The organism is Streptomyces sp. NPDC056486, assembly GCF_042795295.1.
In the GTDB taxonomy this organism is placed as follows: Bacteria; Actinomycetota; Actinomycetes; order Streptomycetales; family Streptomycetaceae; genus Streptomyces.
On record NZ_JBHTSF010000065.1, the window covers coordinates 1 to 49,795 of the forward strand.

40 protein-coding genes are annotated in these 49,795 nt (G+C 70.5%); 24 read left to right on the top strand and 16 right to left on the bottom strand.

Going from position 1 to position 49,795, the window contains the following annotated elements; genetic code table 11:
• Positions 1-35: 35 nt before the first annotated feature.
• The gene (locus ACFQ7F_RS24360) at positions 36-2,306 is read right to left on the bottom strand and encodes an MMPL family transporter (protein WP_383273800.1); all 2,271 of its coding nucleotides are present in this window, start codon (positions 2,304-2,306) and stop codon (positions 36-38) included.
• Positions 2,307-2,517: 211 nt separating this feature from the next.
• On the opposite strand from ACFQ7F_RS24360, the gene ACFQ7F_RS24365 reads away from it, so the two are divergent.
• Positions 2,518-3,771, top strand: a complete 1,254-nt coding sequence (locus ACFQ7F_RS24365; protein ID WP_383273802.1) for a sensor histidine kinase — start codon at positions 2,518-2,520, stop codon at positions 3,769-3,771.
• Positions 3,768-4,511 carry a response regulator gene (locus tag ACFQ7F_RS24370; RefSeq protein WP_383273804.1) on the top strand — a complete coding sequence of 248 codons (744 nt, stop codon included), beginning with the start codon at positions 3,768-3,770 and terminating at the stop codon, positions 4,509-4,511. The genes ACFQ7F_RS24365 and ACFQ7F_RS24370 overlap by 4 nt, the downstream gene beginning before the upstream one ends.
• A 121-nt stretch (positions 4,512-4,632) precedes the next feature.
• Here ACFQ7F_RS24370 and ACFQ7F_RS24375 read toward each other — a convergent pair whose 3' ends face one another.
• Genes ACFQ7F_RS24375 through ACFQ7F_RS24385 form a run of 3 tightly spaced genes read right to left on the bottom strand, consistent with a single transcriptional unit; the run spans position 4,633 to position 7,696 of the window.
• Positions 4,633-5,940 (bottom strand): ABC transporter substrate-binding protein, encoded by a 1,308-nt coding sequence (locus tag ACFQ7F_RS24375; RefSeq protein WP_383273806.1) that lies wholly within the window; start codon positions 5,938-5,940, stop codon positions 4,633-4,635.
• Positions 5,940-6,776 (bottom strand): carbohydrate ABC transporter permease, encoded by an 837-nt coding sequence (locus ACFQ7F_RS24380; protein WP_383273808.1) that lies wholly within the window; start codon positions 6,774-6,776, stop codon positions 5,940-5,942. Before ACFQ7F_RS24380 ends, ACFQ7F_RS24375 begins: the two co-directional genes overlap by 1 nt.
• Complete coding sequence (locus tag ACFQ7F_RS24385) at positions 6,773-7,696, bottom strand: carbohydrate ABC transporter permease (RefSeq protein WP_383273810.1); 924 nt, start codon at positions 7,694-7,696, stop codon at positions 6,773-6,775. The genes ACFQ7F_RS24380 and ACFQ7F_RS24385 overlap by 4 nt, the downstream gene beginning before the upstream one ends.
• A 180-nt stretch (positions 7,697-7,876) precedes the next feature.
• On the opposite strand from ACFQ7F_RS24385, the gene ACFQ7F_RS24390 reads away from it, so the two are divergent.
• Positions 7,877-8,731: a phosphotransferase enzyme family protein gene (locus tag ACFQ7F_RS24390; RefSeq protein ID WP_383273812.1), complete on the top strand. Its 855-nt coding sequence runs from the start codon at positions 7,877-7,879 to the stop codon at positions 8,729-8,731.
• A gap of 14 nt (positions 8,732-8,745) precedes the next feature.
• Here the strand turns inward: ACFQ7F_RS24390 and ACFQ7F_RS24395 are convergent, their stop codons facing one another.
• From ACFQ7F_RS24395 to ACFQ7F_RS24410, 4 genes are all read right to left on the bottom strand, one after another.
• Positions 8,746-9,480, bottom strand: coding sequence for a 3'-5' exonuclease (locus tag ACFQ7F_RS24395; protein ID WP_383273814.1), 735 nt, complete (start codon positions 9,478-9,480; stop codon positions 8,746-8,748).
• A 112-nt stretch (positions 9,481-9,592) separates the two neighbouring features.
• Positions 9,593-10,834 carry an SAV2148 family HEPN domain-containing protein gene (locus tag ACFQ7F_RS24400; protein WP_383273816.1) on the bottom strand — a complete coding sequence of 414 codons (1,242 nt, stop codon included), beginning with the start codon at positions 10,832-10,834 and terminating at the stop codon, positions 9,593-9,595.
• 103 nt (positions 10,835-10,937) lie between these two features.
• Complete coding sequence (locus ACFQ7F_RS24405) at positions 10,938-12,254, bottom strand: copper amine oxidase (protein ID WP_383273818.1); 1,317 nt, start codon at positions 12,252-12,254, stop codon at positions 10,938-10,940.
• Between the two features lie 64 nt (positions 12,255-12,318).
• Positions 12,319-13,113, bottom strand: coding sequence for a Tat pathway signal sequence domain protein (locus tag ACFQ7F_RS24410; protein WP_383273820.1), 795 nt, complete (start codon positions 13,111-13,113; stop codon positions 12,319-12,321).
• 159 nt (positions 13,114-13,272) lie between these two features.
• On the opposite strand from ACFQ7F_RS24410, the gene glgX reads away from it, so the two are divergent.
• On the top strand, positions 13,273-15,381 hold the full coding sequence (gene glgX, locus ACFQ7F_RS24415; protein ID WP_383273822.1) for a glycogen debranching protein GlgX: 2,109 nt from the start codon (positions 13,273-13,275) through the stop codon (positions 15,379-15,381).
• Here the strand turns inward: glgX and ACFQ7F_RS24420 are convergent.
• Positions 15,356-16,693 (bottom strand): MFS transporter, encoded by a 1,338-nt coding sequence (locus tag ACFQ7F_RS24420; protein WP_383273824.1) that lies wholly within the window; start codon positions 16,691-16,693, stop codon positions 15,356-15,358. The two genes, glgX and ACFQ7F_RS24420, sit on opposite strands and share 26 nt — an antisense overlap.
• An 81-nt stretch (positions 16,694-16,774) precedes the next feature.
• Here ACFQ7F_RS24420 and treY point away from each other — a divergent pair, with 81 nt between their 5' ends.
• Complete coding sequence (treY, locus tag ACFQ7F_RS24425; RefSeq protein WP_383273826.1) at positions 16,775-19,216, top strand: malto-oligosyltrehalose synthase; 2,442 nt, start codon at positions 16,775-16,777, stop codon at positions 19,214-19,216.
• On the opposite strand, the gene ACFQ7F_RS24430 is transcribed toward treY, so the two are convergent.
• Positions 19,196-20,287: a cytochrome P450 gene (locus tag ACFQ7F_RS24430; protein ID WP_383273828.1), complete on the bottom strand. Its 1,092-nt coding sequence runs from the start codon at positions 20,285-20,287 to the stop codon at positions 19,196-19,198. The genes treY and ACFQ7F_RS24430 overlap by 21 nt on opposite strands.
• Positions 20,288-20,555: 268 nt before the next feature.
• Here ACFQ7F_RS24430 and ACFQ7F_RS24435 point away from each other — a divergent pair, with 268 nt between their 5' ends.
• On the top strand, positions 20,556-21,806 hold the full coding sequence (locus ACFQ7F_RS24435) for a M14 family zinc carboxypeptidase (RefSeq protein ID WP_383273830.1): 1,251 nt from the start codon (positions 20,556-20,558) through the stop codon (positions 21,804-21,806).
• Positions 21,807-21,822: 16 nt separating this feature from the next.
• On the opposite strand, the gene ACFQ7F_RS24440 is transcribed toward ACFQ7F_RS24435, so the two are convergent.
• Complete coding sequence (locus ACFQ7F_RS24440; RefSeq protein ID WP_383273832.1) at positions 21,823-22,374, bottom strand: FHA domain-containing protein; 552 nt, start codon at positions 22,372-22,374, stop codon at positions 21,823-21,825.
• Between the two features lie 176 nt (positions 22,375-22,550).
• On the opposite strand from ACFQ7F_RS24440, the gene treZ reads away from it, so the two are divergent.
• The gene (gene treZ, locus ACFQ7F_RS24445) at positions 22,551-24,296 is read left to right on the top strand and encodes a malto-oligosyltrehalose trehalohydrolase (protein ID WP_383273874.1); all 1,746 of its coding nucleotides are present in this window, start codon (positions 22,551-22,553) and stop codon (positions 24,294-24,296) included.
• A 34-nt stretch (positions 24,297-24,330) separates the two neighbouring features.
• Here treZ and ACFQ7F_RS24450 read toward each other — a convergent pair whose 3' ends face one another.
• The 3 genes from ACFQ7F_RS24450 to phsA all read right to left on the bottom strand — a co-directional run bounded on the left by ACFQ7F_RS24450 (position 24,331) and on the right by phsA (position 28,473).
• Entirely contained in the window at positions 24,331-25,461 is a 1,131-nt protein-coding gene (locus tag ACFQ7F_RS24450) for a M24 family metallopeptidase (RefSeq protein WP_383273834.1), read from the bottom strand.
• 170 nt (positions 25,462-25,631) lie between these two features.
• Entirely contained in the window at positions 25,632-26,372 is a 741-nt protein-coding gene (locus ACFQ7F_RS24455) for a PDZ domain-containing protein (protein WP_383273836.1), read from the bottom strand.
• A gap of 151 nt (positions 26,373-26,523) precedes the next feature.
• Positions 26,524-28,473, bottom strand: coding sequence for an O-aminophenol oxidase PhsA (phsA, locus tag ACFQ7F_RS24460; protein WP_383273838.1), 1,950 nt, complete (start codon positions 28,471-28,473; stop codon positions 26,524-26,526).
• Positions 28,474-28,721: 248 nt separating this feature from the next.
• On the opposite strand from phsA, the gene ACFQ7F_RS24465 reads away from it, so the two are divergent.
• From ACFQ7F_RS24465 to rbsD, 7 genes are all read left to right on the top strand, one after another.
• On the top strand, positions 28,722-29,939 hold the full coding sequence (locus ACFQ7F_RS24465; RefSeq protein ID WP_383273840.1) for a hypothetical protein: 1,218 nt from the start codon (positions 28,722-28,724) through the stop codon (positions 29,937-29,939).
• 122 nt (positions 29,940-30,061) lie between these two features.
• Entirely contained in the window at positions 30,062-31,327 is a 1,266-nt protein-coding gene (locus tag ACFQ7F_RS24470; RefSeq protein ID WP_383273842.1) for a DUF1266 domain-containing protein, read from the top strand.
• 155 nt (positions 31,328-31,482) lie between these two features.
• Positions 31,483-32,499: a LacI family DNA-binding transcriptional regulator gene (locus ACFQ7F_RS24475; RefSeq protein WP_383273844.1), complete on the top strand. Its 1,017-nt coding sequence runs from the start codon at positions 31,483-31,485 to the stop codon at positions 32,497-32,499.
• Between the two features lie 47 nt (positions 32,500-32,546).
• A complete protein-coding gene (locus ACFQ7F_RS24480; RefSeq protein ID WP_383273876.1) occupies positions 32,547-34,121 on the top strand; it encodes a sugar ABC transporter ATP-binding protein in 1,575 nt (524 codons plus the stop codon).
• Positions 34,111-36,060: a substrate-binding domain-containing protein gene (locus tag ACFQ7F_RS24485; protein ID WP_383273846.1), complete on the top strand. Its 1,950-nt coding sequence runs from the start codon at positions 34,111-34,113 to the stop codon at positions 36,058-36,060. The genes ACFQ7F_RS24480 and ACFQ7F_RS24485 overlap by 11 nt, the downstream gene beginning before the upstream one ends.
• Positions 36,061-36,133: 73 nt before the next feature.
• Complete coding sequence (locus tag ACFQ7F_RS24490; protein WP_383273848.1) at positions 36,134-37,093, top strand: ribokinase; 960 nt, start codon at positions 36,134-36,136, stop codon at positions 37,091-37,093.
• Positions 37,090-37,479 carry a D-ribose pyranase gene (gene rbsD, locus ACFQ7F_RS24495; protein ID WP_383273850.1) on the top strand — a complete coding sequence of 130 codons (390 nt, stop codon included), beginning with the start codon at positions 37,090-37,092 and terminating at the stop codon, positions 37,477-37,479. Before ACFQ7F_RS24490 ends, rbsD begins: the two co-directional genes overlap by 4 nt.
• Here the strand turns inward: rbsD and ACFQ7F_RS24500 are convergent.
• On the bottom strand, positions 37,476-38,432 hold the full coding sequence (locus tag ACFQ7F_RS24500) for a kinase (protein ID WP_383273878.1): 957 nt from the start codon (positions 38,430-38,432) through the stop codon (positions 37,476-37,478). The two genes, rbsD and ACFQ7F_RS24500, sit on opposite strands and share 4 nt — an antisense overlap.
• A gap of 238 nt (positions 38,433-38,670) precedes the next feature.
• On the opposite strand from ACFQ7F_RS24500, the gene ACFQ7F_RS24505 reads away from it, so the two are divergent.
• From ACFQ7F_RS24505 to ACFQ7F_RS24530, 6 genes are all read left to right on the top strand, one after another.
• On the top strand, positions 38,671-39,660 hold the full coding sequence (locus tag ACFQ7F_RS24505) for a pyridoxal-phosphate dependent enzyme (protein WP_383273852.1): 990 nt from the start codon (positions 38,671-38,673) through the stop codon (positions 39,658-39,660).
• 64 nt (positions 39,661-39,724) lie between these two features.
• Positions 39,725-40,552, top strand: a complete 828-nt coding sequence (locus tag ACFQ7F_RS24510; protein WP_383273854.1) for a Rossmann-like domain-containing protein — start codon at positions 39,725-39,727, stop codon at positions 40,550-40,552.
• A complete protein-coding gene (locus tag ACFQ7F_RS24515; RefSeq protein WP_383273856.1) occupies positions 40,549-41,841 on the top strand; it encodes an MFS transporter in 1,293 nt (430 codons plus the stop codon). The genes ACFQ7F_RS24510 and ACFQ7F_RS24515 overlap by 4 nt, the downstream gene beginning before the upstream one ends.
• A gap of 154 nt (positions 41,842-41,995) precedes the next feature.
• On the top strand, positions 41,996-43,132 hold the full coding sequence (locus tag ACFQ7F_RS24520) for a FecCD family ABC transporter permease (RefSeq protein ID WP_383273858.1): 1,137 nt from the start codon (positions 41,996-41,998) through the stop codon (positions 43,130-43,132).
• A gap of 1 nt (position 43,133) precedes the next feature.
• The gene (locus ACFQ7F_RS24525) at positions 43,134-43,913 is read left to right on the top strand and encodes an ABC transporter ATP-binding protein (protein ID WP_383273860.1); all 780 of its coding nucleotides are present in this window, start codon (positions 43,134-43,136) and stop codon (positions 43,911-43,913) included.
• A 28-nt stretch (positions 43,914-43,941) separates the two neighbouring features.
• Entirely contained in the window at positions 43,942-44,937 is a 996-nt protein-coding gene (locus tag ACFQ7F_RS24530) for an ABC transporter substrate-binding protein (RefSeq protein ID WP_383273862.1), read from the top strand.
• A gap of 27 nt (positions 44,938-44,964) precedes the next feature.
• Here the strand turns inward: ACFQ7F_RS24530 and ACFQ7F_RS24535 are convergent, their stop codons facing one another.
• Positions 44,965-45,462 (bottom strand): MarR family winged helix-turn-helix transcriptional regulator, encoded by a 498-nt coding sequence (locus tag ACFQ7F_RS24535; protein WP_383273864.1) that lies wholly within the window; start codon positions 45,460-45,462, stop codon positions 44,965-44,967.
• Between the two features lie 120 nt (positions 45,463-45,582).
• Here ACFQ7F_RS24535 and ACFQ7F_RS24540 point away from each other — a divergent pair, with 120 nt between their 5' ends.
• From ACFQ7F_RS24540 to ACFQ7F_RS24555, 4 genes are all read left to right on the top strand, one after another.
• The gene (locus ACFQ7F_RS24540) at positions 45,583-45,993 is read left to right on the top strand and encodes an organic hydroperoxide resistance protein (protein WP_383273866.1); all 411 of its coding nucleotides are present in this window, start codon (positions 45,583-45,585) and stop codon (positions 45,991-45,993) included.
• A 100-nt stretch (positions 45,994-46,093) separates the two neighbouring features.
• A complete protein-coding gene (locus tag ACFQ7F_RS24545) occupies positions 46,094-46,561 on the top strand; it encodes a hypothetical protein (protein ID WP_383273868.1) in 468 nt (155 codons plus the stop codon).
• Positions 46,562-46,670: 109 nt separating this feature from the next.
• Positions 46,671-48,161, top strand: a complete 1,491-nt coding sequence (locus ACFQ7F_RS24550) for a hypothetical protein (RefSeq protein WP_383273870.1) — start codon at positions 46,671-46,673, stop codon at positions 48,159-48,161.
• Between the two features lie 290 nt (positions 48,162-48,451).
• The gene (locus tag ACFQ7F_RS24555; protein ID WP_383273872.1) at positions 48,452-49,780 is read left to right on the top strand and encodes a M28 family metallopeptidase; all 1,329 of its coding nucleotides are present in this window, start codon (positions 48,452-48,454) and stop codon (positions 49,778-49,780) included.
• Positions 49,781-49,795: the final 15 nt, after the last annotated feature.

Genomic DNA, 49,795 nt, shown 5'->3' on the forward strand with positions numbered 1-49,795 from the left:
CCCGCGTACGGACCCGTACGCGGGGGCCACGGCCGTCACCGTGCCGACTGGCGTTCGGAGTGCTGGTGCTGCGAGTGCGGGTGCTCGAAGTGCTGCTGCTCGAAGTGTGCCGGGTCGGCCGCGTACGGCTGGTACCGCTCGGCCGCGTACGGCCCGTCCGGGGCGTGGTGGTCCCCCCGCGTCCGGTGAGACCTGCGCGGCCACCACAGCCCACGGCCGAGGATCGCGGCCAGGGCGGGCACGAGGACCAGGGAGAGCACGAGCGAGGACAGGATGATCCCGAGTCCTGTGGCGAAGCCGATCTCCAGGGTCGAGGGGCTCGCGGCCAGTCCGGCGAAGGAACCGGCGAGCACGATTCCGGCCGTGGCGACGGCGGGCGCGGTGTGCCGGACCGCCTCGGCCACCGCGTGCCTGGCCGGGACGGGCTTCTCCATCTCCTCCCTGATCCGGTCGGTGATCAGGATGTTGTAGTCGGTGCCGAGAGCGACGACGAAGAGGAAGAGCACCAGGGGCAGCGTGAACGAGACCCCCGGCCGGTCGAGGGCGTGCTGGAAGACCAGGGTGCTCGCCCCGAGGGTGGCCACGAACCCGAGCCCCACGGCGATAAGGAGCACGACCGGTGCGAGCAACGAGCGGAGCAGCAGGAAGAGGATCACCGCGATCAGCAGGGCCGCGACCGGGAACACCAGGCGCAGGTCCTTCTCCACGGCCGTCGAGATGTCGGCGAAGACGGCGGCCGTACCCGTGACGTACGCCTGTGTGCCCTCCGGAGCGGTCCGCGCCGCCGTGTCCCTGATGGGTCCGGAGACAAGGTCGCGCGCCTCTTGCGTATCGGACTTCGCGCTCAGGAACAGATCGACCCGCGCGGCCGTGCGGTCCTTGCTGAGCACCGGCTCGCCCACCTCGCCGATGCCCTCCGCCTTGCCGAGGGCACGGGTCATGCCGGTGAGCGAACTCTCCTTGATGTCACCGCCGTCGGCGCTCCGTACGTACACGCTGTGCGGGTCGGAGACACCCGCGGGCAGGCTGCGGGAGATCTGCTCCGCGGTCCTGACCGATGCCGTCTCGGGCAGGCCCTGCTGGTCGTAGCTCATCTTCATGCCGACCGCGCCCGCGCCGAGTGCGCCGAGCAGCACCAGGCTGCCGAGCACGTACCGCACGGGGCGGGCGCTCACCGCGTGGCCCAGGCGTGCGCTGATTCCGCCGGTGCGCTCCTTCTTCCAGGCGCGGGCGGGCCAGAACATGCCTCGCCCGAGCACGGCGAGAAGGGCCGGCATCAGTGTGAGTCCGGCGAGCAGCATCACGAGTACGGAGATCGCGATCGCGGGGCCGAGGACCCGGAACTGCCCGAAGCTCGCCAGGCCGAGGGTCGCGAAGGCCGCCACGATCGTCAGGGCCGCGGAGGTGATCGCGCCGCCCACCCTCCCGGTCGTCTCGGCCGCGGCCGTCCGGGCGTTCTGCCCGGGATGATTCCGCAGCTGCTCCCTGAACCGGAACATCAGGAAGAGGAAGTAGTCGATACCGATTCCCAGGAGTACGACACCGATCAGCGAGGGCGTGGACGGGTCGAGGCCGATACCGAAGAGTTTCGCCGCACCGACCACCGCTCCCGAGGCGACGCCACCGATCAGCGCCACCGCGACCAGTGGCACGATTGCGGCCGCCGGGCTGCGGAACACCAGCACGTTCAGGAGGACGATGAGGCCCATCGTCAGAGTGCCGACTACTTTCCCCGTGGTCTCCTCGGCCTCCGCGTTGTCCACCGTGGAGGCTATTCCACCGGTGAATCCCACCCGCAGGTCGGCGGCGGCGAATTCGTGCTCCGCGCCGTCACGGAATTCCTTGTAGACGTCCTGCAGACCGGGGTCGTTGGGATTTCCGTCGAGCGACACCGTCAGGAGCCGGAAACTCTTGTCAGGGGCCACGGCACCCGCCGAAACCCGCGGGGTCTGGGAGTGGTCCTTCATGAGCGGTTCGGGCTTCGTTGCGACGATCCGCTCCCGGCCGACGTCGGCCGCGGTCGTCGCGATCCGCCGCTGGTCGCCCGCCGTGAGCTTGCCGCCGTCGTCCCTGGCGACGAGCACGGTCAGCGCGTTGGGGTCGGGCTTCGTGCCGAATTCGTCCTCGGCTATACGCAGCGCCACCGCCGAGTCGTATTTCTTGGGCAGGAAATCCCCGGCCTGGGAGTCGGTGACGTCGTACATCATCGCTTTCCCCACGAACGACAGTGCCGCTCCGAGGATCGTCCAGACGACGATCGTCATCCATCGATGCCGGGTGGAGAAAGAGGTCAGCTTGCGGATCATGCCAATAGGTCATCACGCAAAGCCCCTTGAGAGCGTCGGCCGCCGGAAGGGGACGCACCCGTGACCCTGGTCCGGTACGCCGTCGCGGGCAGTACTCCAGTACTGGGTACAAGAACCGCCCCCGCGCCGATTCACGGCTCCGCGGGCCGGGATGTAATGGGGCGCAAAGACGCTCGATCTGCTCGATCTGCTCGATTGTGGAGGCGCCCGGATGGGACGCGACTTCTTCCCTCCGGTGCCGCCCACGGGCGGGGCGCGGCCGACGCCGGGTGACGTGGCGGTCGCCGTCGTCGCGGTGGGGCTCGACGTACTGGCCTACCTCGCTCCGGGCGAAGAGGGCCCGGGGGCGCCCGTCACCGTGCTCGGTGTCCTGCTGGTCGCCGTCTCCGTGTTCCCGTTGCTCTTCAGGCGCCATCACCCCGTGCCGGTGCTCTGCGCGGTCCTCGCCGTGCAGATGGCCGTCAATCTGGGTCTTGCCGTCGACCCGGGTGCGCCGATGTCGAACAGCTACGGCGGCGCCGTCGCCGTGGCGCTCTACACCGTGGCCAGGTACAGCGGGCGGCGTGCGGTGGCGCTGGGCGTGGTGGCCACCGCGCCCGTGCAGCTCGCGCGGTACCTGCACAACGACGTGCCGTTCCTGGGGATGGGCCTCACCGACGTGCTGGTCACGCCCTGCCTCATCGTCGCCGTCGGCCTGGCCGTGCGGCAGTGGAAACGGCAGCTGGACATCAACCGGAAGCTCCTCGCCGACCGCGCGGTGACCGAGGAGCGGCGCCGCATCGCGCGCGAGCTCCACGACATCGTGGCCCACCACATCACCACCATGTACCTGATGTCCGGCGGGGCCAGGTCGACCCTGGACCGTGATCCCGACACGGCCCGCGAGGCCCTGGTGACCCTGGAGGAGTCCGGCCGGACCGCGCTGCGCGAGATGCGGCAGCTCCTCGGAGTCCTGCGCAGCACCGACACCCCGGAGGAGACGTCCTCGGAACCTCAGCCCGGGGTGGACGGCATCGAGCGGCTCGTCGCCGATTCGACCGCCGCGGGCCTCCCGGCCGAACTCCACGTCACCGGGCGGCCCCACCCGCTGCCGATGACCGTCGGCCTCACCCTCTACCGCATCGCCCAGGAGGCGTTGACCAACGCCCGCAAGCACGCGGGGCCCGCTCGCGTCACGGTGCGGCTCGCCTATCTCCCGGACCGGGTCACCGTCGAAGTGACCGACGACGGCGCGGGTGACGACAGGGCGCCCGGCGGGAGCGGCGGAAGCGTGGAGGGCGGCGGATACGGTCTGTTGGGCATGCGGGAGCGTGTCGCTCTGCACGACGGCTCCCTGCACGCCGGCAGCCGTGCGGGGGGCGGGTTCGAGGTGGTCGCGCACGTGCCGCTGCCTGCCGGTACGTACGAGGCCGACGCAGAAGTCGACGCAGAGGCCGACACACACGACAAGGACGGGACCCGATGACGACCTCTCCCACCGAGCCCGAGCCGGGCAGCGAGCCGGGCAGCGAGCCGGGCAGCGAGCCGGATGGCGGGCCCGAGCGGATCACCGTGCTCATCGCGGACGACCAGCCTCTGGTGCGCCGGGGTCTGTCCCTGATCCTGCTCTCGGACCCCGCCATCCAGGTCGTCGGCGAAGTGGGCGACGGCGAGCAGGCCGTCGCCTCTGCCATCGAACTCCGCCCCGATGTGGTCCTGATGGACATCCGCATGCCGGTGCTCGACGGTGTCAGGGCCACCGAGCGCCTGACCGCCGAGCTGCCCCGGTGCCGGGTCCTCGCGCTCAGCACCTTCGACATGGACGAGCACGTGGTCGGTGCCCTGCGTGCGGGAGCCTCGGGTTTCCTGCCCAAGGACGTCTCCCCCGAGGAACTGGTGGCCGCGCTGCGCACCGTCCACCGCGGTGAGTCCGTCGTCGCCCCGCGGCTGCTCACCCGGCTGCTCGCCACCTTCGTGACCCCGGCTCCTGCCTCGCATCCGCCGACCGCGGACCTCGCCGGACTCACCCCGCGCGAGATCGACGTGCTCCGTCTGATCGCCGCGGGCCTCGACAACACCGAGATCGCGCAGCGGATGGCGATCGGCGTCCAGACCGTGAAGAACCACGCCACCGGCATCTTCGCCAAGCTGGGCGTCCGCGACCGTGCGCAGGCGGTCATCGCGGCGTACGAGACGGGGCTCGTGCGGGCGGGGCACAGGCGCTGAACGCCCAGTGCGGTGGGGCGCCCCTTTAGGGGCGCGGGGCTGTGACATATGCGGCTCCGCCGCGTGGGCGCGCCCAGCCCCCACCGACCCGCAGCGAACAAACCGCCCACCCAGCGGAGCGCTACCGCTGATACCGATCAAGCACCAGGTTCCCGTCCTCAACCAACCGCTTCCTCAACTCACCAAGGCTGATCGCCCCGCTGTAGTACTCCTGGAGCGCAGGAGTGGCGACCTTGTCCTTCCACTCCGGGTAACCCCGCACAGACTGCGCGGGCGCCGGGCGCAAGTGGTCGGCGAGCGCCGTACCCGCGGCCCAGTCGTTCTTCTTCGTCCGCAGGGCGGGATCCCTCAGGGCCTCCGCGCCAGTAGGCAGCATCCAGTCGCCGCGCGCGAGTTTCACCATGTTGTCCGGCTGGAGGAAGAAGTCGATGAACTCGGCCGCCTCCTTCTTGTGCGGGCTGTCCTCGGAGACGGACAGGGTCTGCGGGCTGACGCCCTGCGCGAGCCCCTCCGCTCCGGCCGGGGCGGGAAGCACCTGCCAGTCGAAGCCCTTGGGTGCCTGCTGGACGATCTGCTGGCGGTAGGAGAAGCCGAGCGGGACCATCGCGTACTTCCCGCCGAAGAAGCCGGGCAGCGTGTCGGAGCCGCCCATGCCCAGGGTCGTACCGGAGGCGCTCTTGTCGGTGTTGACCTGGTCGTGGACCGTGCGCGGCATGATCTCGTCGGCTTTGCCGAAGCGGACGTCGACCTTGCCGTCCTCGCCCCGGTGGAACATCTTTCCGCCGGTCGAGAGGGAGAGGTTGAGCGTCGCGGACACCGGCTCCTTGAGCGGCCAGGCCACTCCGTACTTCCCGTCCTTGCCGTCGCCGAGTTCCTTGGCGACCGACCGGAACTCCCCCCAGCTCCAGGGCTTCTCGGGTGTAGGGATCCGGACACCCGACTTCTTCAGCCACTTCGCGTTGGCGATCAGGACGCGCGGCTCCTGGAGGAACGGCACTCCATAGACCTTGCCGTCAAAGGTCGTCGTCTCCCAACTGCGCTGCGGGATGTCGGACTTGAGGCGCTCGGGGAGCAGATCGCCGATGTCGGCGAGATAGCCGCCGTACGCGAAGTCGGCGAGGTCGTCCGATGCGTCGTGGATGATGTCCGGCGCCTCGCCGCCCTCGAAGGAGGTGAGCAGCTGGTCGTGGACGCTGTCCCAGCTTCCCTGGACGTACTCGACCTTGACGTCGGCGTGAGTGGCGTTCCACTCCTTGACGAGCGCCTTGTTGGCGTCGACCGACTCCTTCTGCCAGGCCAGGGACTGGAACTGCAGGGTGATCTTCCCGTCGTCACCCGAGTCGCCGCTGCAGCCGGTGAGCAGCAGCGCGATAGCCGCGGTGGCGGCGATCACGAGACGCGGGGTCACGAGCCGTGGCGCTGCGCGCATCAGGCCTTCACCGCCCCTGCCAGCATGCCGCCCGTGATCCGCTTCTGGATGATCGCGAAGATGACGAGCGAGGGGATGGTCGCGAGGAACGCCGCCGCGGCGAGCGGCCCGAGGTCCGCGACGCCCTCGGTGCCGATGAAGCGGTTGAGGATGACCGGCAAGGTCTGCTTCTCCGGAGTCTTGAGCAGGACGAGCGCGAAGAAGAACTCGTTCCATGCGGTGATGAAGGCGAACATCGCCGTGGCGACGATGCCGGGGGCGAGCAGGGGCGCGACGACCGAGACGAACGTACGCACCTTGCTCGCGCCGTCGACCGCCGCCGCCTCCTCCAGTTCGGTGGGCACGGCACGGACGTACCCGACGAGCATCCACAGTGCGAAGGGCAGCGACCACACCACATAGACCATGATCAGGCCGAGCAGCGAGTTGATCAGGTGCAGGTTCTTCAGGATCAGGAACAGCGGGATGATGATCAGGACGAAGGGGAACGCCTGGCTGATCACCACCCAGCCCGTCGCCGCCTTCGAGACGCGATTGCGGTGCCGCGCCATGACGTACGCCATGGGGGTCGCGATGACGACCGCGATCAGGGACGCGCTGAGTGCCGCGACCAGGGAGTTGCCCGCGGCCTGGAGCAGCGGCTGCTCGTCGAAGGCCTGCCGGAAGTTCTCAAGAGTCGGATTCTTGGGGATCCAGGTGGGGTGCAGACTGCCCAGTTCCCGCGCGGGCTTGAAGGCCGTGGAGATCAGCCAGAGGAACGGGAAGGCGAGGAAGACGAGATAGGCGGCGAGCGCCACGTACTGCGCGGCGCGCGTGGACTTCTTCGTACGCGTCATGACTCGTCGGCTCCCTTCAGACGGCCGACGAGGTAGAAGGCGAGGATCACGGAGATCACCGCGACCATCACGCAGCCCATGGCCGCCGCATAGCCGAACTGGCCGTAGCGGAAGGCCTCTTCGTAGGCGAAGAGCATGGGCAGGCGGGTGCGGCCGCCGGGGCCGCCCTGGGTGAGGACGTAGACCAGGGCGAAGGAATTGAAGTTCCAGATGAAGTTGAGCGCCGTGATGGCGAGGGCGATCGGCTTGATCGCGGGCCAGGTGACGGTGCGGAAACGGCGCCAGGCCCCCGCGCCGTCCATCTCGGCCGCCTCGTGCAGCTCGCGCGGGGTGTTCTGCAACCCGGCGAGCAGCGCGACGGTGGTCTGCGGCATACCGGCCCAGATGCCGACGACGATGACGGCGAAGAGTGCGGTGGCCGTCCCGGTCAGCCAGTCCTTGCCATCGCCCAGGCCGAGGTTGGAGAGCGTCTCGTTCAGTACGCCCGCGTCCGGGTGGTAGACGAGCCGCCACATGATGCCGACGACCACCTCGGGCATCGCCCAGGGGATGATCGCGAGCGCCCGCGCCAGCCAGCGCATCCGCAACGGCTGGTTGAGCAGGAGGGCGAGGCCCATCGCGAGGAAGAACTGCGGCACGGTGACGCCGAACGCCCACAGCAGGCCGATCCGGAACGAGTCCCAGAACAGCGTGTCGTGCAGCAGGTCCGAGAAGTTGAGGGCGCCGACCCACTGGGTCGGTTCGGTGCGGCCCGACTGGGAGTCGGTGAACGCGAGCGTGATGCCGTAGAGGAGCGGGCCCACGCTGAGGATCAGGATCGGGATCAGCGCGGGAAGGACCAGGAACCAGGCGCCGTGGTCCGGGCCTCTGCGGGCGGACGCGCCTTTCGCTGACCGCTTCGTTGCGGTCGCCAATGTCACGGAATCGGCTCCTTTGGGCGGCTCATCGGGGTTTGGCCGCCCACGCGGCCCCCGTCATCGTGCTGATGGGATCTTGATACGTCAAGCAGCTGCGCAGGCCTCGCAGCCTCTTGGCCAGTGCGAATGGGACACTGTGTCGGCGAACGTGGCGAACGTCGCGAGCGGTGCGGGAGGCAATGGATGGACGAGGCGCGGGCACGGGACGTACTGAGCTCTGTGGGTCTCGATCGGGACGCGGCACTGCTCGCGCTCGGCGAGAACGCGGTGTTCGGCGACGGTGGGTCGGTGGTCAAGGTCGGGCGTGCGGCGCCCGAGCTTCTCGACCGTGCGCGGCGGGAGTTGCGCGTCGCGCGGTGGCTCGAGGAGTCGGGCGTGCCCGCGGTGCGGGCGGCCGAGGACGAGCCCCGCCTGGTGGACGGGCATCCGGTGACGGTGTGGCACCGGCTGCCGCAGGCTGTGCGGCCGGCCGAGCCGCATGACCTCGCCGCACTCCTCCGCCTGGTGCACGCGCTTCCCGCGCCCGGGTTCGAGCTGCCACGGCGCGAGCTCCTGGGCGGAGTCGAGCGGTGGCTGCGGCTCGCCGGTGACGCGATCGACGTCGAGGACGCGGACTATCTGCGGGAGCGCAGGGACGGGTTCGAGGCGGCGGCGTCCGCGCTCACCCCCCGCCTTGCTCCTGGACCCATTCATGGCGACGCCCTCCCCCGGAACGTCCTTGTGGGCGTGGACGGTCCGGTCCTGGTGGACCTGGAGACCTTCTCCGCCGATCTGCGGGAGCACGATCTCGTGGTGATGGCGCTTTCGCGTGATCGGTATGGATTGCCGGCCGAGGCCTACGACGGGTTCGTCGCGGAGTACGGCTGGGATGTGCGGGAGTGGGAAGGGTGCGCGGTGCTCCGGGGAGCTCGGGAGACGGCCAGCTGCGCGTGGGTCGCGCAGCATTCCCCCAGCAATCCGAAAGCCCTGGTCGAGTTCCGCCGTCGTGTTGCCTCACTGCGTGACGGGGATCCGGGTGTGCGGTGGTTTCCGTTCTGAGAGCCCCCTGGCCCTCAGACGCCGGACGTCCTTGAACTGCTGACCGCATCCCGCAGGGGCCACGTGCCGTCCACCACCGCGTCCGCCTCCCCCTTCTTCCTGAGGAACTTCTGGAAGTCCGCCGCCCACTCGGCATACCAGTCGATCTGGCGGCGATGCAGCTCCGCCGGGCCGAAAGCGGCCAGCTTGGGGTGGCGGTCGGCTATGGCGGTGGCCAGGCGGGCCGCGGCCAGGGCGTCCGACGTGGCGTCGTGGGCGGACTCGAGGAGCACGCCGTACTCGGTGCAGACCGCTTCGAGGTTCCGCTTGCCCTTGCGGTAGCGCTCGACGGAGCGGTCGATCGTGTACGGGTCGATGACCGGGGCCGGTTCCGTGCCGCCCAGGCGCTCGCTCAGGGACGGCAGGCCGTGCCTGCGCAACTCGGCGGAGAGCAGGGTCAGGTCGAAGGTGGCGTTGTAGGCGACGACCGGGACGCCCGACTGCCAGTACGACACGAGGACGCCCGCTATCGCGTCGGCGACCTCATCGGCCGGCCTGCCGTCCGCTGCGGCCCGTTCGTTCGAGATGCCGTGCACCGCCACGGCCTCCGCCGGGATCTCGACCCCCGGATCGGCGAGCCACTCCCTGCGGCCCAGCGTCTCGCCCGCCCTGACCTCGATCACCGCCCCCGTGACGATGCGCGCTTCGAGCGGATCCGTCCCGGTCGTCTCCAGGTCGAACCCGATCAGCAGCTCCCGGTGCCAGCTCATGGCCGCCCCCTTCTCTGTGGTGCTTTCCCCCATTGACCACCACGATCCCATGCGCCACTGACAATCCCGGGCCCGCATTCCGCTTACCGCCCCCGGCGCCCGCCCCGGCGGCTCAGGAGACCGGCCGCGAGTCCGCCCAGGCCAGTTCGAACTCCTCCCGGTACGTCTCGAAGAGTCCACTCTCGTCCGGCTCGTCCGCCTTCACCACCCGGCGGCCGCCGCGCAGCACGAGCACCGGCGCCTCCATCCCCCGCGTCCTGCGCAGATACGACTGGACGACCGCGATGCCGTCCGCGCCGTCCCCGTCGACCAGATAAGCGGTGAAGCGCGGAGTCTCGTCGAAGACCTGGATCTCGAAGGCGCCCGGGTCGCGCAGGCGGGACCGCACCCGGCGCATGTGCAGGATGTTCATCTCGACACTGCGGCTCAGCTCGCCCCGCTTCAGGCCCAGTTCCCGCTCCCTGCGCTTGACCGCGCTGCTCGCCGGGTTGAGGAAGAGCAGCCGCACCCGGCAGCCGGACTCCGCGAGGCGGACGAGGCGGCGCCCCGAGAAGTTCTGGACCAGGAGGTTCAGACCGATCCCGATCGCGTCGAGGCGACGGGCCCCGCCGAAGATGTCCTCGGCGGGGAACTGCCGAAGCAGCCGCACCCGGTCGGAATGGACTCCCACCACGTCGGCGTACCGGTCGCCGACCAGGGACTCGACGGCGTCGACGGGCAGCCGGCGGGCGGACGGCGTGTCGGTGCCCGCGCCGAGTATGTCCAGGAGCTTCGCCGACGCGCGCTCCGCCTGGGCGAGCACGGCGGTGGACAGGGCGCGGTTGCGGGAGACGACGTTCCGGGTGACCTCCAGCTCGTCCAGGGCCAGTTCGACGTCCCTGCGGTCGTCGAAGTACGGCTCGAAGCACGGCCAGTGCTGCACCATCAGCTCGCGGAGCTGGGGCAGCGTGAGGAAGCTGAGGACGTTGTCGTCGGCCGGGTCGAGCAAGTACCCCTTGCGGCGGCTCACTTCGCGTACGGCGACGGCCCGCTGCACCCACTCCTGTCCGGCGGGTCCGGCGGCGGCGACCACCCAGTCGTCGGCGTGGACGGGTTCGTAGATGGGACGCAGAACAGCGGCCACGACCGCGCGCAGCCGCTGCTCCACGAGATTCAGCCAGATGTAGGCCCGCCCGGCGCGCTGAGCGCGCGTGCGCACCTCGCGCCAGGCATCGGCGCCCCAGTCCAGTTCGGGTCCGATCTGAGATCCCATCTCCATCGGCCGTGCCAGGGACACCGCTCCAGGCGGGCCGTCCACGGAACTCCCCTCGTGACCCTCGTCACCAGGGGGCAGTTCCCGCCCTCCCGAGCTCACCCAGCGCACCCCTTCCGCTCCCCCGAGCACCCCCCGGTTCAACGATCAAGGAAGGGTACTCCGGGAGCGGCGGGCGGTGCAGCCGGATGGGAAGGGTGGATTCTCAACGACCCTGCGCGGGCTGGCCGTTCTGATCGGCGAGGTCCTGCGGAGTGAGCGGGCTCATAGCGGTCACGTCGCGCGCGGCCAGCGAGAAGCCCTGCCAGTGGACCGGCATGGGCTGCTGGTCCTCGTCACGGGCGATGTGGTGGAAGCCGACGTGGACCCAGGTGACCGGGTGTGTGAGGGACTGACCGTTCACCCACTTGTCGACGCTGTCCGGTGTGCCGTTGGGGCACCCGGGGTTGTTGCTCGCGTACTGCTCGCACTTCTTGTACTCGGTGAAGTACACGTCGTGCTTGGTGAAGGGGCGTCCGGCGTGCTTGGTGCTGGGGCCCGGCACGATCTCGTACGAGCGCGGGTGACCGTCCTTGTTCTTGCCCGCCCCGCTGACCACGCGCCACCAGCGCATGTCCTTGCGGTCACCGGCGAGTTCCTTGGTGACCTTGGTGCGGGTGGTCTTCGTGGTGGGGCTGCCCTGGCCGGTGGGCGGGGTGACCTTGGAGTCGTACTGCTCGACCTTGGCCTTCGGGGAGCCGTCAAGGCCGAAGTTGAGCCGCCAGAAGACGTTGTGGGCGTGGCTCTCGGCCTTGGCCTGGTCGCCCTTGCCGATGGGCCAGCCGCCGCTGTCGCCGCCGTCGTAGTCGTACGGCGAGAGGCTGCCGGTCGCGCCGACCTGGGAGGTGATGGTGCCGTCCGACGAGAAGCGCCACTCGGTGATGTACTCGTACCAGGAGGCCTTGTTCACGGTGTAGACGAGCAGGTCCTTGCCCTGGCCTGTGTAGACCTTGCCGGTGCCGCCGGTGCTCTGGTCGTCGTTGAGGCGGTACGCGTGTCCACGCGCGCGCGTGGTGGCGCACAGGCCCTTCACGTTGCCCCGCTGCGGAACCTTCACGGTCTTGATGGTGCCGCCGGGACACTCGCCGGGGTTCAGGTTCTGCAGGGCCTGGCCGAAGTCGGTGCCGGTGACGTCGTCGTACTCGGCCTCGCCGTCGTCGTAGGGGACGTGGACCTGCGCGAGCCGGGCGCTGGTCAGGACGGGAATCGGCTTGGTCTCCCCCTTGGGCTGGTAGCTGATCTTGTCGAGGATCAGGCCGGAAAGGCTGTTGTAGTGCCAGCACATGCGCCAGGTCGTGCCGCCGTCGACGGTCTGCTCGATCTTGTAGGCGTCGCTGCAGTCGGCGGCCGCCGTGGGGGCGCTCGGCGCCTGGGGGGCGGCCGATGCGGGCGATGCGGCGGTGGCGGCGCCGCCGATCAGCGCGAAGGCAGCGAGGGCCGTGGTGGCCCGTCTGCGGGCGCGCGAAAGTCTGTTGACGTGCATTGCGGTGTGAACTCCCTCGTCCGAGGAGAAGCAGAAGTGTGGTGTCGTGCGCGGGCGGCCCAGATCAGCCGAGGCGGCCCACGGAACGGGTGCTCAGGTCGACGACGAGGGACCGGGTGTCGATCCACGGGCCGCTCTTGACCTTGGTGACGACCTGGAGGCACCGGTGCTTGCCGCACTCGGCGAGGCCGGACGGCACGCGCTCGACGGTCTCCTTGCGGAAGACCATGCCGCTCAGCTGCAGCTGTCCCGGGCCGGTCAGCGTCTTGCCCGTGGCGTGCTTGAAGTCCTGCTTCAGGCCCTTGCCGAGCGGGTCGGCGATCAACAGCTGGGCGCCCTCTGCGAGCTCTTCCTGGCTGGGCGGCGGCTGAACGTTCTGCGTGGTGGTCGTGTTCACCACCTTGCCGTTCTCCACATTGACCGTCTTGGTGATGACGGCGTCCTTCTTGTAGTCGTAGTAGACGACCTCCGCGCTGCGCGGTGCGGCGGCACCCGCGGCACCCGCGTCACTGGGCTCCTGCTCACTGAGGTTCGTCGAAAGGAGCTGCGGGCCGCGGTCTCCCTCGACGTCCCTGGCGCTGGAGCGCAGGGCGCCCGTCACCGAGGCCTTCTCGGCACGCTCGGTCTCCGCATCGGTCAGCGGGTCGCTGCCTATGCCCTTCTCGCCCTCTTCGGGTGCGGCCTCGACGACGCCGTCCTTGGCGATCGCGTTCTGCTTCGCGTCCGCGGCGTTGGCCTGGCGGCCCCCCGACTCGCCCGCCCCCGGCAATGCGACGCCCACCAGCACAGCGGCGGTGGCCAGCGCGACTGCCGCGCCCGCCACCACCTTGCCCAGGTTACGTCTGACTATCTCTCCCACTTGCTCCCCTTTTTTCCCCCACGAGCCCCAATAGAGGCATACCGAGTATGTGGTCGGTCGGTTAGACGGCTTCAACTCCCGCGTGGTTGCCCCACTTTCGGGGAGACTCTGACCAATGTGACCCCGAGCCGAGGGGGCGGTAGTGGAAGAGTCATATGCATGCAGGTGTGGCCAGGGCAGGCGTATCCACTCGGTGCCACGTACGACGGCGCCGGCACGAACTTCGCGGTCTTCTCCGAGGCCGCCGACCGCGTAGAGCTCTGTTTGTTGCACGACGACGGCTCGGAGACAGCCGTCGAGCTGCGTGAGTCCGACGCGTTCGTGCTCCACGCGTACCTGCCCGGCGTGATGCCGGGCCAGCGGTACGGCTTCCGTGTGCACGGTCCGTACGAACCCGCGCAGGGGCACCGCTGCAACTCGGCGAAGCTGCTGCTCGATCCGTACGCCAGGGCGGTCAGCGGCCGGATCGACTGGGGCGAGGAGGTGTACGGCTACCGGTTCGGCGCCCCCGACAAGCGCAACGACATGGACTCGGCGCCCCACATGATGACCTCCGTGGTGGTCAATCCGTACTTCGACTGGGGCGACGACCGGCCGCCGCGCACCCCGTACAACGAAACCGTGCTCTACGAGGCCCATGTGAAGGGCCTGACCATGCGACATCCGGATCTTCCCGAGGAGTTACGCGGTTCGTACGCGGCGCTCGCGCATCCGGCAGTCATCGATCACCTCACGCAACTGGGCGTGACGGCCCTCGAACTGATGCCGGTGCACCAGTTCGTGAACGATCACCGTCTGGTCGACATGGGCCTGAACAACTACTGGGGCTACAACACGATCGGCTTCTTCGCGCCCCACAACGCGTACGCCTCCTGGGGCGACCGGGGTGAGCAGGTACTGGAGTTCAAGCAGGCCGTGAAGGCGCTGCACGAGGCGGACATCGAGGTGATCCTCGACGTCGTCTACAACCACACGGCCGAGGGCAACCACCTGGGCCCGACGCTCTCCTACAAGGGCCTGGACAACGGCTCGTACTACCGCCTCATGGACGATTCCCGCTACTACATGGACACCACCGGGACCGGTAACTCGCTCCTGATGCGGTCGCCGCACGTGCTCCAGATGATCATGGACTCGCTGCGGCACTGGGTCACGGACATGCACGTGGACGGCTTCCGCTTCGATCTCGCGGCGACGCTCGCCCGGCAGTTCCACGAGGTGGACCGCCTGTCGTCCTTCTTCGACCTCGTGCAGCAGGACCCCGTGGTGAGCCAGGTGAAGCTGATCGCCGAGCCGTGGGACGTCGGCGAGGGCGGCTATCAGGTCGGCAACTTCCCGCCGCTGTGGACCGAGTGGAACGGCATGTACCGCGACACGGTGCGCGACATGTGGCGGGGCGAGCCGCGCACCCTCGCGGAGTTCGCGTCCCGGCTCACCGGCTCGTCCGACCTCTACCAGGACGACGGCCGGCGCCCTCTGGCGTCGATCAACTTCACCACCTGCCACGACGGTTTCACGCTGCACGACCTCGTCTCGTACAACGAGAAGCGCAACGAGGCCAACGGCGAGGACAACCAGGACGGCGAGAGCCACAACCGCTCCTGGAACTGCGGCGCCGAGGGTGAGACCGACGACCCGGACGTCCTGGAGCTGCGCGCACGGCAGATGCGCAACTTCATCGCGACGCTGATGCTCTCCCAGGGCGTCCCGATGCTCAGCCACGGCGACGAGTTCGCCCGGACGCAGGAGGGCAACAACAACGCCTACTGCCAGGACAACGAGATCGCCTGGGTGCGGTGGCCGGAAGGCGAGAGCACCCAGCTGGAGTTCACGCGCGCGATGGCGTGGCTGCGGCGCGATCACCCCGTCTTCCGCAGGAGGCGGTTCTTCCACGGCCGTCCGGTCGAGGGCACGCACGACGATCTCTCGGACATCGCCTGGTTCACGCCGGAGGGTGAGGAGATGGCGCAGGAGGACTGGGACGCTTCGCAGGCACGGGCGCTGACGGTGTTCCTGAACGGCAACGCGATCTCCGAGCCGGGTACGCGCGGCGAGCGGATCTCCGACGACTCGTTCCTGATGATGTTCAACGCGTCGGCCGAGCCGTTGGAGTTCGTGATTCCGGTCAATCACGGCCGCCAGTGGCAGGTGATCGTGGACACCGCGCGGCCGGAGGGTGTGCCGTCGGACACGGGACCGAAGGCGGGAGCCGGCGAGCGCCTGACGCTGACCGACCGGAGCCTCATCGTCCTGCAGCGTCCTGCGTGACCAAGGGTGTGGCGTTCGTGCTGTCGTCCGTCGTGGGGCGGGCGATCAGCGCGACCAGGAACGCGACGGCGGCGGCCGCGCTGCCGAGTGCGAACGCCGCGCCGGGGCCGTGGGACTCGGCGAGGCGTCCCGCCACGGCGAGCGTGACCGCCTGGCCGCCGACGAAGGCGCTCGCGGCGGACGTCATCCCCTCGGCGAGCCGCCGCGGCGGGCAGGAGCGCTCGGTGAGCGCGAAACCGGTGATCAGGTTCGGGGCATAGACGGCGCCGAACACGGTCACCACGAGGTACAGGCCCGTCATGCTGTCCGTCCACACCAGCGGCAGCGAGAGCAACGCCGCCGCGGCCGTCGCCACGCGCCAGCGCGTGTGAAGGCCGAAGCGCTCGGGCAGCGCGGCCATGGAGAGCCCCACGACGGCGCTCATGACGCCCATGGCGGCGTAGACGAGGCCCGCCTGGCCCGGCTGCCCCAGCTCCTGGGTGAGGGCCGTGATGCCCGCTCCACAGGCGCCGAGCAGTACGCCGACGAAGACGAGCCCGACGCGTACGACGACGACCTCGCGCGGGAGGCGGTGTCGGTCTGCGCGCGGGCGTGCCCCCTCGCCTGTCGCGTGCGTCACCCGCACCGTCCGGCCCGTGGGGTGCAGCGCGAAGCCGGAGCCGCAGACGGCAACCAGGAGCGCGGCAAGACCGAAGGCGTACGCCGGGTGGCCCGCCACGGCCGCGAGGCCCACCAGGGCGGGGCCGAGCACGAAGGACAGCTCGTCCATGGTGCTCTCCAGGGACAGCACGGTGTTGACCAGACGGTCGTCACCGCCCGCCCCGCGGACCATCGGGACGGCGCGTGCGCGGGCCAGCGGGCCGATCCCCGGGATGCTCGCGCCGGCGAACACGGCGAGGACGACGAGCGCGGGCGTGGGCAGCTCGAAGAGGGCGCCGAGCGTGTACACCGCGATCGCCACGGCGTTGAGCAGCGAGAAGCCGAGAACGACGGTGCGCTGTCCGCGCCGGTCGGCGAGGCGGCCGACGAGCGGGCCCATGGTCACCTGGCCGAGCGCGAGGGCGCAGGCGACCACGCCGCCGGTGGCGAGCGATCCGCTGGTCTCGGTGACAAGGAGGACGCTGCCGAACTGGATCATGGCCACGGGGAGCCTGCCGAGGAACGAGATCACCGGAAGGAGCGCTCCGGTGTGCCCGATCACTTCGCGGTAGGTGTCCAGAAGCCCTCGTGCGCCGGGCTCGTCCCGTCCGTCCTGTGCCTGTGCCTGTGCCTGTGCCTGTGCCTGTGCCTGTGCCTGTGCCTGTGCAGCCATCGTCCGACGCTAACGACGCCCACGCGGCCACACGCATGAGTCGATGGCACGAAAGCCCGTCAGGCGGGTACGTAGGTTCGCATGACACCTGAGCGCTCGGAGCCCGCGGTGCCACCACCGCCCACCGCCACCTACCGGCTGCAGCTCCAGCCGGAGTTTCCGTTCTCGGCCGCCGAGGCGGCCGTCCCGTATCTGGCCTCGCTCGGAGTCTCGCACCTGCATCTGTCGCCGGTGCTCGAGGCCGTTCCAGGATCCACGCACGGCTACGACGTCGTGGACCACGCGCGCGTGCGGGGCGAGCTGGGCGGCGAGGAGGGACTGCGGGCCCTGTCGCGCACCGCGCGGGCGTACGGTCTCGGTCTTGTCGTGGACATCGTGCCGAACCACATGGCGGCGGTGCCGCGCCACAACCACGCCCTCTGGGAGGTGCTGAGGGAGGGACCCGACTCTCCCTACGCGCGGTGGTTCGACATCGACTGGGAGGCGGGCGGCGGGCAGGTGCTGCTTCCGGTGCTCGGGCGCGGGGTCGGGGACGAGCTGGAGCGCCTGCGGGTCGACGGGGACGTGCTGCGCTACCACGAGCATGCGTTTCCCCTCCGTGACGGCACCGGGGAGCTGCCGTTGCCGCAGCTCCTCGACGCCCAGTGGTACCGCCTCTCGTGGTGGCGCCTTGCTCGCACGGAGCTCAACTACCGGCGCTTCTTCACCATTTCCGACCTCATCGGGGTGCGCGTCGAGGACCCGGAGGTGTTCGACGCGACCCACGCGAAGATCCTCGAACTGCTGCGGGAAGACGTCGTGGAGGGGCTGCGGATCGACCACCCCGACGGCCTTGCGGATCCGGGGGCGTACCTCCAGAGGCTCCAGGAGGCCACACACGGGCGCTGGACGGTCGTCGAGAAGATTCTGAGCGACGGGGAGCAGCTGCCCGCCGCGTGGCCCGTGGCGGGCACCACGGGGTACGACGCCCTTCGCCACCTCGACGGCCTCTTCACGGACCCGGCGGGTGCGGGTGAACTGCTCGGCCAGTACCGGAGGTTCACGGCTCCTCCGGTGGACCGGGGCGGCGACTGGGGGGCGACGGTACGACGCGCCGCGTACAAGGTGCTCACCCATGAGCTCGCCGCCGAGACCGACCGCCTGACGCGCGAGGCTACCGCGCTCTGCGCCCCGGACCCCGCGCTGCGCGACCACGCGCCATGGGCGCTGCGGACCGCGCTCCTGGAGCTGCTCGTACGGCTTCCCGTCTACCGGCCGTACGTCTCCGGGGGCGTCGAACCGGCTTCGGTGCTCACCGTGGGGGCCGCCGCCGAGGCGAAGGCGGCCTTCGCGGTGCGGGAGGAGGCCGAGGCGGTCGATGTCGTACGGGACCTGGCGCTCGGCCGCCTTGGATCCGGGCCCGCGCTCGACGGCTTCCGCGCGCGGTTCGCGCAGACCTCGTCCGCGCTGCGGGCCAAGGCGGTCGAGGACACGGCGTTCTACCGGCACGCGCCGCTCCTGTCGGCGGCCGAGGTGGGCGGCTCTCCCGCGCACCCCGCGGTGGCTCCTGAGGCCTTTCACACCTACTGCGCGCGCGTGCAGCGCGACTGGCCGTACGCGGGCACGGTGCTCACCACGCACGACACGAAGCGCAGCGCCGACGTGCGGGCGGGCATCGCCGTCCTCACGCAGTGCCCGGAGCGGTGGGCCGACCTCCTGGTCGAGGTGACCGAGCAGACCGCGCGCGCGGGCGGCACCAGCGCGCCGGACCCGCAACTGGCCTGGGCGGCCTGGCAGACGGCTGTCGGCTTCGGCTTCCCCTACGACGAGCGGCTGCAGAAGGCCCTGCTCAAGCACGTGCGCGAGGCGGGCCTGCACACGAGCTGGACCGAACAGAACGAGGCGTACGAGAAAGCCGTGACGGCGTTCGTGGAGGCGGGTCCTTGCGGGCCGCCGCTCTACACGGTCGCGGAGTTCGCGGCCGGGCTCCGGCCCCATGTGCGGGCGAACATTCTCGGGGCCACGCTGCTCCAGCTGACGATGCCCGGGGTGCCCGACATCTACCAGGGCACGGAGAGCGAGTACCGGGCCCTGGTGGACCCGGACAACCGGCGGCCCGTGCGGTTCCAGTCGCACGTCCTTGAGTACCTGGAGCAGCACCGTGACCGCTGGGACCTCTCCGAGGAGAAGCTGGCGCTCACGGCGACCGCGCTGCGGCTGCGCAGGCGCCGTCCGGAGCTGTTCGGCGACGCGGCGACGTACGAACCCCTTGCGGCCCTTGGCCCCGGCGCGGCGCACTGCGTGGCCTTCGCGCGCTCCGGAGAGGTGATCTCGGCGGTGACCCGGCTCTCCTCGCGGCTTGCCGAAGCGGGCGGCTGGCGCGCGACGGAACTGGCGCTTCCGGAGGGGCGGTGGGTGGATCTGCTCACCAGGGGGCGGGAGTTCACGGGGCACGCGCGCGTGGAGGAGCTTTTCGGGGAGATGCCGGTGGTGCTTCTGGAGCGGGTCCCGACAGGGCGGGCCTCAGCGGGTCCTGACGAGTAGCAGGCGTGGAGCCCGCGCCATGAGACCCCGGGGCGCGGGCCTGAAGCCGGGAGCCAGGCGCAGGCCCGGCATGGCGTCGAGCAGGGCCCGCAGGCCGCACTCGGCGGCGAGCCCGGCCAGGGTGGCGGCCGGGCAGAAGTGCCGTCCCGCGCCGAACGCGAGGTGCGCCGGGTCCGCACGGAAGATGTCGTAGCGGTCGGGGTCGGCGAAGCGGAAAGGGTCACGCCCCGCCGAGCCGATGAGGCAGGCCACGACGGATCCCGTGGGCAAGGTGGTGCCGCCCAGGGCGATCGGCGCGGTCGCGCGGCGCAGTACGACGGGGGTGGGCGGGTCACGGCGCAGGGACTCCGCCCAGGCGCCGGGTATCAGCCCCGGACGGGCGCGCACGAGGTCCAACTGGGCCGGGTGGCCGAGGAGATTGGCGAGGAAGGAGGCAAGGGCGAGGGCGGTGGCCTCGCCGCCGCCGGTGAGAAGCGTCCCGGCGAGAGCGGTGACGGTGTCGTCCGAGAGCGCCTGCCCGCCCGTCCGGGCGCCGCACAGCGCCGAGAGCAGGTCCGCGCCGGGACGGGCGCGCCGCCGCGCGACATGGGGGCGCAGCAGCCCGACGAGATCCGGGTGGACGCCCCCGGGACGCACGGACCCCGTACGGCACCACTCCCGCACCCGCGCGGCGTCCTCCCAGGGCAGCCCGAGCGCGGCGACGGCAGCCGCCGCGGGCAGCCACGCGCTGAACTCGGCGACGAGGTCGACCTCGCGCCGCCCGGACATGCGCCGGGCGAGGACGTGGGCGGTGCGCTCGGTGGCGGCCCGCAGGACGGGCTCCAGGAGCCTTCGGTGACCCGGCCCCGGCCCGGTCGGCGCCGAACCGAGCCGGACGTCGCCGAGCGCGGCCCGCACGTCCGAGTACCGGCTGAGCAGCCAGGCCCCGAGGAGCTCGTCGCGGACGAGGGGGAAGCTCTCGCGGAGGCTGCGATAGAGCGGGTAGGGGTCGTGCTCGATGCCGGGGGCGAGAAGGCTGGGTATCTCAGCCCGTCCGGCGTTCGAGGACGAACTCGGCGGAGCCGGTGACAAACGGCGCCCACGAGGGGCCGGGCTCGAAGACACGGCAGGCACAGCAGGCACGGCAGGCACGGCAGCTTCCCTTTCCCGCTGGGCGCCCCCGCCGGAAAGAAGTGGGGTTTCAGGGGATCACCGCGCAGCGCCGTGCGCAGTTCCCGTACGCCCATTCGGGTGACACTGCGGGGCAGGGCCGCCGCAAGGTGACATCCCTCGGATCGCACGCTTGACACGTGCCCGACCGCGTGGCGTACTGCGGATTGCTTCAGCGGACAAGACAGGGGTGAGTCAACTGGCGGAGCAGCGCTATCCCAATGTGGCCGAACTCGTACTGTCCGCAAGGGGGTTGGCGGCGCACCGCCCCGGGTTGAGCTCCCTGCGCCAGGTGGGTACCTCACGTGCCGGTAGACCCCTGCACCTGCTGTCCATCGGCCGCTCCCGACGTGCCGTGCTGGTCGTCGCGGGCGCGCACTCGAACGAACCGACCGGTGGTTCGACGCTGCTCCACCTCGCGGAGTGGGCCCTGCGGGACGAGGGCCTGCGCGCCGACACCTCCTGGCACTTCCTCCTGTGCGCCGACCCGGACGGCGCGAACCTGCACCGCACGCCCGCGCCGCGCACCCTGTTCGACTACCACCGCCACTTCTTCCGCCCCGCGGGCCCCGAGCAGCCGGAGTGGTCCCCCTCCGTGCTTCCGCCCGACCGGCTGCCGCCCGAGACCCGTGCCCTGACCGGCGTCATCGATGAACTGCGGCCCTACTTGCAGGTGTCGCTGCACGGAACCGATCTCGGCGGCAGCTGGGTGCAGTTGACGCGGGACATACCGGGGCTCGCGGAGCCGTTCGCCAAGTCAGCGGCGGAGCTGCACATACCGGTGGAGACGGGGGCTTCGGACGCCGCGGGCTGGCCGGTCTCGGGGCCGGGGGTCCATGTGCTGCCGGGCCCCGGCTCGGCCGCCGCCTATCCGAGCCTGCCCGAGGACGCCCGGCACACCACCTGGCACCACGCCCACCGGTACGGCGGCCTGACCGCCATCGTCGAGGTCCCGATGTGGGCGAGCGACCTCGTGGACGACCCGACCGTCCATCCCGCCCCGGAGCTGGCACTGCGCGGCTTCGCACGGCGGCTGCGCCAGGACGCGGGCCTGGTCGAGGACATCCTCAGCGAGGCGCTGCCGCGGCTCCCCGAGGCGCAGGGGCCGCTGATGCGCGCGGCGCGCTGGGCGCTCGACCTGGTGCCCGGTCTCGCCGACGACTGGGCCGGTCTGCCGCCCGCGGGAACGTCCATGGCGTACATAAGCAGCGTGGACGCCTTCGGGCGCCGTCTTCCGCTGCGGGCCGCCGCGATGCTGCTGCGGGTCCTCGACACGGCGGGCGACCGGGCCGCGCCCCGCCTCGAACGGCTCGTGCTGCGCTGGAGCGACGCGTTCGCCGAGCGGTTCAGGGCTCGTTGGGTGCCGGTGGAGCACCAGGTCGAGCACCAGTCACGGACGACGGTCGCGGCGGCGCGCCACGCGCGCGTGCAGGGCGATTGAACGGGCTTCACGAACTTCACGAACCGGAGAGCCGGAAGCCCATCTTCCCGAAGCTGACCTGATCGCCGTCCTGGACGACGGCCACACCCGTCACCCTGCGGCCGTTCACGGACGTGCCGTTGGTCGAGCCGAGGTCACGCAGCACCCACATGCCGCCCTGCCTGCTCAGCTCGGCGTGCACCCGGGAGACCGTCTCGTGGCTGAGCCTGAGCCCGTTCGCCGGGTCGCGGCCGATCCGCAGCGGATACGGGTTCCCCGGCACCGGAAGGAGCAGCTTGGGCAGCTTCTCGGCCTGCCAGGCCCTGCGCAGCCGGACCGTGAACCCGGAGACCGCGCCGACGGCGCCGAACACCACACGCGAGAGACGTCCCTCGGTCCGCAGATCGGCGGTGAGCGCGTGGAGTTCGTCGAGCTGGCGGGCGGCGAGCGCCAGCTCCATGCGCCGCACGAACGTGTCGTGCGACAGCCTGCCGAGGGCAGCGCCCTCTCTGAGCACCTTCAGCGCCCTGTCCCGCTCGGCATCGGTCAGCCGCGCGGGGTGCATGTGGATCTCAAAGGACGACGTCACCCTCGTGATTGTCTGTCAGCGCGGCCGGAGTGTCCAGATGCGGCCGGGGTGTCCAGATAACGCGGAACGACCGCGGGCCGATCACTTCTGCAGCACGATGGACCGACGTGACCACGGATGACGTACGAATGAAGACGGATGGCCGTCAGCGGATCACAGACGAGGGGGAACTGTCGGTGGAGTTCGAGGTGTGGGCACCCGGGGCCGAGCACGTCGCGCTGCTGTGCGAGGGATCCACGCGCGCGTTGGAGCGCGCCGACGGCCGGGCCGGGTGGTGGACGGCGGAGGCGGACGCCACTGAGGGGGCCCGCTACGGCTTCTCGCTCGACGGCGGCCCCGTGCTGCCCGACCCCCGCTCGCGGCGCCAGCCGGAAGGACCCGACGGGCTCAGCGCCGTCGTCGACCACGACCGGTACGCGTGGCGCGCGCCCTGGTCGGGGCGCGGGGTGCGGGACGCGGTCCTGTACGAGCTGCACGTGGGGACGTACACACCGGACGGCACGCTCGACTCAGCCGCGGGGCGGCTCGGCCACCTCGCCGAGCTGGGTGTCACCCATGTGGAGCTGATGCCGCTCTGCCCGTTCCCGGGGCGGCACGGCTGGGGGTACGAAGGCGTGTCCCTGTGGGCCGTGCACGAGCCGTACGGCGGGCCCGACGCACTGAAGCGCTTCGTCGACGCCGCCCACGCGCACGGCATGGGCGTCGTGCTCGACGTCGTCCACAACCACCTCGGCCCCTCCGGCAATCATCTGCCCGCGTTCGGGCCCTACTTCACCGAAACCCACCACACTCCGTGGGGCGCCGCGGTCAACCTCGACGCCCCCGGCTCGGACGAGGTGCGCGCGTATCTGATCGGCAGCGCGCTCGCCTGGCTGCGCGACTACCGCCTGGACGGCCTGCGCCTGGACGCCGTGCACGCGCTGCGCGACACGCGCGCGTGCCACTTCCTCGAGGAACTGTCGGCGGCCGTGGACGATCTCGCCGTCGAGCTCCGCAGGCCGCTCTCGCTCATCGCCGAGTCCGACCAGGGCGATCCGCGTGTCATCACCCCGCGCCGGGCGGGCGGTCTCGGCCTGCACGCGCAGTGGAACGACGACTTCCACCACGCGCTGCACTGCGCCCTCACCGGCGAATCACACGGCTACTACGAAGACTTCGCCCACGCGCCCTTCGCCGCGCTCGCCAAGACGCTGACGGGCGGCTTCTTCCACGACGGTACGTACTCGACCTTCCGGGGGCGCAGGCACGGGCGCCCCGTCGACCCCGCACGGACGCCCGCCTACCGCTTCCTCGGCTATACGCAGACCCACGACCAGATCGGCAATCGCGCACAAGGGGACCGGCTCTCCGCCACCCTCTCCCCCGGCCTCCTCGCCTGCGCGGCCACGCTCATCCTCACCGGCCCCTTCACCCCGATGCTGTTCATGGGCGAGGAGTGGGGCGCCGCCACGCCCTGGCAGTTCTTCACCGACCACACCGATCCCGAGCTCGCGGATGCCGTGCGCCGGGGCAGGCGCCGCGAGTTCGCGGCGCACGGCTGGGCCGAGGACGACATCCCGGATCCGCAGGACCCGGCCACCAGGGACCGGTCCTGTCTCGACTGGGCCGAGCCCCTGACCGACCCCCACGCGCGCGTGCTTGCCTGGTACCGCGAACTGATCGCCCTGCGCCGCGCCCGCGGCGACCTCCTCGACCCCGACCTGGCGGCGCTCCGGGTCGCCCACGACGAGGAACAGCGCTGGTTCGCGGTCCGGCGCGGCGACGTACGGATCGCGGTGAACCTCGGCAAGGAGGCGGTCGACATCCCGCTGGGCGGTCGGGGCTCACGGGTGCTCGCGGCCTGGACGCCGGTCACCGCACCCGGCGCGGACGGGCTGCTGCGGCTGCCCGCCGAGTCGTGCGCGGTGCTCGCGACACCATGAAGCCGATGGCGGACGTCAGTGCCGATGGCGGACGTCAGTTGACGATCGCAAGCTCGCGCGGCGTGGAGTTGAGGCGCCGTACGCCGTCGTCGGTGACCGTCACGATGTCCTCGATGCGCACTCCGAAGCGGCCCGGCAGATAGATGCCGGGCTCCACGGAGAAGCACATCCCGGGCACGAGGGGCAGTTCCTCGCCCTCGATCATGTAGGGCGGCTCATGGGTGGTGACGCCTATGCCGTGCCCGGTGCGGTGGATGAAGTACTCGCCGTACCCGGCATCGGTGATCACCGCCCGCGCCGCCCTGTCGACGTCCTGGCAGGCGCCGCCGGGCCGCACCGCGCGGCAGCCGGCCTCCTGCGCCTCGCGCACGATGTCGTGGACCTTCTGTTCTTCGGCACCGGGCTCGCCCACGTGCACCGTGCGCGAGGTGTCCGAGCCGTAGCCGTGCATCAGGCCGCCGAAGTCGAGGACGACCATGTCGCCGTGTCCGATGACGCGATCGCCTGCTTCATGGTGCGGGTTGGCGCCGTTCGGACCTGAGCCGACGATGGTGAAGTCGACCTGGGAGTGCCCGAACCGCTGCAGCAGATCGGCGAGATCGGCGGCGACATCGGTCTCCTTGCGGCCCGCGAAGGGAACCTTCTTGATCTCTTCGTACGTCGAGTCGGCGGCGGCACCGGCCGCCGTGAGGCGCTCGAGTTCCGCGGCGTCCTTGACGGCGCGCAGCATGGGGAGCGCTTCGGTGAGGGACACGTAGGAGGTGTTCGGCAGCTCGTTCTGGAAGCCGAGGAGATGCATGGCCCAGGAGTTGTCACTGATGCCGAAGCGGCCGTCGACGTCCAGGAGCGGCGCGGTCGTGGCGTAGGGATCCTTGCCGTCGGTCCAGTCGCGCAGGGCGAGCGCGCCCGCGCCCGCCGCGCGTTCCGCGTCCGGGGCCTCCAGGGTGGGCACCACGAGCACCGGCTCCTGCCCCGCGGCGAGCACGAGGACGGTGAGGCGCTCGGTGGCGACCGGCTGGTAGCCGGTGAGCCAGACCAGGTCGGGGCCGGGCGCGACGAGCAGTCCGGCGAGCCCCGCGTCCGCCGCGGTGGCCGCGGCGCGGTCCATACGGGCCTTGTAGTCGTCGGCGGTGAAGGGCGCGGGGGTGCCGGTCGTGCCGGTCATGGGGGCCTCCAGGGCTGCTCACTGCTGCGCGTACGGCGCGCTGCCGATGAAGCCGATCCTGCCCGCACCGCCGCGCGTGCGCGACCGGGTTACGGCAACCCCCGTCACGCCCCACACCGTTCCGCGCCGCCCCGCACCGCCCCTCCTGGATCTTGTCGAGCCACGCCACCTCACGTCACGAAGCCCGGCGTCACCAGCAGGGACTGCCGCTGTCCGCTCACGTGGCGGACGGTCACAGTGACGTTCCTTCCCGGATCAGCGGCGGCGACCGCAGCCGCAAGAGCCTTGGCCGACGCGATACGGGTCTTGCCGAAGGCGAGCAGTACGTCGCCACGTACGAGACCGGCACTGTGGCCGGGGCCGGGGCTGTGCACGCCGACGAGCAGGGCTCCGGAGCTCTTGGGTGCGTCGACGGCCTCCACGCCGATGGCGGGGCGCGCGGCGGCCCGCTCAGCGGCCTTCTCGGGTTTTGCGGGCTTCTCGGGCTCCTTCTCGGTCGGGTTCGGAGGCGGGTTCGGCGGCGGCTTCGGCGGGGCGGAGGGCTTGGGCACGGCGCCCGCCTTCGCCTGCGCCTCCTTCTGCATGTCGGCGAGCTTGCTCATGCCGATGACGGTGGCGCTGACCGTGCCGAGCCCCACCCCCGACAGCACGAGGACGGCCGAGAAGAGCAGTCCGAAGAGCAGGGTGGCGAGCCGCCGTCCGCGCCGCCGGGCGGCATGCGGACGGTGGCCGGGGCCGGGCCTGCGGCCCGTGCCGGGTGCCCGCCCCGCACCGGGTGTCCGGCCGGCACCGGGCTTTCGGCCGATGCCGAACCTGTGGCGGATACCGAACTTGCCGTCTGTGCCGAACTTCCCACCCCTGCCGTGCTCCTGTCCGGGCATCGGCTTGGGACGCAACGCAGTCTGTTCCATGGCTCGCCTCCGGCCACAGCCCTACCCGGCGTGACCCGGCGCGACGATTCACGAACGAGTGACGTCCACATGTGCGGGACCGAGTACGACGGACACCGTGACCGCGTGACGTGCGCGCCCCGGACGAGCTCCAGGCCGGCCGCGGGCCCTGTCAGCCCGTGTGACCTTCCTGGTGCCCGCTCGCGCCATGCCCGTCGTGGCCTCCGTGCCCCGCCCCGTGGTCGAACTTCAGGGCCTCCTTCGGCATGACCACGAAGGGCCGCATCATGCCCATGTCCTCGTGTTCCAGGAGGTGGCAGTGGTACATGAAGCGGCCGTAGGCGCCGTCGAACTTGCCCATCACCCGCAGCAGTTGGCCACCGGGAACCAGGAAGACGTCCTTCCAGCCTCGCTCGTTCGGGGCGAGGGGGATCTCCCGCTTCGGGTCGAAGGCGACCGGCGCCCGGGTGCCGCCCACGGTGACGTCGAAGCCTGACACGTCGTACGCGTCGCGGCCCATGAGCTGGAAGTCGGCCAGGTGGATGTGCATGGGGTGGGTCACCGGCGGGTTCACCGCGAGGTTCAGGAAGCTCCACTGCTCGTGGCTGCCCTCGGCGATGGTGAAGCCCAGGCCGTCGTTGAAGGTGCGGGCGGTCCTGCGGTAGGTCTTCGCCTTCCCGTTGGCGCCCGTGACCTGGATGACTCCCTCGGTCGGGAGCTGGATGCCGCCCGCGTCCTTGACCTCGGTCATCTCCCAGATCTCCGGGTGGCCCCCGCCGCCCTTCGTGGCGGGCGGCGTCAGGACGATCAGGCGGTGGCCGTGCTCGATGTCATGGCTGATCCGGCGGAACGAGCCCGAGAGGATCTCCGGGAGCGAGAAGGGGTCCTCGCACTCGGCGTCCCGCACACGGAACTCCATGACCTGCGGATAGCGCACGTCGTTCGCCGGGTCCGGCACCCCGGGGGCCTGATCCCTGCCCTTGTTCACCAGGCGTACCCGGGTGCCCGCGAGCGCGCGGAAATCGATCAGCAGGTCCATCCGCTCGGCCGGGGCGACGGTGAGCGTGGGCAGCGCCTCGTCGAAGTCGACCGGCACGGGACGCGGCAGCAGGCCGCCGTCGCTGCCGATCTGGTGCAGGACGCCGGGCACGGGATTGTTGTCCTCGTCGACGAGGACGAGGTCGTAGACACGGGCGTTCGACGCGTTCACCAGACGGAAGCGGTGCCAGGCCGCGTCGACGTCCGCGTACGGCCAGATGCGGCCGTTGACCGTGCTGTACGGGCCCGTGAAGGGCACCGAGACCGGCTTGCCCGTCTCCGGGTTCTCGGCCTGGACGATCACGGTCTTGTGCAGCAGGCGGCCGTTCAGACGTCCGTCCTCGTCCGTGTCCAGGTTCCGGTCGGCGAGCAGCAGCGGGATCTCACGCTCCCCGGAGGGGAGGTGGAGTGCGTCCTCTTCGTCGTCCCGCACCAGATACGTGCCGTACAGACCCGCCTGGACGTTCCAGCGGGTGATGTTCATGGCGTGGTCGTGATACCACCACTGCACCGCCTGGTGGTCGTTCGGATACTCGGAGAGCTGGGCGTCGCCGAATCCCACGGCGTTGTCCGCCCATCCGTCGTTGCCCCCGCCGGTCTGCGCGCCGTGCAGATGTGTCACGGACCAGGCAGGCAGCGCGGCCACGTCCTTGTTCGGCTCGACGCCCGCGCGGCCCGGCAGGGTGCTGGGTCGCGGATCGGCCTGCGGCACCTCCACGGAGGTGACGGGATACTCGCTGCCCTTCGGGATGCGGTTGGTCCAGGCGATCCGGATGCGCCGCCCGCGCCGCACTTCGATGGTCGGGCCCGGTACAGAGCCGTCATACCCCCACATCTGGGTCGGCGGCAGCTGCGGGTGCAGCCGGATCCAGGCCGGGCGCAGCGCGATCTCGGTCTCCGCGGGCACATCGGTCTCGTCCCGCACGTCCACGGAGTCCGGCCGCAGGACCGGCGGCACCGGAAGCGGCGTGACGTACGGCGTCAGCTCCCGCGACGCCGGTGCCGATGTCGCGCCCGTGTCCGCGTCCGTGTCGGCCCGCGTACCCGGCGGACGGTCCGTGATGTGCTCAATGATGTCGGTCAAGATGAACACCCCCGTGTTGCTCCACGCAGTTGATCAATTCGGTTGATCAATGCAAATGCGATGGCCCCTGCCGTGCGGCCGGTTGAGCGACCTGGTCAATGGCCGCCCCTCACACCAGAGAAGACTCGCGGCACCTCACTCAAGTTCCACGAATCCCCCATTCCGCTAGAAAAGGATCGGAAACCGCATAGGGAATCAGGTAGTCCTGTTGTGGGTCTGTCGTCAGTGACCGCTGTTACTTTCGAAGCATGACCGAACGTGCACTCCGTCTGCTGCGACAGGACCCGCGTCTGGCCGAGCTGGCCGCGTTCCCTTTCGCATTCGATCTGTCCCGCGCGGACCACGTCGAAGAGGTCCGCCTCGCGTCGGGCGGCCCGCTGGAACCGATCGCGGGGGACGATTCCGGGGGCACGTATTTCGTGTGCGGGGACGGGTCCGTTCTGTACGCCGATTCCGAGGGGTCCGCCGGGGTCATCGGGGACAGCGTGGACGAGACTCTGGAGATCCTCGTCGGCCTGCCCGGCTGGCAGGACTACGTACGCCTGTCGCCGACCGACGGCGAGGCACGGATACTCGCCGAGATCGCCGACACGGAGGGCGACTTCCGCGAGGACTGCGTGCCCGACCTCGACGCGCACCGCGCCGAGCTTCGAGCAGCGCTCGGGCTCCCGGAGCGCTCCCCCGTACAGCTCGTCGCGCGCCTGCACGCCGCGCTCCTGCGCACCGAGCCGGACCACCTTCTCCTCAACGCCGTCGAGCACCTGGCGTACAAGCGCCTCGATCCGCATCCCCGCCCGCCCCTGTGGGAACAGGTGCTCGCCAAGGGTCGCACCGATCTGACCCTGCTGCGGACGGGCGACCGCACGGCCTGGGACGGCGTGGCCGTGGACCGGGCGCGCAGAGTGGCGGTGCTGCGTGCCGCGCAGTACGACCGGCGGAACACGGACCGCGCCCTCCTGCGCCATCTCCTCAAGCACGAGGCCGACGCCTCCATGTCCGACGAACTGCGGCTCGCCGTCGTCCTGGTGGGGCTCCACGGCCTGGCCGAGGACCTGCCCCTGCTGCGCGAGGTGCACGAGACGACGTACGACACCTGGTGCGGCCTCGCCGGGCTTCCGCGGGAGGCCGGTCAGGTCCAGGAGTGGGCGCGCTCGTTCGACGACTCCAACTACGGCGTCGACCCCGACGACGAACCCGAATCCACCTGGCTCGAACTCGCACGGGAGCAGGGGATGGTGGAGGCGGCGCGCGCCTATCTGATCCGCGAGCTGGACGACACGGGCCCCGACCCGGCACAACTGGCCGTACTGCGCGATGAGTTGGCACTGATCGGCGACTACACCCAGGCGATACGGGCCCAGCGTCTGCACCTGTCGCTGCAGGACACCGACCACGGCCGCGCGGCGGCCGACGCGCGCCTTGCCGAGCTGGAGCGCAGGGCCGTGGACGCGGCGGCGGAGTCGTAACTCGCCTCGTCCCCCTGGCGCGTCATCGGATACCGTTCAAGATCCACCCGGACGTGCCCCCGAAAACCATGTCGAGCAGCACCCCGACACCGCGCGCGCACCACCCGAAACGGAGCCTTCCCATGCACGCCCCGGCAGCCGAGGACGAGTACCACGACGACGTCTTCCCCTACGTCGACGCCCCCGACGACGGCACCCCCTGGCAGGCCCCCGCCGACCTCGAAGAGCACCTGTACGAACTGAGCGAGGCCGACGACGGGTACACCTACCTGCGGGCGATAGCCCTCACCGGCCTGTACCGCCCCGTGAGGGTCGACGACGTCGAGCCGGGCTCGGCCGCGCGCCCCGTCCTCACCTTCGACCTCCCCGACGGCCGCCGGATCGCCCAGATGTACACCGCCGGAGTGCTCCCGCGGCCACACCCCGAGGTGGTGTACGAGTTCGTCACGCTCGGCACGCTCGCCGCCGAACTGCCCGACGACATCGACCTCCTGGTGGTCAACGCGGCCACACCCTGCCAGCAGTTCTTCATGACGACCGACGAGGAACGTGCCGTCTGGGCGGACCTGCACGAGGACCATTTCGCCGGTGACGGCCTGCACGACCGCATCGACACCCGCCGCACCGGCGCCCCTCGATCCCCCACGCTGCTGCACGGCCTGGCCTGCGGCGCCCACCTCTGCTTCGCCAACGGCGACGCATGGAACACCCTCGACTGGCACGGCGCGGGGTACAACTCCGAGGTCGAGCGTCTGGAGGAGTGGTGGGGCGTGCATAGCCGCGAGGAGTGGCTCACCACGCAGGAGCGGCTCCTGAGCCGTGAAGTCAGCCCGTGGTACTGGGACTTCGTCCTCGGCGCCCGTACGTCGCTGATCGAGCAGTTCGGCCCGCGCGTCGACCCCGAGCTGTGGCGCCAGTGCGTGGAGGTGACGCTCCGCAACCGCGTGTTCGAGAGCGAGGGACCCGATGCCCCGCACAAGCCGGGCGACGACCCCGATCTGGACGACTTCGTAGCCACGCTGCGCGGCCTCGTCGGCAAGATCATCCGTTACGAGTCCCGCTTCCGCGCCGACGGCCTCCTGCCGCCCGACGGCCATGTCCGCACGGTCGCGGCCTGGGACATCGGCCGCGCCTCGAAAATGGCCCGGTGGGGCCGGGGCGCGCGGTACGCGAGCCACGCCGAGCTCGAAACGGCCATCGAGCGCGCGAGCGGCGCGGCCCGGGCGACATACGCCTCCTGGGAGGAGTTCTCCGCGGGCTACGTCCTCGGCCGCTGCCTCCACTTCGACGAGGAGCAGTTCGGCGACTGGTACACGTCGGTACTCCGGGCCCACCGTGAGCTGGTCTCGGATCCGGACAGCCCGTGGCTGACGGTGCCGTTCAAGTGATCCGGTAGCGGTCCGGAAGAAGCTTCACTCCCTCCGCTCACCTGAGCACCTCGCATCACAATCTGGTCTCGCTGCCCCCTCAGGGTCTTGCCACCCACCCGTGTAATCGATTCCAATCCTCCGTGTAATCGATTCCACAAGGAGGTGGACCGGCGATGGCGAGCATCAAGGACGTCGCGGCCGAGGCAGGCGTATCCGTCGCCACGGTCTCGCGCGTCCTGAACAGTCACCCCTCGGTCAGCCCGGCCGCACGGGCCCGCGTCATCGCCGCGACGGAGAAACTCGGCTACCGCCCGAACGCCGTCGCCCGCTCACTGCGCACCGCCCAGACCCGCACCCTCGGCCTGGTCATCAGCGACGTACTGAACCCGTACTTCACGGCCCTGGCCCGCTCCGTCGAGGAGGCGGCCCGCGAACTCGGCTACAGCGTGATCATCGGCAACGCCGACGAGCGGCCCGAGCTGCAGGACCACCATGTGCGTACGCTCCTGGACCGCAGGATCGACGGACTCCTTGTCTCCCCCACCGACGGCGGCTCCCCGCTGATGCTCGACACCGCGCGCTCCAGCACGCCGATGGTGTTCGTGGACCGCTGGATCCCCGGCGTGGACGTCCCCGTCGTCCGCGCCGACGGCCGCGAAGCCGTCCGTGACCTGGTCGCCCACCTCCACGCCATCGGCCACCGCAGGCTCGCGATCATCGCGGGGCCCGCGGCCACCACGACCGGCAGCGAGCGCGTCGACGCCTTCCGCGAGGCGCTCGGCGCGTACGGGCTCCCGCTGCCCGACGAGTACATCGGGCAGGGCGACTTCCAGGCGGACAGTGGGCGCCGCGCCACCGAGCGGTTCCTCGCGCTGCCCGAGCGGCCCCACGCCGTCTTCGCCGCCGACAACCTCATGGCACTCGGCGCGCTCGACGCGATCCGGGCGCACGGCCTGCGCGTCCCGCACGACATCGCGCTCGCCGCCTTCGACGACATCCCGTGGTTCGTGCACACCGATCCGCCGATCACCGCCATCGCCCAGCCGACCGGCGATCTGGGGCGAGCCGCCGTGCAGGCCCTGGTCGACCGGATCGAGGGCAGAAGCCCCCGGTCCGTCACCCTGCCCGCACGTCTCGTCGTACGCCGCTCCTGCGGCGAGTCCCCCAACGACCAGAGGAGCACCACGTGAGCAACCCGGACGAGTTGCCGCGCGCCACAGAGCACGACGCGGCCGAACTGCTGCAGGGAGCCGAACTGCCGCAGGCGGCCGAACTGCTGCGGATCGAAGGCATACGCAAGACCTTCCCCGGCGTCGTCGCCCTCGACTCAGTCGACTTCGACCTGCGCCGCGGCGAGGTGCACGTCCTGCTCGGCGAGAACGGCGCGGGCAAGAGCACGCTCATCAAAATGCTCTCCGGCGCCTACCGCCCCGACAGCGGCCGCATCCTCGTGGACGGGAAAGAGACCCGCATCCACGGCGCGCAGGACGCCGAACGGCTCGGCATCGCCACGATCTACCAGGAGTTCAACCTCGTACCCGACCTCACCGTCGCCGAGAACATCTTCCTGGGCCGCCAGCCGCGCCGCTTCGGGATGATCGACCGGAAGGCGATGGAGGAGGCCGCCGAGAAGCTCCTGAAGCGGGTCGGCGTCCAGGTGTCGCCGCGCGCCAAGGTGCGCGAACTGGGCATCGCACGGCTCCAGATGGTGGAGATCGCCAAGGCGCTCAGCCTGGAGGCCCGCGTCCTGATCATGGACGAGCCGACGGCCGTCCTGACGAGCGAAGAGGTCGACAAACTCTTCGCGATCGTGCGGCAGTTGCGCGCGGACGGCGTCGGCGTCGTCTTCATCACCCACCACTTGGAAGAGATCGCCGCACTCGGCGACCGCGTCACCGTCCTGCGCGACGGACGCAGCGTCGACCAGGTGCCCGCGTCGACCGCCGAGGACGAGCTCGTACGGCTGATGGTGGGCCGGAGCATCGAGCAGCAGTACCCGCGCGAACGCCCGGATACCGGGGGCGCGTTGCTCACCGTCGACGGCCTCACCCGTGACGGCGTCTTCCACGACGTCAGCTTCGAGGTGCGGGCCGGTGAGGTCGTCGGCCTCGCGGGACTCGTCGGTGCGGGCAGGACCGAGGTGGCGCGTGCCGTCTTCGGCGCCGATCCGTACGACGCGGGTTCCGTGGACGTACGCGGTGAACGGCTGCCCCGGCATGACGTCATCGCCGCGATGGGCGCCGGCATCGGCCTCGTACCGGAGGACCGCAAGGGCCAGGGGCTCCTGCTCGACGCCTCCGTGCAGGAGAACCTCGGTCTGGTGACGCTGCGTTCGGCGACGCGCTCCGGGCTCGTGGACCTCAAGGGGCAGCGTGTCGCGGCGGCCCGGATCGCCGAGCAGCTCGGCGTGCGGATGGCCGGGCTCGGCCAGCACGTGCGCACGCTATCCGGCGGCAACCAGCAGAAGGTCGTCATCGGCAAGTGGCTGCTCGCCGACACCAAGGTGCTGATCCTCGACGAGCCGACGCGCGGCATCGACGTGGGCGCGAAGGTCGAGATCTACCAGCTCATCAACGAGCTGACGGCTTCAGGGCACGCGGTCCTGATGATCTCGAGCGATCTGCCCGAGGTCCTCGGCATGAGCGACCGCGTGCTCGTCATGGCGCAGGGCCGCATCGCGGGCGAACTCGCGGCGGGCGAAGCCACGCAGGACGCGGTGATGGCACTCGCCGTCAGCACGGCGACGGCAGAAACATCATCAGCAGCAGGTCAGAACGGAACAACCGAAGGGGAGGCCTCCCGTGGCCACTGAAACGCTGAAGAGCAACGCGGGTGGCGCCACCGGTCTCCGCCGCGTGCTGCTCGACAACGGCGCGCTGAGCGCCCTGGTCGTCCTGCTCGTGGCGATGTCGCTGCTTTCCGGCGACTTCCTCACCACCCAGAACCTGCTCAACGTGGGCGTGCAGGCCGCCGTCACGGCGATCCTCGCGTTCGGCGTCACCTTCGTCATCGTCTCGGCGGGCATCGACCTGTCGGTCGGCTCGGTGGCCGCGCTCTCGGCCACCGTCCTTGCCTGGAGCGCGACTTCACAGGGCCTTCCGGTCTGGCTCTCAGTCGTCTTCGCCGTCGGGACGGGCATAGCGTGCGGTTTCGTCAACGGACTGCTCGTCTCGTACGGCAAACTCCCGCCGTTCATCGCGACGTTGGCCATGCTGTCGGTGGCCCGCGGCCTCTCCCTGGTCATCTCGCAGGGCAGCCCGATCCCGTTCCCCGACTCGGTCTCCAACCTCGGTGACACGATCGGCGGCTGGCTGCCGGTCCCGGTCATCGTGATGATCGCGATGGGTCTGATCACGGCCCTCATCCTGGCCCGTACGTACATCGGCCGTTCCATGTACGCGATCGGCGGCAACGAAGAAGCCGCCCGCCTCTCCGGCCTGCGGGTCAAGCGGCAGAAGCTCGTCATCTACGGCCTCGCGGGCCTCTTCGCCGCTGTCGCGGGCATCGTCCTCGCCTCCCGTCTTGTCTCCGCGCAGCCGCAGGCCGCGCAGGGTTACGAGCTGGACGCGATCGCCGCGGTCGTCATCGGCGGCGCGAGCCTGGCGGGCGGTGTCGGCAAGGCGTCGGGCACCCTGATCGGCGCGCTGATCCTGGCGGTCCTGCGCAACGGCCTCAACCTCCTCTCCGTGTCGGCCTTCTGGCAGCAGGTCGTGATCGGTGTCGTCATCGCGCTCGCGGTGCTGCTCGACACGTTGCGCCGTAAGGCCGGGGCGACTCCCGGAGCCTCGACGGGCGCGGCGGCGGGTGGCGGGAAGAAGGGACCGCAGGTCCTGAAGCTCGGTATCGCGGCCGTGCTGGTGGCCGCCGTCATCGGCGGCATCTCCTTCTTCAACAAGGACTCGTCCTCCGGCACGACGACGAAGGTCGGCATGTCGCTCTCCACCCTCAACAACCCCTTCTTCGTCCAGATGAAGGAGGGTGCGCAGGCGGAGGCCAAGAAGGCCGGCATCGACCTCACGGTCACGGACGCGCAGAACGACGCGTCACAGCAGACCAACCAGTTGCAGAACTTCACCGGCGAAGGCATGAAGTCGATCATCGTCAACCCGGTCGACTCGGACGCGGTGGGCCCGGCGGTGCGCGGAGCCAACAAGTCGGACATCCCGGTGATCGCCGCCGACCGCGGCGTGAACAAGGCGAAGGCGGCGGCGCTCGTCGCCTCCGACAACGTCGCGGGCGGCAAGCTCGCCGCGAAGACCCTCGCGGAGAAGCTGGGCGGCAAGGGCAAGATCGTCACCCTGCAAGGCGTCGCGGGCACGTCGGCGAGCCGCGAGCGCGGCAAGGGCTTCGCCGATGGCATCAAGGAGTACCCCGGCATCAAGGTCGTCGCCTCCCAGCCCGCGGACTTCGACCGCACCAAGGGCCTGGACGTCATGACGAACCTCATGCAGTCCAACCCCGGCATCGACGGCGTCTTCGCCGAGAACGACGAGATGGCCCTCGGCGCCGCCAAGGCGCTCGGCGGCAAGGCCGGCAAGTCGGTCTCGGTGGTGGGCTTCGACGGAACTCCCGACGGACTCAAGGCGGTCGAGGCGGGCACGCTGTACTCGTCCGTGGCGCAGCAGCCGAAGGAGCTCGGCCGGATCGCCGTGCGGAACGCGGTGAACGCGGCGCGGGGCAAGGACGTCGAGACGATGGTGAAGGTCCCGGTGAAGGTGGTCACGAAGAAGAACGTGGCCGACTTCTCCTGACGGCGGCCTCGTCGCCGTAGCCCCGACCCCGTCCATAGCCCCGACCCCGTACGAGCAGGAGCTGGATTCACAGATGCACGACCACGACCACGACGACGCCACGTACGACCTCCTGGTCGTCGGTTCGGCCAACGCCGACCTGGTGATCGGAGTCGAGCGCCGCCCCGCCCCCGGCGAGACGGTCCTCGGTTCCGACCTCGCCACGCATCCCGGTGGCAAGGGCGCCAACCAGTCGGTCGCGGCGGCCCGCCTCGGCGCCCGTACCGCCCTGCTCGCGCGGGTCGGCGACGACGCCCACGGGCGGCTCCTGCTCGACTCGCAGCGCGCGGCGGGCGCGGACACGGTCGGCGTCCTGGTCGGCGGGGCGCCCACGGGCGTCGCGCTGATCACCGTTGACCCCTCGGGCGACAACAGCATCGTGGTCTCGCCGGGCGCCAATGCCCGGCTGACCCCGGAGGACATCCGCGCGGCGGGCAGCCTGCTCGCCGCGTCCCGGGTGATCTCGACCCAGCTGGAGATCCCCATCGAGACGGTCACGGAGGTCGTACGCACGCTGCCGGCGGCCACCCGCTTCGTACTGAACCCGTCGCCTCCGGCTCCCCTGCCGCCCGAAGTCCTCTCCGCCTGCGACCCGTTGGTCGTGAACGAGCACGAGGCGCGCTACATCCTGGGCGATGACGCGGGCACCTCCGATTCCCCCGCGGACTGGGCGCGGGCATTGCTCGCCCTCGGTCCCCGCTCCGTGGTGATCACCCTGGGCGCGGACGGAGCGCTGACGGCGGACGGCAGCGGCTCCCCCGTCGCCGTGCCGAGCCCGAAGGTCGACGCGGTGGACACGACCGGCGCCGGCGACGCTTTCACGGCAGCCCTGGCCTGGCGCCTGGGCCTGGGCGACGACCTCCCGACGGCGGCGGCGTACGCGGCGCGCGTCGGGGCCGCTTCGGTCACCCGGCAGGGCGCGCAGGAGTCGTACCCGACGGCCGACCAGGTCCCGGCACCGGCACCGGCGCAGGAAGAGGCGGCCTCCGCGTGAAGAAGACCGGCATCCTCAACCGCCATCTCTCCGGCGCTCTGGCCGAGTTGGGCCACGGAGACACAGTCCTGATCTGCGACGCCGGTATGCCCATCCCGCCGGGCCCGCGGGTCGTCGACCTGGCCTTCCGGGCCGGGGTCCCGTCCTTCGCGGAGGTACTTGACGGGCTGCTCGCCGAGCTGGTGACGGAGGGCGGCACAGCGGCGACGGAGGTCCAGGATGCGAACCCGGCGACGGCCCGACTCCTGGCCGCCCGCGTCACGCCCCTCGCCCTGATCCCGCACGAGGAACTCAAGCGCCGCACGACGACGGCCCGCCTGGTGGTACGCACGGGCGAGGCCACGCCGTACGCGAACGTGCTGCTGCGGTGCGGGGTGTTCTTCTAAACCGGACGGTTCGCGGCTCCGGATCCTCCGGCGCCCCCGGCTCCCCCGGGAAAACTCAGCGTCCGGTACACGGTCACCCCACCCGCCAGCTCCCCGCACGCCTGCGCCGCCGCACTGACGCGCTGCGTGTACGAGGGGTCGCCGGTGTCGAGCAGGATGCCCAGCGTCGTGCCGCTGTGCGCGACGGCGACGCCCAGGCCTCCCACCTCCCGACAGATCTCCCGCATCGGCTCCAACGACCACTTGTGGCGCAGGAGTTGATTCATCTGCGCGCTGCGGGTCGCGACCCTGCCGACCTCCGCAAGGTCGCGGTGGCGGACGGCGCGGCTGAGGCGGTCGAGCAGGCGCGCGTACTCGTGGCGGTCGGCCAGGGTGAACGGCTTGGGGATGCGGTTGAAGTCGACGGTGTCGACCGAACCACCCTCGTCGATCCCCACCACTGCCATCACCGGGAGTGAGCCGAGGACGCCGCGCAGGCGCACGGTGCGGTGGTGGAAGGCGACGATCGCCGGATAGAGCACCCCGTCCGTGGGCTCGATGTCCGCGAGCAGCCGCTCGATCCGGGACGGCGGCATCTCGACCCGCAGCGCCTGCCCGACCGCACGCGCGGTCGCGACGAGGTCGGCGGATGAGCTCGCAAGACCCTTGCCCTCGGGGATGACGCTGTTGACGCGGAGGGTTCCCCCGGTCGGCACGCCGGTCCGCCGCTCAGCCAACTCGCTGATCGTACGCGCCAGTTGGAGCGCCTTGGTCTTCCCTGCGGGACGGACCACCACATCCCCTGAGCCGGAGCCGAGCTCCTGCCGGAACGTGGCCATCGTCCACCGCGCCACGGGCAGCGTCACCAGGAAGTCCCCGTCCTCCTCCGGCAGCACGCCCTGCAGCAGCTCACCGAAGGTCCCGAAGGCGGTGCCCACTCCGGTTCCGACTCCGGCGCCCACTCCGGTGCGCATTCCGGCTCCGGTTCCGGTACGCACTCCGCCTCCGGTTCCGGCCGGTCCCGCACCCGCGGGACGGTGCCGCGGCCCGACCTCCTGGGACAGCTTCACAGATCTCCTCTCAACGTTCCGACGCCTCCGGATCCACAGGCTGCCACAGCCCTAACCGTCTTGACAATCATTTTCATCTAGTGTGATGCTCTCGGCTCGGCGACCGACGCACGGGCAATGGACACAGGGGGCAGAGGCAGACATGCACGACCACATAGCCGAAGCGGTGAAGAAACCCGATCTCATCGCCCTGGAGCCGGACTTGGTCTGTCTCCGGTTCGAGACGATGAAGATCTATTCGGCTCTGGGAGCGGTCCGTCACCTTCTTGATTCGGGTGCCGTGAAACCCGGCGACACCCTCATCGACAGCTCAAGCGGCATTTACGCACAGGCCCTCGCACTCGCCTGTCACCGCTACGGGATGAAGTGCCACATCGTGGGTTCCACGACCGTGGACCGCACCCTGCGCATCCAGCTGGACATACTCGGCGCCACGCTGGAACAGGTGCAGCCGTCCAAGAATCTCCGGCTCGACCAGGAGCTGAGGGTGCGGCGCATCGCCGAGATACTCGAGGCGAATCCTTCGTACCACTGGATGCGTCAGTACCACGACAGCATTCATTACTACGGCTATCGCGACGTGGCCGAGACGATCGACGCCGAAATTCCCGAGGGGGCGCTAGCCCTGGTGGGCGGGGTCGGATCGGGGGCATCGACCGGCGCCATCGCCCGCTATCTGCGCGACGCGGGCCGGGATGTGTCACTCGTCGGCGTACAGCCTTTCGGCAGCGTCACCTTCGGCTCGGAGCACGTGGCCGACCCGGACATGATCATCGCCGGGATCGGCAGCGCCATCGAATTCAAGAATGTCCGGCACGAGGCGTACGACCGCGTGCACTGGGTGAATTTCGACTGCGCGGTGTCCGGCGCGGTCTCGCTCCTCAGAACCAGCGGCATCTTCGCCGGTCTCTCCACCGGCGCCGCCTATCTGACCACTCTCTGGGAACAGCGCCGCGACGATTCCCGTACGTACGTCTTCATCGCGGCGGACACCGGTCACCGCTATGTCGAGAGCGCCTATACGAAACACGCGGACGCGCCGGACATCGACACCTTGAAGCCGCATGAAATCACCTCGCTCGACGAGCTGAGGCACCCCTGGTCGACCACTTCCTGGCCCGACCTTCCTTAGTGTCGGCCACTTCCTGGCCCGACCTTCCCTAGTCACGTCAACCATCGCACCGAGAGAACTCCACATGTCACACCCCGAGCCGCGCACACCCCACAGTGTCGCGGAGCTCATCGACGCCGTCCTGGCGGGCGACCACGGCCCCGACCCCAAGGACCTCTCCGTCACCAGCGCGTTCTGGCTGTACAACACCACCCGCCTCGCAGGCAGCCAAGTCACCTACCACAACCATTACTTGCTGCTCCGGGTCGGCACGGCCTTCGGCGCCTGCTCCTTCGAGGCAGGTGAACTCGCCCCGGAATTCTGCGAGAACGCATCGGGCCACACCCTCGACAAGCTGCTGCGCGCCGAGTCCACACCCGTCCGCATCGCCGCACTCGACGCCTACCTCGCGCAGGTGAGCCCGCACCGGGATTCCGCCGATGCCGAACGCGTCACGCTGCCCACCGGCACCCCGGAGGTCCGGGCGAAGGCCCGCGACGCCGCCATCGCCGGGCTGCTCGACATCGAGCCGGGCGCGAAGGTGGCGCTGATCGGCGTGGTCAACCCCCTCGTCGCGGCGATACGTGAGCGGGGCGGCGTCTGTCTGCCCTGCGATCTCAATCTCCGTACGACCCAGTGGGGCGACCAGATCACCGACGACATGACCGAGGTCCTGAAGGAAGCCGACGCCGTGGTCGCCACCGGCATGACGCTGAGCAACGGCACCTTCGACCTGATCCTCGCGCACTGCCGCGAGCACGAGGTGCCGCTGGTCGTGTACGCGCAGAGCGGCAGCGCCGTGGCCCGCGCGTTCCTGCCCGCAGGGGTCACCGGACTCTCCGCAGAGCCCTTCGCGTTCTCGCAGTTCAGCGCCGACGAGACGCCCCTCTACCGCTACCGGGAGGCGGCGTGAGCGTCGACTCCAAGGGCCCCGCGGTGGATCCCGCGCCCTCCCGGCCCTCCGCCGTTGACGAGGAGTTGCCCGGCGACCTGCGGATGGCCCGCACCCTGTGGCCCGTCCTGGTCGCGTCAGCGGTGGGCCTGCTGCCGTTCACCATCTTCAGCACGTACCTGGTGCCCATGGCCGAGGACGCCGAGAGCAGCGTCGCCACGCTTGGTGGTCTGCGCGGACTCGGCGGTCTCGCCGCCCTGCTGGTGGGCACCGCGCTCGCCCCGCTGATCGACCGGGTGCGCAAGGAGTGGGCGGCAGCGGGCGGCCTCGCGGCGCTCGGCGCGTCCGCCGCACTCGGCGCGAGCGGGGACTTCATCCTGCTCGCCGTGTTCTGCCTGCTCGTCGGCGCCAGTACGTCGGTCCTCAATCCGGCGCTGACCGCGGCGGCCGCCGACCGCTTCGGCTCCGGGAAGGCCGCCGGGCGCGCGGCCACGCTCGTCACGGCGACCCAGTCGATGACGGCGATGCTGGCGGCGCCGGTCATCGCGCTGCCCGCGCTGTTCTGGGGCTGGCAGGGCGACCTGTTCGCCGTGACCGGGGTGTCGCTGCTCCTGGCCGCCGTCTTCTTCGTACGCGGCAAGGACAAGCCGGTCGAGAAGGCACCGGACACCGAACGCCTGGGCTACGTCGCCTCGTTCAAGGCGCTCGGGGCCATCCCCGGTGTCGTTCCGCTGCTGCTCATCGCCCTGCTGCGCACCGCCGTGTTCATGGGCTACCTCTCCTATCTGGCGGCCTACTACGACGACCGGTTCGAGCTCGACCCCGGGCTCTTCGCGTTCGTGTGGACGCTCAGCGGCGCGTCGTTCTTCGTGAGCAACCTCCTCACGGGACGGATCACGAACTCCGCCGAGCCGCGGATCGGCACCGAGCGGTTGCTGGCCGTCGGCCTGGTCGCCGCGCTCGTCTCGGTCGTGGGCTTCTACTTCACGCACTGGCTGCCGCTCGCGCTCGCGATGACGTCCCTGCACGCGGCGAGCCACGCCGTCGTGGCCGCGTGCGTGATCAGCCTGCTCGTCCGGCGCTGCGGGACCCGGCGCGGCGCGGCCCTGAGCGTGAACGCCGCGGGGATGAGCCTCGGGGTCTTCGTGGGCGCGGGTCTCGGCGGGCTCGGGCTCGGGCTCGCCGGATATCCGGGGATCGCCGTGACCTTCGGCGCGTTGGTGGCGGCGGCGCTGGTGGCTGCGGTGCTGGTCCTTCGTGCGGGGCCGGTGGAGGAGCCGGTGGAGGAGGAGGCGGCGGAGCCTGCCTGAGCGCTCCGTGGAGGTGCGGTGCACAGACCCCCGGGCCCGGTGGGGGCAGATCGCGCAGTTCCCCGCGCTCCCTACGGGGCGCCGTCAAGTCCGCCCAGCGCCTAGCTGACTCCAACACGCCTTGCCCCGCACCCACTTGAAAGGATCGCCTGCCATGCCACCGCCCGCACTCTCCCCCACGGCAACCATCGCCATGGCGTCCGACGCGCCCCCACCAGATCCACCGGCCAACGGCGTACGGAGCCGGCTCGCCTCCCGCGCGGGCCTGGCGGCGATCTGTGCCGCGCTCTTCATCGCGCTCCTCGCCTCCGTCGTCGTGGCCATCGGCCTGGGCTCCGCGGTCGTCTCGCCGGGTGACACGGCCCGGCTGCTTTGGGCGGCGCTGAGCGGCGGGAGCATCGACGCCGACGAGGTGACGACGTATCAGATCATCTGGCAGATCCGCACACCGCGCGTGCTCCTTGCGGCACTTGTGGGGGCGGGTCTCAGCGCGGTCGGCGTCGCCATCCAGGCGCTTGTGCGCAACGCGCTCGCCGACCCCTTCGTCCTGGGCGTCTCGTCCGGGGCATCGGTCGGCGCGGTCGGCGTCACGGTCACGGGCGGGCTCGCGGCGCTCGGCATCTACGCGGTGTCGGCGGGGGCGTTCATCGGCGCGCTCGTCGCATCGCTTCTCGTGTACGTCGCATCGGCGAGCCGTGGTGGCGGGCTCTCGCCGCTGCGGCTCGTCCTGACGGGCGTGGCCATGGCGCTCGGCTTCCAGGCCGTGATGAGCGTGATCATCTACTTCGCGCCGGACAGCGAGGCGACCAGCATGATCCTTTACTGGACGATGGGCAGCTTCGGCGCCGCGAGCTGGGGTGCCCTGCCCGTCGTGGCCGCCTGTGTACTGCTCGGCCTCGCCGTGCTCTACCGCTACAGCAGGGCGCTCGACGTCCTGGCGCTCGGCGACGAGACAGCGACGAGCCTGGGCATCAGCCCCGACCGGCACCGCAAGGGTCTTCTTCTGCTCGCCTCGCTGATCACCGGGGTGATGGTCGCCGTGAGCGGCGCGATCAGCTTCGTCGGCCTGGTCATGCCCCATCTCGTACGCATGGTGGTCGGCGCCACGCATGCGCGGGTGCTCGCCGTCGCGCCGCTGGTCGGGGCGGTGTTCATGGTCTGGGTCGATCTCTTGTCGCGGACCCTTGTGGCACCGCGCGAGCTGCCGCTCGGAGTCATCACGGCGCTGGTCGGGGTGCCGGTGTTCATCGCGCTGATGCGGCGCAAGGGCTATATGTTCGGGGGCCGTTGAGATGGACCTCGCACTCGACGGCCTGTCCGTGACGATCGACGGCAAGCTGCTCGTCCGGGACCTGTCCCTCGAAGTGGGCAGCGGTCAGATCGTCGGCCTGGTCGGCCCGAACGGCAGCGGCAAGTCCACCGCCCTCAAGTGCGTCTACCGCGCGCTGCGTCCGAGCTCCGGCGTGGTCAGGGTGGGCGACGACGACCTCTCGCGCCTGACGCCGCGCCGCAGCGCGCAGGTCGTCGCCGCGATGGCCCAGGACGGCGCGGTGGACCTCGACTTCACCGTGGCGGAGGTCATCGCCCTGGGCCGCGCACCCCATCTGCGCGGGAACCAGGCGCTCAGCGCACGCGAACAGAGCCTGTGCGCACGGACAATGGCCCGCCTCGACCTCACCCGCCTCGCCGACCGCGGCGTACTCACCCTGTCCGGCGGAGAACGTCAACGCGTCCTCCTTGCCCGGGCGTTGGTCCAGGAGCCCCGGATCCTGGTCCTCGACGAGCCGACCAACCACCTCGACGTACGCCACCAGATCGAGCTCCTCTCACTCCTGAAGGGCTCGGGCCTCACCGTCCTCGTCGTCCTGCACGACCTCAACCTCGCGGCGGCCGCGTGCGACCGCGTCGGGGTCCTTTCCCAGGGCGCGCTGGTGGCCGCGGGGACGCCGGAAGAGGTGCTCACCACGGGTCTTGTCGACGAGGTGTTCGGCGTCAAGGCCAGCGTGATCAGCCACCCCCTGACCGGCGACCCCCAACTTCTCTACGCACTGAGCCCCTCGGCTCCCCTGTGAAGCCCCCTCTGAAAGGCACCACCAGGCCATGCCCAGAACACGTACCACCATCGGATCGGCGCTCGCGGCGGCTTTGCTGCTCAGCGGCTGCGGCGCGGAGGTCGACTCCGACTCGAAGGCCTCGGGCGCACCCGAGAAGGTCACCGTGAAGCGCTGCGGTGAGCCGGTCACGTACAGAACCCCGCAGCGCGCGGTGGTCTACGAGGGCGGCAGCGCGGACAAGATGTTCAGCCTGGGCCTGACCGAGCACGTCCACGGCTATGTCATGCCCCCGGCCAACCCGCCGGTCAGCGAGTCCCCTTGGGCATCGGAGTACGCCAAGGTGAAGATGCTCAGCGACGACCTCCTCAACAAGGAGCTCGTCGTGGAGGCCAAGTCCGACTTCGTCGTCGCGGGCTGGAACTCGGGCTTCAGCGACCAGCGTGGCATCACCCCGAAGATCCTGGACAAGCTCGGCATCCAGAGCTTCATGCACACGGAGAGCTGCTTCAACTACCCCGGACACCCGCAGAAGGTCACCCCCTTCAAGGCCCTGTACTCGGACCTCGACCGCCTCGGCGAGATCTTCAAGGTCGAGAAGAAGGCGGACGAGGTCGTGGGCGGCCTCAAGAAGCGGGTGGCCGCCGTCGAGTCCAAGGCTCCCAAGGGCGACCCGGTCCCCGTCTTCCTCTACGACTCCGGCACGGACCAGCCCTTCACGGCGGGCAGCCAGGTCCCGCCCAACGACATCATCAAGGCCGCCGGCGGCAAGAACATCTTCGACGGCCTCGACGAGCGGTGGACCCAGGTGAACTGGGAGGCCGTCGCCAAAGCCGAGCCCGAAGTCATCATCATCTTCGACTACGGCGACATGCCCGCCAAGAAGAAGATCGACTTCCTGAAGAAGTCCCCGCACACCAAGGAACTGCCCGCCGTGAAGAAGAACAACTTCTTCGTCCTCGACTACAACGAGGGCATCAGCGGGCCGCGCAACGTCGACGGCCTGGAGAAGTTCGGGAAGTACGTGCGGGAACTGAAGCGCTGAGGCGCTGAAGCGCTGAAGCGAGTCCGCTCAGTGAGCCCCGTCGAGAGCGCCCGTCAGGCGGCCGAGGAGTCCTTGCAGGGCAAGGACCTCCTCGACCGTCATACCGGTCGCGGCGAGGATCCGGCGCGGCACGGGCAGTGCCCGCTCACGCAGCTCGGATCCGGCCTCCGTCAGCTGCACGGTGACGGAGCGCTCATCGGCGGCGCTGCGCTCGCGCCGCACGAGCCCTGCGGTCTCAAGGCGCTTGAGGAGCGGCGAGAGCGTGCCGGAGTCGAGGCGCAGCCGCTCGCCTATCGCCTTGACGGGCTGCGGGCCGTCTTCCCAGAGCACCAGCATGACCAGGTACTGGGGATAGGTGAGCCCCAGGTCCTTGAGGGCATCGCGGTAGACGCCGCCGAAGGCGCGCGAGGCGGCGTGCAGCGAGAAGCAGACCTGATGGTCGAGGCGCAGGAGCTCGGCGTCGGGCAGGTCCGTCTTGTCGGGCTTCTCGGGTCCGGGGGGTACGGCGGTCGGCGATGACGTCATGGGTCCAGAGTACTCGGCATGCGTCATTAAGTTGTGCACAACTAAGTCGTGTGCAACCATTGCTGTCGAGCGAACGAAACCCGTTCCTCACGTTCTTCGACCGAGGGAAGAGGACACCCCATGAACGCGCTGTACACCGCCGTCGCCACCGCCAACGGCCGTGAGGGCCGCGCCGTCAGCTCCGACGGCCAGATCGACCTCACGCTCGCCATGCCCCCGGCCCTCGGCGGCGACGGCCAGGGCACCAACCCCGAGCAGCTCTTCGCCGCCGGGTACGCGGCCTGCTTCGCCAGTGCGATGGGGGCGGTCTCCCGTGAGATGAAGGTCGACGCCAAGGACGTCTCCGTGACCGCCGAGGTCTCCATCGGCAAGGACGACACGGGCTTCGGGCTCGCCGTCGTGATGCGCGTGGAGCTGCCGGACTCCCTGGCGGGCGAGACCGGACAGAAGCTTGTCGAGGCGACGCACGCGTACTGCCCGTACTCCAAGGCCACGCGCGGCAACATCGATGTCGAGCTCGTCATCGAGTAGCAGCGGATCGGGATTCGGGACAGGGCCGGACGGCGGGTACCGTAGAGGTACCGATCTCATGGGCCTCCTGGTGGGCTGCGTGAACCCCAGGAGGCCCAGCATGACGACGAACCGCGGACGCAAGGACGTGATCCGGAACCGGATGACGTCGACCGGCGAGTCGTACAACGTCGCCGCCCGCAATCTGAAGGCCATGAAGGACATGGGCGCCACCCGCGAGGCCGTCGTCACGCAGCGCTGGCAGCCCGCGGAGACTTTGGACGTGCCGTGCCCCTGTGGCGGCACCTGCGAGCCCGGCGAGAAGTGCGACCGCTGCCACGCCCGCCACCGCCACGTGGCCCGCTACCCCGGCAGCCGCACCGAGGTCGAGACCTGGGTGGACTGCTACGAGTGCATGGGCTGCTCGAACTCGTACACGATCCTCGTCGACCTGCCGGGCCGCCCGTGGGGCATCGCAGAATCAGTGATCCAGGGCGCGTCCACCGAGCCGGTCATCAAGGCCCGGGTGTTCCCGGGTGTGAAGCACCCGTTGCTGCGCCCCGAGACGTCGGACGAGGAGCAGGAGTAGCAGTAGCAGTAGCCCCTCTTCTGCCCCCGCTCCCCCATATATCGCGCGCCCCGCACCGCGTCCCCGCCCTACGATCACCTCCCTACAGCCGGAGGAATCGGGGGCGGTCATGCGTGAGGGCATCACAGCAGACGCAGAAGGCACAGCAGGCCTAGCAAGCACAGCAGGCGCAGAAGGCGACGCCGGTGCCGCGGCGGCGCTGCGGCTCGCGGAGGGGGCTTCGCTGGGGAGCGTTCTGGCCTTCGCCGATACTGATGGCTGGCTCGCGCTGGACGCGGGGGTACGTGAGGTGCCTTGGTGCCGGGGGGTGCCCCAGCGGCCGGGCTGGGAGCACTCGGCCCCGCTGCCCGCCGACCTGACGCGGCTCGGCGAGTCCGGGCTCGCGCTCGCCCTTTGCCATCGCGACGGCAGGATCCGCGAGGCGGCGGTACGCCGGGCGGGGCGGCATCCCGGCCGTCCCGGCTTGCTGCCGCTGATCGCGATCCGCTGCACCGACTGGGCCGCCCCCGTGCGCGAACGTGCCCGAAAGCTCCTGCGCGAAGTCCTCGACCCGCAGACCGCCGTCGAGCTCGCTCCGCTGATCCTGCGGATCGGCCGCCGAGACCGGGGCGCCTTCGGTGTCGAGCTGCTCGGGGACGCGCTGCGGCAGACGACTCCCGGGCAACTGGCCACCCTCTTCCTGCTCCGCGACGACGCCGTACGGCGGTTCGCCTACCGCCTCGCCATCGAAGAGCGCCGCCTGAGCCCCGCCGAACTGGCCCGCGCCGCCGCGCGTGACTTTGACGCCGTGGTCCAGGACCTGTGCGCGACGGCGGCGCTCGCGGCCGTGCGGGAAGCGGATGTCGACTCCGCCGACGTGCTCGAACCGCTGCTGACCGCACAGGCACCCCGTGTCCGGTCCGCCGGTGTCACCGGCCTGCGACGGGCGGGGCAGCCGGAGCGGGCCGAGTCGTTCCTCTGCGACCGGTCCGCGCGGGTGCGTGCCTGCGCCCGGTATGTCGTACGACAGCATGGAGGCGACCCGACGGCCTGGTACCGGGCGCGGTGCGCGACGCCGGACGGCCCCGCCCTCTCGCCCGGCGCGGTCATCGGCCTCGCCGAGTGCGGAGACCGCGCGGACGGCGCGCTGCTTCGGCAGCTGCTCGGCCACCCGGCGGACGGGGTGCGGGCGCAGGCCGTGGCCGGACTCCGGGCACTGGACCTCGCGGACACGCATCAGCTGCGACCGCTGCTCGACGATCCGGCCCCCGGTGTCGTACGCGAGACGACCGTCGCTCTTCTGCCGTCGGCCGAACAGCTGCCTGCCGACTGGCTCTTGGAACGGACCAGGTCCGAGCGGCCCCGGCACATCCGCGTCGCCGCGTTCCGGCTGCTCCAGGCGTACGGCGGGGTCGTGGAGCTGCGGGCGGCGGCCGGGCTCGTGAACGACCCGGACGTGAAGCTGCGTACGTGGGCCGGAATGTCCGTGCAGCGCTGGCATCTGCCGGCGGGCGCACGGCCCGGGGACCCGGAGGTGGGCGTGCTGCTCGACCGGTGCCGGCATCTCTTCAGCGACCACGTCCTGCAGAGGCGCAAGCGGGAGGCTGGGCTGCACGGCTGAGTTTCCCGCCGAGCCGTGCCGCTCGGCCGGATCTCGCACACGGAACCCAGCACGATGTCTGACATAAGTCCGGCACACGCCCAACATTCGTCCGATATACGAACCCTCATGCCCGGTTTCTGACCGGATTCCTCTCTTGACGGCGAGTCGACGCACCCCCAATATCAGGCAACGCACTTTGCGCCACCCACCTGACTCAAGCTCAGCGCAGCTCCAGCGCCCTGCGGCATCCGCGTCGCAGGGCGTCAGTACGTTCCGTCCCCCTCGCTGTTCGGAATACGGAGCCCCACATGCGAATCTCCAGACCTGCCCTGCCCCGCACCCTGAGACGGGCCACCGCGGGCGTCGCCGCACTCGCCGCCGCCGGGCTGATCGCAGCCACCGCGCCGACGGCCCTGGCAGCCCCGTCGCCGACGCTCGCGGCCCCCGACATCCCGCTCGCCAACGTCAAGGCGCACCTCTCCCAACTCCAGTCCATCGCCACGGCCAACGGCGGCAACCGCGCCCACGGGCGGGCCGGCTACAAGGCGTCGATCGACTACGCGAAGGCCAAGCTGGACGCGGCCGGTTTCACCACCACCGTGCAGCAGTTCACCTCCAGCGGCGCCACCGGCTACAACCTCATCGCGGACTGGCCGGGCGGCGACCCGAACAAGGTCCTGATGACGGGCGCCCACCTCGACAGCGTCACCGCAGGACCGGGTATCAACGACAACGGCTCGGGATCGGCCGCCATCCTGGAGACCGCGCTCGCCGTCTCACGCGCACAGCTGCAGCCGACGAAGCATCTGCGGTTCGCCTGGTGGGGCGCCGAGGAGCTGGGCATGGTCGGCTCGAAGTACTACGTCAACAACCTCCCCTCCACCGAGCGTTCGAAGGTCTCGGGCTACCTCAACTTCGACATGATCGCCTCCCCGAACCCGGGATATTTCGTCTACGACGACGACCCCACGATCGAGAAGACCTTCAAGGACTACTACGCGGGCCTGAACATCCCCACGGAGATAGAGACGGAGGGCGACGGCCGCTCCGACCACGCCAGCTTCAAGAACGTGGGCATCCCGGTCGGCGGCCTCTTCACCGGCGCGGAGACCAGGAAGTCCGCCGCCCAGGCCCAGAAGTGGGGCGGCACGTCGGGCACGGCCTTCGACCGCTGCTACCACTCGTCGTGCGACACCACGACGAACATCAACGACACCGCGCTCGACCGCAACAGCGACGCCATCGCCCACGCGATCTGGACCCTCGGCACGGAGACCCCGGTCCCGCCCGGTGACTCGTACGAGAACACCGCGGACGTCACCATCCCGGACAACGGCGCGGCCGTGACCTCGACGGTGAACGTGACCGGCCGCACGGGCAACGCCCCGGCCACGCTCAAGGCGGACGTCGACATCCGTCACACCTGGCGCGGTGACGTGGTCATCGACCTGCTCGCCCCCGACGGCACGGCGTACCGCCTGAAGAACTCGAGCAGCAACGACTCGGCGGACAACGTCATCGCGACCTACACGGTCAACGCGTCGAGCGAACCGGCGAACGGAGCCTGGAAGCTCCGCGTACAGGATGTGGCGGCGCAGGACACCGGCTACATCAACAGCTGGAAGCTGACGTTCTGACACCAGGTCCGGAGC

What these genes read in the sequence shown, in the direction of transcription:
- ACFQ7F_RS24360 (WP_383273800.1), bottom strand. Translation starts at nt 2,306, where the DNA reads ATGATCCGCAAGCTGACCTCTTTCTCCACCCGGCATCGATGGATGACG.
- ACFQ7F_RS24420 (WP_383273824.1), bottom strand. Translation starts at nt 16,693, where the DNA reads ATGGCTGCACAGGCACAGGCACAGGCACAGGCACAGGCACAGGCACAG.
- ACFQ7F_RS24555 (WP_383273872.1), top strand. Translation starts at nt 48,452, where the DNA reads ATGCGAATCTCCAGACCTGCCCTGCCCCGCACCCTGAGACGGGCCACC.
- ACFQ7F_RS24370 (WP_383273804.1), top strand. Translation starts at nt 3,768, where the DNA reads ATGACGACCTCTCCCACCGAGCCCGAGCCGGGCAGCGAGCCGGGCAGC.
- ACFQ7F_RS24390 (WP_383273812.1), top strand. Translation starts at nt 7,877, where the DNA reads ATGGACGAGGCGCGGGCACGGGACGTACTGAGCTCTGTGGGTCTCGAT.
- ACFQ7F_RS24530 (WP_383273862.1), top strand. Translation starts at nt 43,942, where the DNA reads ATGCCCAGAACACGTACCACCATCGGATCGGCGCTCGCGGCGGCTTTG.
- ACFQ7F_RS24550 (WP_383273870.1), top strand. Translation starts at nt 46,671, where the DNA reads ATGCGTGAGGGCATCACAGCAGACGCAGAAGGCACAGCAGGCCTAGCA.
- ACFQ7F_RS24540 (WP_383273866.1), top strand. Translation starts at nt 45,583, where the DNA reads ATGAACGCGCTGTACACCGCCGTCGCCACCGCCAACGGCCGTGAGGGC.
- ACFQ7F_RS24365 (WP_383273802.1), top strand. Translation starts at nt 2,518, where the DNA reads ATGGGACGCGACTTCTTCCCTCCGGTGCCGCCCACGGGCGGGGCGCGG.
- ACFQ7F_RS24405 (WP_383273818.1), bottom strand. Translation starts at nt 12,254, where the DNA reads ATGCACGTCAACAGACTTTCGCGCGCCCGCAGACGGGCCACCACGGCC.
- ACFQ7F_RS24455 (WP_383273836.1), bottom strand. Translation starts at nt 26,372, where the DNA reads ATGGAACAGACTGCGTTGCGTCCCAAGCCGATGCCCGGACAGGAGCAC.
- glgX (WP_383273822.1), top strand. Translation starts at nt 13,273, where the DNA reads ATGCAGGTGTGGCCAGGGCAGGCGTATCCACTCGGTGCCACGTACGAC.
- ACFQ7F_RS24465 (WP_383273840.1), top strand. Translation starts at nt 28,722, where the DNA reads ATGACCGAACGTGCACTCCGTCTGCTGCGACAGGACCCGCGTCTGGCC.
- ACFQ7F_RS24475 (WP_383273844.1), top strand. Translation starts at nt 31,483, where the DNA reads ATGGCGAGCATCAAGGACGTCGCGGCCGAGGCAGGCGTATCCGTCGCC.
- ACFQ7F_RS24470 (WP_383273842.1), top strand. Translation starts at nt 30,062, where the DNA reads ATGCACGCCCCGGCAGCCGAGGACGAGTACCACGACGACGTCTTCCCC.
- ACFQ7F_RS24525 (WP_383273860.1), top strand. Translation starts at nt 43,134, where the DNA reads ATGGACCTCGCACTCGACGGCCTGTCCGTGACGATCGACGGCAAGCTG.
- ACFQ7F_RS24450 (WP_383273834.1), bottom strand. Translation starts at nt 25,461, where the DNA reads ATGACCGGCACGACCGGCACCCCCGCGCCCTTCACCGCCGACGACTAC.
- ACFQ7F_RS24535 (WP_383273864.1), bottom strand. Translation starts at nt 45,462, where the DNA reads ATGACGTCATCGCCGACCGCCGTACCCCCCGGACCCGAGAAGCCCGAC.
- ACFQ7F_RS24520 (WP_383273858.1), top strand. Translation starts at nt 41,996, where the DNA reads ATGCCACCGCCCGCACTCTCCCCCACGGCAACCATCGCCATGGCGTCC.
- ACFQ7F_RS24500 (WP_383273878.1), bottom strand. Translation starts at nt 38,432, where the DNA reads ATGCGCACCGGAGTGGGCGCCGGAGTCGGAACCGGAGTGGGCACCGCC.
- ACFQ7F_RS24510 (WP_383273854.1), top strand. Translation starts at nt 39,725, where the DNA reads ATGTCACACCCCGAGCCGCGCACACCCCACAGTGTCGCGGAGCTCATC.
- ACFQ7F_RS24395 (WP_383273814.1), bottom strand. Translation starts at nt 9,480, where the DNA reads ATGAGCTGGCACCGGGAGCTGCTGATCGGGTTCGACCTGGAGACGACC.
- ACFQ7F_RS24375 (WP_383273806.1), bottom strand. Translation starts at nt 5,940, where the DNA reads ATGCGCGCAGCGCCACGGCTCGTGACCCCGCGTCTCGTGATCGCCGCC.
- ACFQ7F_RS24380 (WP_383273808.1), bottom strand. Translation starts at nt 6,776, where the DNA reads ATGACGCGTACGAAGAAGTCCACGCGCGCCGCGCAGTACGTGGCGCTC.
- treY (WP_383273826.1), top strand. Translation starts at nt 16,775, where the DNA reads ATGACACCTGAGCGCTCGGAGCCCGCGGTGCCACCACCGCCCACCGCC.
- ACFQ7F_RS24505 (WP_383273852.1), top strand. Translation starts at nt 38,671, where the DNA reads ATGCACGACCACATAGCCGAAGCGGTGAAGAAACCCGATCTCATCGCC.
- ACFQ7F_RS24490 (WP_383273848.1), top strand. Translation starts at nt 36,134, where the DNA reads ATGCACGACCACGACCACGACGACGCCACGTACGACCTCCTGGTCGTC.
- ACFQ7F_RS24545 (WP_383273868.1), top strand. Translation starts at nt 46,094, where the DNA reads ATGACGACGAACCGCGGACGCAAGGACGTGATCCGGAACCGGATGACG.